Below are 57671 nucleotides of genomic sequence, written 5' to 3' on the forward strand. Positions count from 1 at the left end.
TTCATCATCGTGAGTCTGTTCCGTAAACTGCCTTCTTCTATAACGTCCTCGGCTACGCCAGCGATGACCACCGAGCTGAATAAATCAGCGTTTCCCTAGATCGCACGTTTTTAACCCTTTTCAGGATCGCAACATGGACAACTACTATCTTGTTATGTCATGGCTCTACGCCATGATGGCGGTGATGTACGCCTTTATTGCCTTAAACCATCCTTGACCTTGCCGCCGGCTCTGGCGAGTTGTTGCTCGATCACAGGTTCAATTTATCACCGGGCAACACGTTGTCAATATAAATTGCTGTCACTAAGGCACATTTTAATGCGCAGGGCCAAGTATCGCCCTGAGTCATTGAAAAATCATTATGCCAGCGGTCCGGTGCACGGCTTCGTGATTTTCAGCCCGCCTCGCGCGGGCTTTTTTCAATCGGTATCGAGTTCGGACGACAACCGCCGCCGCGCGCAACGATTGTGTGCTCCGGGGCTCCAATGGACTGCTCGAGCATCATGTCGATTCGCACGTCGTCGCCCAAGAGAGTGGGGTGGGCAAGACGCAGGTATCTAAAGCAGTGCGGGCTTGATGCCGAGGGCGAAGACAGGAGTTAAGCCGCAGTTGAACTTGGTGGCAACGGTATATCGCGTGCCGCGACGCCAAACAAGTCCAAATCTTCAGCCGCCTTCCATGCGCCTGTCCGGCGATCGACCCGCAGCATGCGCGTGTTGCCATGCTTGGCGATAAGTAGTAGGTCGATTGTGTCGTCGGGATTGTTCGCCAAACTGAATCCCTTCCGGAAAACGACGATCTTGCTGAACGTGTCGGCGACAAGTTGTCGGGCCTGAGTGCGCACGTCATAGTCAAGGTCTTCGACGCCTTGCACGAGTTCCGCCCAGGCCTCAGCTGCTGCCGGCGTCGTCTTATTCGCCCACGCCGCGAGTTCGTGCTCAAGCGCCTCAGTCTGATTCTGCTCGGCGGCGAGTTGCGTCTCGAGTTCTCTTGCTTTCTTGGCGAACGCTATCGGAGGAGCGTCGCTGTCTGCCAACATCGCGTCAGTGATGCGCGCAATCTGCACCTCGAGATCTTTGGCGCGCTGTCGGGCTTGTGCCAGGCGGCCGGCCAACGCGGTCGACCCGTCGTCGCCCTCAAGTAGGCGGGTTAGGTTCATTTGATCGGCACAGAAGTTCATGACTGCCCGCTCAACGGGCACGACACTGCAGCTTCCGGCCACTCTGCATCCCGCATTATGGGAATATCCGACGCAGATAAGCCGCCGGTGACCGTCTTGCGGATGTCCGTTTTCCTTGCGTTTCCGGGTCAGCAGATTCTGGCCGATGACGGCTGTGCCGCAGTACCCACAATACGTAATGCCGAGCCCTGTCACGATCCCGGGGATTTCACCCTTGCCTTTGCGCCTGCCCCGCTGTTCGGCCAAATGTTGAAGTTCGGCGAATTCCGTGTCAGTTAGAAGAGCTGGGTAGTAGTGCGGCAGCCGATAGGTTTCGCCGTCGACCTCGAGGGTTTTCTCGCCGATCAGCGCACGGTTTCGGATGATCCTATATATATGTTGGGACTGGTTTCCGCCGTCGGTAATAGACAAGCCGCGCTGGTCCAGTTCACGGATGGTACGGACGGCGCCGTGGCCCCGTCTGAACATGTCGATCATGGTGCGAACGGCGAGCGCGCGCTCAGGTTCGAGTTCAAAACGGTTGCCTTCGCCGACACACGTCCAATGCGGATCCTTTCCGTTCCGGATAATTCCACGAAACGTCCCAGCTAGCCACCCCTGGCACTGTCGGCGGATCGCCGCTTTTACCCGCTTACTTTTAGTGTCCGATTCTTCGTGGGCGCGGATCATCACCAGAAGGCTGTAAACCAAGTCCATCGGCTGAGCCTTCAGCTTCTCGCGGTTATACTCGCGTCCGTCACTGGCTGTGACTACGGTAATGCCTGCGTTGATGATCTGGGCTAGCTGTGCTTGGGCCTGAATCGGCTCCGCGCGGCTCAGACGGTCGAGGCCTTCTACGACCAATACCGACCTGGGCGCGATCCGTCCCTCATCGACGGCGACAAGGAAGACCCCGAGCGCCCCCTGCTTGACGTGGCGCTGGTGGTAGGCGGACAGTCCTTCGTCGCGCAGGGACAGGGTTTCGTCCAGCTGCATGCCGTGTTCGGCCGCCCAGCGGTTTGCGTATTCCATTTGACGGTCGGCGCTGCTGCCGGCCGCTTGTTTTGGGTCCGAGAAGCGTAAATAGCTGTAAACTCTCGACTTTGCTGTCATTCCAAGAAGCCCCACATGTCAAAGCTGCAAGCCGTTAGTAAGTCTGATTCTCCGCGTATAGGTATAGTATCCCTCGGCTGCCCCAAGGCCCTCGTCGATTCCGAGCAGATCATCACCCAGTTGCGCGCCGAAGGCTATGAAATCTCCGGCACCTATGACGGCGCGGACCTCGTGGTCGTCAACACCTGCGGCTTCATCGACGAAGCCGTGCAGGAAAGCCTCGACGCGATCGGCGAAGCGCTCAACGAAAACGGCAAGGTGATCGTCACCGGTTGCCTCGGTGCGAAGAAGAGTGCGAGCGGCTCGGGGCTGATCGAGGAAGTGCATCCGAAGGTGCTCGCCGTAACCGGCCCGCACGCGCTCGGCGAGGTGATGCAGGCGGTGCACAGCCATCTGCCGAAGCCGCACGATCCGTTCGTCGATCTGGTGCCCGCCGCGGGCGTCAAGCTCACGCCGCGCCACTACGCGTACCTGAAGATTTCCGAAGGCTGCAATCACCGCTGCACGTTCTGCATCATCCCGTCGATGCGCGGCGATCTGGTGTCGCGCCCGGTCGCGGAAGTGATGCTCGAAGCGGAGAACCTGTTCAAGTCCGGCGTGAAGGAACTGCTCGTGATCTCGCAGGACACGAGCGCATATGGCGTCGACGTCAAATACCGCACCGGATTCTGGAACGGCAAGCCGATCAAGACGCGCATGACGGATCTGGTCGCCGCGCTCGGCGAACTCGCCGCGCAATACGGTGCGTGGGTGCGTCTGCATTACGTGTATCCGTATCCGAGCGTCGACGAAGTGATTCCGATGATGGCCGAGGGTCCGTACAAGGGCCATGTGCTGCCGTATCTCGACGTGCCGTTCCAGCACGCGCATCCGGAAGTGCTGAAGCGCATGAAGCGCCCGGCCAACGCCGGGAAGGTGATGGAGCGCGTCAAGGCCTGGCGCGAGATCTGCCCCGATCTGACGATCCGCAGCACGTTCATCGCCGGCTTTCCGGGCGAGACCGAAGAGCAGTTCGAGACGCTGCTCGATTTCATCCGCGAGGCGGAGCTCGATCGCGTCGGCTGTTTCGCGTATTCGCCGGTCGAAGGCGCGAGCGCGAATGAACTCGACGGCGCGCTGCCCGATGAAGTGCGTGAGGAACGTCGCGCGCGCTTCATGGAAGTGGCCGAGCAGGTGTCGGCCAAGCGCATCGCGAGGAAGGTCGGCAAGACGCTGAAGGTGCTCGTCGACGAAATCAACGCGGACGGCGGCATTGGCCGCACCGCGGCGGATGCGCCGGAGATCGACGGCGTCGTCTATATCGCGCCGTCCGCCAAGGCGTCGAAGCGCTACAAGGTCGGCGATTTCGTATCGGTGAAGATCACCGGTGCGGACGGCCACGATTTGTGGGGCGAGGTCTAAGCGATGACGCACAGCGCGGCCGCACAGCCTGAAGCTCACACACCGGACATCCTCGCGCTCGGCGAGGCGATGATCGAATTCAACCAGTCGGCGAAGGATCAACCGAACTACCTGCAAGGCTTCGGCGGCGACACGTCGAACTTCTGCATCGCGGCCGCGCGCCAGGGTGCGAGGACCGGCTTCGTGTCGGCGGTCGGCGCCGATCATTTCGGACGCCTGCTGGTCGATCTGTGGGAGCGCGAGCAGGTCGACACGTCGTTCGTGCGCATCGATGCGCAGGCGTCGACCGGCGTCTACTTCGTGTCTCACGGCCCCAACGGCCACGCGTTCGACTATCTGCGCGCGGGCTCGGCGGCGAGCCGCTATGCACCCGCCGATCTGCCGCGCGACGCGCTCGCGGCGGCGAAGGTCGTCCATCTGTCCGGCATCAGTCTCGCGATCAGCGTCAGCGCCTGCGACGCCGCGCTCGAAGCGATCGCGCATGCGCGCGCGAATGGCGCGCGCGTGAGCTTCGACACCAATCTGCGTCTTAAGCTGTGGCCGCTGGCGCGGGCGCGCGCGGTGATGCTCGAGGCGATCCGCCAGACTGACATCTGCCTGCCGAGCTGGGACGATGTGACCGAACTGACGGGGCTGACCGGCCGTGACGAGATCGTCGATTTTCTGCTGTCGCATGGGCCGGGCGTGGTCGCGCTGAAGCTCGGCAAGGACGGCTCGTATATCGCGACGCCGAACGAGCGGCGCGTCGTGCCGGGCCATGTCGTCGACGCGGTCGATGCGACCGGCGCCGGCGACTGCTTCGGCGGCGCCTTCATCGCGCGCATCGTCGCGGGCGACGATCCATTTGCCGCCGCGCGCTACGCGAACGTTGCCGCCGCGCTGTCCACGCAAGGTTATGGCGCGGTCGCGCCGATTCCGTCGCGCGAGACCGTCGAGCGGCGGCTGGCGAACTAGGTTTTACGTAAGCCGCGCGCGGCGCAGCATGGCCCGCGCTGGTGCAATCATCCAGGCGGACTGGAGAGACAACAGGAGGGACGGGCGATGCAACGGGACGTAGTGGTGGTAAGTGGTGTGCGCACGGCAATCGGCACGTTCGGCGGCAGCCTGAAGGATTTCGCGCCGACCGATCTCGGCGCGCGCGTGGTGCGCGAAGTGCTCGAGCGCGCGAGCGTGTCGGGCGACGAAGTCGGACACGTCGTGTTCGGCAACGTCGTGCACACCGAGCCGAAAGACATGTATCTCGCGCGCGTCGCGGCGATCAACGGCGGGGTCGCGCAGCATACGCCCGCGCTGACCGTGAACCGGCTGTGCGGCTCGGGCTTGCAGGCCATCGTGTCGGCCGCGCAGAGCGTGCTGCTCGGCGATGCCGATATCGCGATCGGCGGCGGCGCTGAAAACATGAGCCGCGCGCCTTACTCGATGCCGGCCGCGCGCTTCGGACAGCGCATGGGCGACGCGCGTCTCGTCGACATGATGGTCGGCGCGCTCAACGATCCTTTCCAGTCGATCCACATGGGCGTGACCGCCGAGAACGTCGCGCGCAAGTACGAGATCTCGCGCGACGCGCAGGACGCGCTCGCGCTCGAGTCGCATCGTCGCGCGGCCCACGCGATCATGAGCGGCTACTTCAAGGAACAGATTCTGCCGATCACGATTGCGTCGAAGAAGGGCGACGTCGTGTTCGACACGGACGAGCACGCGAGGCTGAACGCAACGGCGGAAGACTTCGCGAAGTTGAAGCCGGTGTTCGCGAAGGAAAACGGCACGGTGACGGCGGGCAACGCGTCGGGCATCAACGATGCGGCCGCGGCCGTCGTACTGATGGAGCGTGGCGTCGCCGAGCGGCGCGGCGTGAAGCCGTTGGCGCGGCTCGTGTCGTACGCGCATGCGGGCGTCGATCCGGCGTATATGGGCATCGGCCCGGTGCCGGCGAGTCGCAAGGCGCTCGAGCGGGCGGGTCTCACGGTCGCCGATCTCGACGTGATCGAGGCCAACGAGGCATTCGCCGCGCAGGCCTGCGCGGTCAGCAAGGAGCTCGGCTTCGATCCGGCCAAGGTCAATCCGAACGGCTCGGGCATTTCGCTCGGCCATCCGATCGGCGCGACCGGCGCGCTGATCACCGTGAAGGCGCTGTACGAGCTGCAGCGCATCGGCGGGCGCTATGCGCTCGTCACGATGTGCATCGGCGGCGGGCAGGGGATCGCGGCGGTTTTCGAGCGTCTGTGAGCGCGCACGGCAGGCCGGCGCGACATAGGTAGCAAGCAGGAACCAGCAACAAGGATCGACGGGATGCAGGAAGCGAAAGTGACGAAGGGTTCGGCAACAAGCGCCTTGCGCCGGCGTGCCGGCGTGGTGGTGAGTGCCGCCGCGCTGTTGTGCACGGGCACGGTGCTGTGGATGCCGTCGCAGGCGTGGGCCGAAAGCGATGCGGTCAAGGCACTGGCCGCGCCGCCGCCGATCCAGCTGCCGCTGAAACCGAGCCCCGAGTTCGCGAAGTTTCCGCGCTACGTGGGCACGCTCGGCGCGCGGCCGATCGTGCTGCGGCTCGGGCCCAAGACCGACGATCCATCTGGCGTGCACGGCGAGTATCAGTACACCGATAGCGGCGAGGTGATTCTGATCGCCGGCGATCGCGACGGCGATACGCTCGAAGTCGAGGAATCGAACGACGGCACGCATATCACCGGCAACTGGGTCGGCAAGTTCGCGGCGGACGGCTCGCTCGAAGGCGACCGCATGAACGTCGACGATTCGAACCCGCAGGAATTCAACCTGAAGCCGCTGGCGGCAGGGCAGGCGGTGCCGTTGGCCGGTTCGGCCGGCGGTGCGGCGACGAGGCCTGCAGCCCCCTCACCGCAACCGGCCGCGGCCAACGGCGCAGCGGCGGCTCCCGCGCCGGCACCCGCTGCCGGCGGGCACCCAGTGGGCGGCGTCAGCAACCTGCAAACGGGTGACTGATACGCACGCGCGCCGGGCATCCGGAATCGCGCAGCGCGGCCGTTGCTTCAGGCTCGCTTCACTATGTTTTTCACCGAGCTTCACATGACTGAATCCACATTCAAACATGGCCTGCAGACCCGCATCGTGCGTGCCGAGGACCAGATCACGCCGGGCTTCGAATCGTTCTCGACGCCCGTCACGCGCGCGTCGACGGTGGTGTTTCCCGACCTCGCCGCGATGCGCGCGCTCGACTGGAAAAACGACGCGCAATGGCGCTACGGCCTGCATGCGACGCCGACGCAGATCGCGCTCGCTCAGCGCCTCGCCGCGATCGAGGGTGGCAATCATGCGCTGCTGCAGCCGTCGGGGCTGTCGTCGATCTCGAACGTCTACTTCGGCCTCGTGAAGGCCGGCGACGACGTGCTGATTCCCGATAACGTGTACTCGCCGAACCGCGACCACGGCGACTGGCTCGCGCGCGATTTCGGTATCACGGCGCGCTACTACGATCCGCTGATCGGCGCGGGCATCGCCAGTCTGATCCAGCCGAACACGCGCCTGATCTGGATCGAGGCGCCCGGCTCGGTGACGATGGAAGTGCCCGACGTACCGGCCATCACGGCGGCGGCGCGCGCGCGCAAGGTCGTCACCGCGATCGACAATACGTGGTCCGCGGGCCTCGCGTTCCGGCCGTTCGACCACGGCGTCGACATCTCGGTGCAGGCGCTGACCAAATACCAGTCGGGCGGCGGCGACGTGCTGATGGGCGCGACGATCACGGTCGACCGTGACGTGCATGTGAAGCTGAAGGCGGCGCGCATGCGTATGGGCATCGGCGTGTCCTCGGACGACTGCTCGCTGATCCTGCGCAGCCTGCCGAGCATGCAGTTGCGTTTCGCGCAGCACGATCGCGTGGCGCTGTCGCTCGCGACGTGGTTGAAGAGCCGGCCGGAAATCGTCGCGGTGTTGCATCCGGCGCTCGCCGACTGTCCGGGGCACGAAGTGTACAAGCGCGATTTCAGCGGCGCGGGCGGACTGTTCTCGGTGGTGTTCGACGAACGGTACAGCGCGGCGCGGATCGACACGTTTTGCGAGTCGCTCGAACTGTTTTCGCTCGGCTGGAGCTGGGGCGGCGCGCATAGCCTCGCGATGCCGTACGACATCGCGTCGATGCGCACTGCGGCGCAGTGGCCGCATCGCGGCACGTTGGTGCGCTTCTATATCGGTCTGGAAGACGAGGCGGACCTGCGTGCGGATATCGAGCAGAGCCTGGCCAAGCTGGCTTAACACGCGTTAGCCCTGTTCGACACGTTGTTCGAGAAGCCCGCCGGGATGTGTTCCCGGCGGGCTTTTTTGTTGCCCTGAGTATCAGGCAGACCCGACCGTTCGGCCGAATGTTCGATGCCGCTTCGCGACGCTACGATCGTGTGCTTGCCGGATAACGTTGCGGTGCTCGGGGGAGGGGCTTGGATGAATCTTTTCTTCTGGCTGTTGCTGAACCTTGCGGTGCCGATTGCCGGGCCGATCTTTACGCTCGCGCTCGTCGCGCCCGCGTATGGCTGGCGCGTTGCCAGGACGATGATTGCGGCGTCGGTCGAGGACGGGCAACTGTTCTGGTGTGCGATCGGACTTTGCGCCGCCGCGATTTATGAGGCGGTGATGGCCTTGGAGCAGGGCAGCGGGGAGACGTCGATGCTTGCGTTGGGGATCGTTGGGTTTTGCGGGTTGGCGTTCGCCTGTTCCATAGCCGTGATGGCGTGCTTACTCAAGGTGCGGCGGGACGGCTTCGGCACCGTTATCGATCACCGGCAGACCGAGTCCGTGGTTGGCGCGCTATCACGTGGGGCGATAGGCACGTCAATTTTCATGACCTGCCTGGCGGCGCTTCTATCCGCGGCCCTGCACATTTACCTCAATTAGTTTTATTGGATAGTGCAGCTCTTATACTTGTTCTGTCTTGTGGAGGAGCTTATGAAACAATTTATCCTGTCATTGGAAATAGGCAAAAATCACGATCGCATCATGAAGGGCGTGTTGATCTTCAGCATCCTGATTTCCATCGGCATGTTCGCGCTGTTCCTGCCGGCCATTTTCAATAGATAACGCAACGGTTCGCGCGGCTCGCTAGCGTGTCGGTCGTTGTGCCGACGCGATAACGGCTCCTTCGAGCGCCAGCCTCAAACCAACCGCAGCAAACCGTCCAGTCCAACGAAATTGAACGACACGCTGGCTGCTTCCCGCACCACCGGCTTCGCCCGGAATGCAACGGAGAGTCCCGCTTCGGCCATCATTTTCAGGTCGTTCGAGCCGTCGCCCATCGCAATTGCGCGCGACGGTTCGATGCCGAGCGTCGCGCAGGTTTCGCGCAGCGTGCGCGCTTTCACGTCGGCATTGACGATCTCGCCCATCACATTGCCGGTCAGCTTGCCGTCGATGATTTCAAGCGTGTTCGCGCGCGTGAAATCGAGCCCAAGGCGCGTCTTCAGCTTCGCGGTGAAGAACGTGAAGCCGCCCGACACGAGCAGCGTTTTCAGGCCCGCCTGTTTCGCGCCGGCCAGCATGCGTTCGGCGCCCGGCGAAAACCGCAGCCGCTCCTCGTACACGCGCTCGAGCGCGCTGGCGTCGAGCCCTTTCAGCAGCGCGACCCGACGAATCAGGCTCTCGTTGAAGTCCTTGATCTCACCGCGCATCGCAGCCTCGGTGATCGCCGCGACTTCGGCTTTGAGCCCGCAGAAATCGGCGATTTCGTCGATGCACTCGATCGTGATCAGCGTCGAATCCATGTCCATCGCGACGAGGCCGAAGTCGCTCAACTGGCGGCCGGTTTCGACAAACGCGTAGTCGAGTTGATGCGCATAGCAATACGCTTCGACGTCGGCGCGTTGCGCGAGGTTCGCGTCGGCGATGCGAATCGCGTGCTCGTCGATGACGGCGGCGTGCGAGCCGCGTGCGAGCGCGACGAGCGTTTTGTGGTGGTCGGCGGAAAGGGGGGCGACGCTTTGAATGACGAGGTTCATGGACGACCGGTGACGCGGGAAGAAAGAGGCGCGTGGCGCGCGGAAAATCCCGCTATTGTATCGGTTCCGTGCGTTGGCCCGTCGCAGGCGGCTGTGCCGGACTTACCGTGCGCTCCGGCGGCGTGCGGTTCATACTGGCGCATCGAATCATGTGATGCAGTCGTCGCGTTGGCTGAAGCCGGCGCTCGGCGCATCGCCGTAATGGAGCAGGCCGAACGAATACGGTCACACGAACCCACCACCCCACACGGGCGCAACAAGACGCCCCACGGAGACAACGCATGACCCCGGCAACCGCCAGCGAGGCATCCTCCCTTGCCCGCGACTTCGATCTGCGTCATCTGAGCCCGGCGTTCTACGCCGATCCCTATCCGGTCTATCACGCACTGCGCAGCCATGAGCCAATCCGGCGCATGCCCGACGGCTCGCTGTTCCTGACGCGCTTTCGCGACGTGCAGGCGGTCTACCGCGACCCCAAGACCTTCAGCTCCGACAAGACCGTCGAGTTCCGCCCGAAATACGGCGACTCTCTCCTCTACACGCATCACACCACGAGTCTCGTGTTCAACGATCCGCCGCGCCATACGCGGGTGCGCAAGCTGATCGCCGGCGCGCTGACCGCGCGCGCGATCGCGGCGATGGAGCCCGCCCTGATCCGGCTCGTCGACGGCCTGCTCGATGCGGCCGCGCAGCGCGGGCGTATCGATCTGATCGGCGAATTCGCGGCGGCGATTCCGGTCGAGGTCATCGGCAATCTGCTCGAGGTGCCGCACGATGAACGCGCGCCGCTGCGCGACTGGTCGCTCGCGATACTGGGGGCGCTCGAGCCGTCGCTGACCGACGCGCAGTTCGAGCGCGGCAATCGCGCGGTCAGCGAATTCGTCGACTATCTGCGCGGTCTCGTCGCACGACGCCGCCGCGAGCCGGGCGATCCGCAGCACGACGTGCTGACGCGGCTGATCCAGGGAGAGGGGCCGGACGAGCAGCTATCTGAAGCCGAACTGCTGCAGAACTGCATTTTCATCCTGAACGCCGGGCACGAAACGACCACCAACCTGATCGGCAACGGGCTCGTCACGCTGAGCGAGTGGCCTGACGAGCGTGCCGCGCTGCTGCGCGAGCGGGAGTTGATCGGCACCGCGGTCGAGGAGTGCTTGCGCTTCGAGAGTTCGAACCAGCTCGGCAATCGCATGGCCACCGTCGATACCGAGATCGGCGGCGTCGCGCTAGCGCGCGGCACGCCGGTCACGCTGTGCATCGGCGCGGCCAATCGCGATCCCGAGCAGTTTGCCGAGCCGGACCGCTTCGATATCCGCCGCGACCCGAACCGGCATCTCGCGTTCGGGTTCGGGATTCATCAGTGCGCGGGTCTGTCGCTGGCGCGGCTGGAGGCGCGGATTGCGATCGGGCGCTTCGTGCAGCGCTTCCCGGCGTATCGCGTCGATGGTGAGCCGACGCGGGGCGGTCGCGTGCGGTTTCGCGGGTTTGCGTCGGTACCGGTCCTGCTCGAGCCTTGATGCGGGCGCCGCGTAGACCGCGCGCACCAGGAAAGCCGTAGGTTTTGCCGCCTCGTCGCAAGACTTACAACCCCATGACGGCACGCCGCCGGGCCGACCCGCTCCTGCTTTACGGGTGGCAGCAGTGTCGAGCGCGCCCAAACGCGGGCACGCTTGCTGCTTCGCCTGATATCTCAGGGCCATGGGACAGGGGAGCGCGCGATGGCACACATGATCTGGAAGGGCGCAATCAGTTTCGGGCTCGTCCACGTACCGGTGCAGCTTTATCCGGCGACGCAGTCGGAGAAGGTCGGCTTCAATCTGCTCGACAAGCGCACGATCGATCCGATCGGCTACAAGCAGATCAACAAGCGGACCGGCAAGGACGTGACCCGCGACAACATCGTGCGCGGCTTCGAGTACGAGAAGGATCACTACGTCGTGCTGTCTGACGACGAAATCCGCTCGGCGAACCCCGAGTCGACGCAGACGGTCGACATCCTCGCGTTCGTCGACGCCCCCGACATCTCGTTTCTCTATCTCGATACGCCGTATTTCCTGACGCCCGACCGCAAGGGTGAAAAAGTCTATGCGCTGTTGCGCGAGGCGATGACGGCGTCGGGCAAGATCGGCGTCGCGAGTGTCGTGCTGCACAACAAGCAGCATCTGGCGGCGCTGATTCCGCTCGGTCCGATACTCGCGCTGAACACACTGCGCTGGGCCGACGAGGTGCGCAATTTCGACGAATTCAACGTGCCGCCCGAAGGCATGAAGGCCGCCGGCGTGTCGGCGAAAGAACTCGACATGGCGAAAAAGCTGATCGACGACATGAGCGAGCCGTGGGACCCGATGCAGTATCACGATACGTTTCGCGACGACATCATGGCGCTCGTCGAGCGCAAGATCCAGGCGGGCAAGACCGAGGAGGTCGTCGAGGTCGAAACGCCGCACGAGTCGCGCAAGTCCGCCGACATTCTCGACCTGTCCGATCTGCTGCGCCGCAGTCTTGGCCGCGGCAAGGGCAAGCAGGCCACCACGGGCCGCAAGCGCGCCGCCGACGAGGACGAGGATCAGAGCGATAGCGAGGCCGAGTCCGATGAAGAGGTGGCCGCGCCCGCGCGCAAAAAGCCGCGCGCGGCAAGCACGGCGCGCAGCCGCAGCGGTAGCGGCGGCAGCGGGCGCGCGACGTCGAAAACCACCGCAACGTCCCGCAAACGGCGCGCGGCGGCCTGAGCGCGCGGCCGAGCCGTCTATGGCACCAAACGCACCGGAGTCATCGCCATGAACGACCGGCTCGACCACTATCATCGCAAGCGCCGCTTCGAGGACACGCCGGAGCCGGCCGGCGCGACGACCCGCAAGCGCGCCGCGAGCAAGACCGGCAAGCGCGCGACGCCTGCCGCGCCCGATACGCTCTCCTACGTGATCCAGGAGCACGACGCGCGGCGTCTGCATTACGACTTCCGGCTCGAACTGAACGGCGCGCTGCTGTCGTGGGCGGTTCCGAAGGGGCCGAGCCTCGACCCGTCGGTCAAGCGGCTCGCGGTGCACGTCGAGGACCATCCGGTCGAATACGGTACCTTCGAGGGCGAGATTCCGCCCGGCAACTACGGCGCGGGTACCGTGATCGTGTGGGATCGCGGCACGTGGGAGCCGGCGGGCGGCGCGGCCGAAGCCGCGCGGTCGTACGCGGCCGGCAAGCTCAAGTTTCATTTGCACGGCGAGAAGCTACATGGCGGCTGGACGCTCGTACGGAGCCACATGCGCGGCAGCGGCGACAAGGAGCAATGGCTGCTGATCAAGGAGCGCGACGAGGAAGCGCGCGACGAAAGCGACTACGACGTGCTGAAGAAGCTGCCGGGCAGCGTGCTGGCCGACGGGGCTTCGAAAGGCAGGAAAACGAAGCAATCGAAAGCGCAGACGAAAACCTCGCGCGACGGCAAGGCCACGAGCGCGGGCAAGCCGGCGAAATCCGCATCCTTGCGCCGCGCAGCCGATCCCAAACGCCCCGACATCGTCGCGACGCGCAGCGCGCAGTCGCTACGCGAACTCGCCGCATCGCCATCGATCGAAGGCGCGGTCAAAGCCGCCTTGCCCGCGAGCCTGAATCCGGAACTGGCGACGCTCGTCGACAGCGCGCCGCCAGGCGATGACTGGCTCTACGAAATCAAGTTCGACGGCTACCGCGTGCTCGCGCGCATCGACCACGCCTCGAAAGCGAAGGGCGGTGCCGTCAGCGTTTTCACGCGCAAGGGCAACGATTGGACCGCAAAGTTCAGCAAGCAGATCGAGGCTTTCGCGGCACTCGATGTGCAAAGCGCGTGGCTCGACGGCGAAGCGGTCGTGCTCGATGAACGCGACGTGCCGAACTTCCAGTTGCTGCAAAACGCGTTCGATGCGCATCGCCCGCAGGACATCGTGATCTATCTGTTCGATCTGCCGTTTCTGAACGGCTACGACCTGCGCGACGTGCCGCTCGAACAGCGCCGCGCGATTTTGCGGGCGCTGCTCGAAGGCGTCGATGATCGCGTGCTGCGCTTTTCGAACGACTTCGCGTTCAGCGCCGACGAGCTGCTCAGGAGCGCGTGCGACATGGCGCTCGAAGGCATCATCGGCAAGCGGCGTGACAGCAGCTATGTGTCGGGCCGCTCGCCGTCGTGGATCAAGCTGAAGTGCCGGCGCCGCCAGGAGTTCGTGATCGGCGGCTATTCGGAGCCGGGCGGCAGCCGCTCGGCGTTCGGCGCGCTGCTGCTCGGCGTCTACGACGCCGCTGGCCGGCTGCAGTACGCAGGCCGCGTCGGCACCGGCTTCGACGCCGCGCTGCTGCGCTCGGTCAAACAGGCGCTCGACGCGCACGCGAGCAAGCGCATGCCGTTCGCGAGCACACCGCGCGAGCGCAGCCGCACGCCCGTGCATTGGGTCGAGCCGGTGCTCGTTGCCGAATGCAACTTCGCCGAATGGACGGGCGACGGCATCGTGCGCCAGGCGTCGTTCGTCAGCCTGCGCGACGACAAGCCGGCGCGCCAGATCGTCAGGGAAACCGCCCGACAAGGAGTCGACGTGCAACAGCAAACCGAAACCGCCAGCGCCGATACGCCGCAAACAGGTGCGCCGAAAAAGCGCGCAACCAGCAAGACCGCCAGCGCCGCCAGGCCCGCCGCCAAGGAAAGCGCGCCCGCCCGAACCACGGCAACACGCTCGCGTGCACAGAGCGAAATCGCCGGCGTGCGCATCTCGCATCCCGATCGCGTGATCGACAAAGACAGCGGCGCAAGCAAACTCGAACTGGTGCAGTACTACGAATCAATCGCCGAATGGATGCTGCCGCATCTGCGCGAGCGGCCCGTCGCGCTGGTGCGCGCGCCCGAGGATATCGGCGGTGAGCTGTTCTTCCAGAAGCACAGCCAGAAGCTGTCGATTCCGCACGTCACGCAGCACGCGGGACTCGATCCGGGCCATCCTCCGCTGATCACGATCGACACGCTCGCCGCGCTGGTCGGCGCCGCGCAGATGGGCACCGTCGAGTTTCATACGTGGAATGCGGTCGCGTCGAATATCGAAAAGCCCGATCGCATGGTGTTCGATCTCGACCCGGACCCGTCGCTCGGCTGGGAACGCATGGTCGAGGCCGCGCAACTAACCCGCTCGCTGCTCGACGAACTGGGCCTGAAGTCGTTCTGCAAGACGAGCGGCGGCAAGGGCTTGCACGTGGTCGTGCCGCTCGCGAAGCAGGCCGGCTGGGACGAAGTGAAGGATTTCTCGCAGGCGGTCGCGCAGCACATGGCGACGACGCTGCCGCAGTACTTCAGCGCCAGGATGGGCGCGCAGAATCGCAAGAAAAAGATTTTCATCGACTATCTGCGCAACAACCGTGGCTCGAGCACGGTGGCCGCATTCTCGGCGCGCGCGCGGCCGGGGCTCGGGGTGTCGGTGCCGCTCGCGTGGGACGAACTGGAGAGCACGACGAGCGGCGATCAATGGGGCATCCGCAACGTCCACGAGCGCGTGGACGGCCTCAGAAACGACCCGTGGGCCGACTACGCAAAGACGCGTCAGCGGATCACCGCGGCGATGAAAAAGCGTCTGGGCGTCGCGCGATGAGCGCTCGTCCGGGTGGCTGAATCCAACCCGCGAATTCGCCGTGCGTACTTGGCGCGCGAACGCGCTTCGCGAAGGAGCAATGCAATGAAGACCCTGCCGCAATCCACCGATGGCGACCCGCAAGCCGACCCGCACGCGAACAAGGATCCGAAGTCGTTGCAGGAAGCCGCGGCGCCGCTGCCGCATGAAGCCGACCAGCATCCCGAGTCACAGCACGAGGACGAGCCGCGCCATGTCGGCAAGCAGGCGCATGACGACATCGAGCATGGGCAGCAGGATACCGACCGCCGCGGCGGCGGCGAGTATCAGCAACGCACGCAGAACGACGCGCATGCCGATGTGAACTCGGATCGCAAGCAGGGCGGCGCAAAGGTCGGCAAGCGCTGACGCGGCGTACCGGGCATCGCACCTACGCGCCCGCCAGGCCAACCGGCTCGCGATCCCAGTACGGCGGATCGCCAAAATGCGCGGCGACGAAGTCGATGAAGGCGAGCATCTTCGGCGGCACGAACGCGCGGCTTGGGTACACGGCCCAGATCGCGACGTCGTCCGCGAGAGGATAGCTGTCGAGCACGCTGACGAGTTTGCCGCTGCGCAGATAGGGCGCCACGTCCCATGTCGATTTCAGCGCGATGCCGAAGCCCGCGAGCAGCGCATCGCGAATCACCTCGCCGTTGTCGGTGACGAGGCGGCCGCTCACGCGCACGTCGAGCGGGCCGGCGGGCGTCACGAAGCGCCAGTCGCGCTGCTCCGACAGGATGATGCACTCGTGCCGCGCGAGATCCGACGGATGATGCGGCGTGCCGCGCGCGGCCAGATAGGCGGGGGCCGCGCACAGCACGCGGCGGTTGACCGCGAGCCGCCGCGCGACCAGCGACGAATCCTTCAGCACGCCGACGCGAATCGCGACATCGATTCCCGCGTCGACCAGATCGACCACCTGATCGGTCAGGCGCAGATCGACGCTGACCCCCGGATAGCGGCGCAGAAACTCGCTGATCACCGGCGACACATGCTGACGCCCGAACGACGACGGCATCGACACGCGCAGCCGTCCCTGCGGCTGGGCCTGCGCGCGGCCGACCGATGCGCGCGCTGCGGCGGCCGCGTCGAGCAGCGCCTCGGCGCGCGTCATGAACACTTCACCGTCCTGGGTGAGGCTGATGCGGCGCGTGGTCCGATGCAACAAACGCGCGCCGAGGATCCTTTCGAGTTGTGCGATCCGCGCGCTCGCGACCGCCGCCGACAAACCGAACTCGCGCCCGGCCGCCGACACGTTGGCGAGCAGCGCGGCACGCACGAACAACGCGACGTCGAGCAGATCGAGCCGTTCGCGTTCGCTGGGCACGGGCCGGCCGGCCGGGCTTGAATCGTCCATTATTCTGAAAAACCAAAAAATGTTTCAGTGATTATGACTGTTTTATCAGAATAAGAACCATCCTACGATACGAGTCATGCGTGCACATCAACCGAACCCACAAGGAGCAGCCATGAAAGCCGTCGGACTCTACCGTTATCTGCCCATCGATCACGCCGAAGCGCTCGTCGACGTCGAGATCCCGAAACCCGAAGCGACCGGCCGCGATCTGCTGGTCAAGGTCGAAGCCATTTCCGTGAACCCGGTCGACACCAAGGTGCGCGCGCCGAAAGACACGCTCGAGAAGACGCCGCGCGTGCTCGGCTGGGATGCGGCAGGCACCGTCGTCGCGGCCGGGCCCGAGGTCACGCTGTTCAAGGTCGGCGATCCGGTGTTCTATGCTGGCAGCATTACCCGGCCGGGCGCCAACAGCGAATTTCATCTGGTGGACGAACGGATCGTCGGGCACAAGCCGGCGTCGCTCGATTTCACGCACGCGGCCGCGCTGCCACTGACCGCGATCACTGCGTGGGAAGCATTGTTCGATCGCCTCGGCGTATCGCCGCAGGGCGCCGACGCAGGCCGTACGGTGATGATTTTCGGCGGGGCGGGCGGGGTCGGCTCGATCGGCATCCAGCTCGCGAAGCAGCTCGGCAAGCTGCAGGTGATCGCGACCGCGTCGCGGCCCGAATCGGCGAAATGGGCACGGGCGCTGGGCGCGGATCACGTCGTCGATCATTTCGGCGATGTGCCCGCGCAGATGAAGGAGATCGGCATCGAGCAGGTCGACTACGTGCTGATCTTCAACGACACCGACCGTAATTTCCCAGCCGCCGCGCAACTGATCAAGCCGCAAGGCGGCGTCTGCACGATCGTCGAGAACAGCGCCGCCGTGCCCGTCGAATTGCTGAAGGCGAAGAGCGCCGCGTTTCACTGGGAGTTCATGTTCACCCGCTCGATGTTCGGCACGACCGACATGATCGAGCAGCACAAGCTGCTGACCGAGGTCGCGCGGCTCGTCGATGCCGGCACGTTGCGCACGACGCTCGGCCAGGACCTCGGCCGCATCAACGCGGAGAATCTGCGTCGCGCGCATGGGTTGCTCGAAGCAGGACGCGTGATCGGCAAGCTGGTGCTGACCGGCTTTTGAGATGAAATCGACGCGCAGAGAGCGCGTCGCCGCAAGCGGGTTAACACCCGGGCCGACACGACACGCGTGGCAGCGCGCTTGGCGTTAGACTGACGACGCAGCATGCCAAAACGGTTGCGTGTCTTGCGGCGAGGCAAGCCGGTATGAACCGGCCGGCCCTCGGCAGTGCGTGAACAGTGCACAGGCAGTCGCGTCGACGCGAGCGCGCAGCGGCACAACAAGGAGGTGACAGTATGAGCTTCAGCTTCAAACTCTCCGCCGTTTCCGTTGTCGCTTCTCTCGCCTGCGCGCTCGTGCCGGCTGCTCGCGCAGCCACGCCGATCACGGTGACCAACAAGGCCGCGCTCGACGGTCCGATCCGCTACACCGTTCGCGTCACGTCGAAACAGTTCGGCAATTCCCAGGAGACCCGCACGATCCGCTCGGGCGAATCGGACGACTTCACGTGGAAGACCGTGCCGCCCGGCGGTCCGGTGGCCGCGACGGACGCATGCCCGGACTATGCGTCGCTGCCGGTCGACGAGAATGGCGCGATGATCCGTCAGACGCAGATCCGCTTCGCGCCGGTGGTGTCGAGCGACGGCACCGCGGCCGTACAGCTGAGCTTCCAGGCGCAGACGCCGCATGGCGTGAAAACCGTGACGAGCGGCGGCAAGACGCTCAAGTGTCCGAACGATGTGCGCGTGAGTCAGATCGTGCGTTTCACCATGCCGGTCAACGGCACGACGAAAACGCTGACGCTGACCGACGGCACGCAGATCGCCGTCACCGCGAAGCGTTGAAGGTTCGAGCGTGCGGCGTGATGGCCGCGTGCGCGACCGTAGCACGCGCTAGCGCGTCATCCTTGTGCGTCATCCTTTGCGTGTCTCACGCTCGACGAGCCGCGTCGGCAAGAACTGATGCTCGGCCGAAAAGAGCCGCCGGTACGTGAGCAGCACCGCGCCCACGGTCCCCAGCGCCGACGCCGCCGCGATCAGAAACATGATGACGATCTGATAGCGCACCGCCTGCAATGGCGACTGCCCGGCCAGCACCTGACCGGTCATCATGCCCGGCAAACTGACAACGCCGACCACCGCCATCTGGTTCAACGTCGGCATCATGCCCGCGCGCACCGCCTGGCGCGCCGGCGCCTGCGCGGCCTCCCAGCGTGTCGCGCCGAGCGCGAGCGCCATGTCGACGCGGTCGCGCCGCGCGGTCAGCTCCTCGGTCATCCGCTCGATGCCGAGCGACACACCGGTCAGCGTGTTGCCGAGGATCATGCCGAGAATCGGAATCGCATATTGCGGCGCGTACCACGGATGGATGCGGATCACGACGAACAGTCCCACCGCGGCCACGAGCCACGAGCTGACCCAGATCGACAGCACGCTGTCGGCGCGTTGTCCGGCATAGGTGTGGCTGCCGCGCTGCGCGCCGGCGAAACCGGCGATCAGCGTCATCACGATCATCAGCGGCAGCACGACGTACCAGCGAGCGAAACTGAACACCCAGCCGAGCACATAGCCGATCGCGAGCAACTGGACCACGGTGCGCACCGCCGCCCATGCGAGCTTGCGCTCGAGATCGAGCTTCAGCGCGACCGACACCGCGCCATTCACGACGATCAGCAGCGTCGCGATCGCGACGTCCCACAAGCTCAGATTCTGCAGGCTCATTGGCGGGGCTCCCGACGCTGGTCCGCGGGAGCGCGTTGGTCCGCATCGCGCCGCACAGAAGTGTGTTCGGCCAGTACGCCGGCGCGCATCGTCAGATGCCGTTCGCTCATGCGTGCCGCCTGCTCGACATCGTGTGACACCCACATCGATGCGTGAGCGCCCGGCGCGGCATCGAACCACGCCTGCACGAGCGCTTCGATCGCGCGCGACGACGCCGGATCGAGCGATGCGGTCGGCTCGTCGAGCAACAGCACTTCGGGCGCGAGTTGCAGCACGCGGATCAGCGCGGCGATCTGCGCTTCGCCACCCGATAATTCGCTTGCGCGCTTGCCGAGAAAGTCCTCGCCGCGGCCGGCCTGCATCGCAAGCCTGGCCGCGCGCGTGCGATCGAAGCGCGCGTCGCGATATGCCCGCAGCTCAAACGGATAGCGCAGATTGTCTTCGACGCTGCCGTCGATCAGCGCGGGCCGCTGCCGGATATACGCGATTGCGCGCCGGTAGCGCGGAATCCGCGCACGCTCGAGCGGCGCGCCATGCCACAGGATGCGCCCCGCATCGACCGGATCGAGCAGCGCGAGCGCGCGCAGAAACACGCTCTTGCCGGAGCCGGACGGTCCGGTAATCGCGACGCGCTCGCCGGCGCGCAGGGCGAAGGTGGTCGGCTGCAACAGCGTCTGGCCGCGCTGCGCATCGCGCCGCACGATGCCGTCGGCGAGGACGAAGGGAACATCGGTCATGGTTGGAACGCCGTGGGGAGGGTGTGCCGGTGGGGCTGTCGGCAAAGCGTGCGCCATGATAAAACGACGAGGCGCAACAGCGCACGACCGACGCGGCGATTCATGCTCGCGCGCCAGGTACGATAACTGCTGCACGGTGCACAACGTAGAACAATACGCGGAGCTTTTCAATGGCAGTGTCGAGCGGCATCGGACGACGGGTCGGAAAAATCTTTGCATGGCTGCTGGCGGCGCTCGTGATCCTGATCGTCGCGCTCGTCGTCTTCATCCTGAGCTTCGACTGGAACCGCGCGCGGCCTTACATCGACGACAAGGTCAGCCAGGCGATCGGCCGGCCGTTCGCGATCAACGGCGACCTGAAGGTGGGCTGGCGTCATGCGGTCGGCGAGACCGGCTGGCGCGGCTGGGTGCCTTGGCCGCGCTTTTCGGCGGCCAACATCACGATCGGCAATCCCGACTGGACCAAACAGCCGCAGTTCGCGACGCTCGACGAAATCGACTTCGAGGTCGAGGTGCTGCCGCTGCTCGCGCACGACATCGTGATTCCGGCGATCAACCTCGTGAATCCGTCGGTCGATCTGGAACGTCTTGTCGACGGGCGCAATAACTGGACCTTCAAGCTGCCGTCGTCGGGCGGACCCACCGAGTGGAAGCTCGTTCTGCACGATATCGCGTTCGCGAAGGGCAACATCGCGCTGTCGGATCAGCAGAAGAAGGTCGAGGTGCAGATGGTCGTCGATACGCTCGGGCAGCCGATCCCGATCGGCGACGCGCTGAAGCAGCAGGAAGCGGCCTCGCGCGGCGCGTCGGTGCAGGCGGTCGGCCGCGCGGGCGCGAGCAAGCTCGCCGCCCAGGCCGAGGCGCAAGCCGCGTCGGAGGCGAAGGCGGCTTCCGCAGCGGCGGCTTATGAAGCGGCGGCGCAGGCGTCGGGCGCATCGGGCGCGTCCGCAACGTCGGGCGTGGCCGCGGTTTCCGGCGTGCTCGCGACGAGCGGCGCCGCCGCACCAGCCGAAACCACCAGCGGGAGCGGCAGCCCGGCCGCGGCTGTCTCGGGGGCGAGCGGCACCGCACCTGGCGCCAGGCGCGCGACGCCGCTTTATGCGATCGGCTGGACCGTCAAGGGCACCTACAACCGCACGCCGGTGTCGGGCAGCGGCAAGCTCGGCGGCGTGCTCGCGCTGCAAGACGCGAACCGGCCGTTCCCGGTGCAGGCCGATGTCAAAGCCGGCGATCTGCATATCGCCTTCGTCGGCACGCTCACCGATCCGGCGCATCTCGGGGCGCTCGATCTGCGTCTCTGGCTGCAGGGCAACAGCATGGCGCGCCTATATTTGCTGACCGGTGTGACCTTGCCCGAGACCCCCCCGTACGCGACCGAGGGTCATCTGATCGGTCAGTTCAAATCGAGCGGCAACGTGTTCACGTATGAAAACTTCACAGGCCGGGTCGGCGGCAGCGACTTGAACGGTTCGTTGACCTATACTGCGCGCGAGCCACGTCCGCTGCTGCGGGGCGAACTCGAGTCGCATCTGTTGCAGTTCTCGGATCTCGCGCCGGTGATCGGCGCCGATTCGAACGCGAGCAAGGCGAGGCGCGGCGATGCGGCCGCGCAGCCGGGCAACCGCGCGCTGCCGGTCGAGGAGTTCCGCACCGAGCGCTGGAAGGCGATCGACGCCGACGTCAAGTTCACCGGCCGGCGCATCATCAAGAACTCGAACCTGCCGATCACGGATCTGTACACGCACGTCGTGATGACCGACGGCGTGCTGTCGCTCGTGCCGCTGAAGTTCGGCGTCGCGGGCGGCTCGCTCGCGTCGGACATTCATCTCGATGGCAGCGCGGCGCCGCTGAAGGGCCGCTTCGCGATGTCGGCGCGGCACGTCAAGCTGAAGCAATTATTCCCGAGCTTCAAGACGATGCAGAACGCGCTCGGCGAGATCAACGGCGATGCGTCGTTGTCCGCGACCGGTAATTCGCCGGCGGCGCTCGCGGCGACTTCGAACGGCGAGTTGAAGGCGCTCGTGACCGACGGCACCGTGAGCCGTCTGCTGATGGAGGCGGCCGGGCTCAACGTCGCGAACGTCGTCTATGAAAAGCTGTTCGGCACTAGCGACGTGAAGATCAATTGCGCGGCCGCCGATTTCGTCGCGACCGACGGCGTGCTCGAAGCGCGCGTGTTCGCGCTCGACACCGGCGACGCGGTGATCAACATCGACGGTCACGTGAATCTGCGCGACGAGACGATGGACCTGGGCGTGCATCCGCATACGAAGGGCTTCCGGGTTTTTTCGCTGCGCTCGCCTCTGTACGTGAAGGGCACCTTCAAGGATCCGCACGTCGGCGTCAATGCGGCCGCGCTCGCGTTGCGCGGCGGCGCGGCGGTCGGGCTCGGGCTGATCAATCCGTTCGCGGCGCTGATCCCGCTGCTCGCGCCGAGCAACAACAAGCCGCTGCCGTGCGCGCAATTGCTCGCGCAAGTGCGGCAAATGCCGAAGGCGCCGCCGCCGGGCGTCAAGCAACAGCCGAAGGCGCCGATATCGCTCGAGGGCGCGCCGGTCAACAAGTCTTCGGGCGGCGCGTCGTCGCCAGCCGCGGTGGATCGTAAGCCCGCGACGCAGTCGCCGGCGAGCGCGGCCGAATACAAGGGCAGCTGAGGCGCGGCGAGCGCGTCGATGAAACGGCATGATGCCGCGTGAGGAGCTGCGCGCGGTTGCCGTCGAGCCAGGGTTTCGATGAAGCGAAGAGAACGACCTGTCAGCAGCCCTGAACTTCAGGGCGCCCGATTGGCCTATCTGAGCGAACGTGGTGTTGCATCGCCCGACGCATCCTGGCGACGCACGCCGCGCCGGGTACCGATTCGTGTCGCGCCGAACTCCGTCAGAATCTTGCCGCGCGCACGGCTCGCGAACACGAGGAAGCCGAAGCCGTCGGCCTCGTACCAGTAGCCGCCGTTCTCGAGACCATCGAGTGGCTGCTCCAGCGCGTTGGTAATGGATTCGAGGCAGCGCCGCCGCAATTCGGCTGGTGCGGGGTAGGGCGGCTGTGCGCCGCGCACGCTGCATAGAAGCACGTCGAGTCCGGGCAGCACGTGTGCATAGAGCACCGGTTCGTCCTGCGCGCGAGCCCGCGCAATCTTGGTGTCGAGTTGACCGAACGGCTTGAAATGCCGCAGAACCGCGAGGAACGACTCGTCGCCGTCCACCTTCGCGCGTCTACGCTTTTTCGGGAAGGACATAAAAATTCGCCTGAAAAAGAATTGCAAGAATCGCTGCGTCCTCATGCGACCACTCCCGGCTTTCGCGCGCCGCACGTCGATGTTTTATAGCATACGACAAGGCCGGATTCACGATGATTCGACGCTACCGCATCGCCCCACCGCCTCCCGCACGAATCATGCCGAACCGCCTCGCCGCGCGCATTCGCATCCCAGCACACCTTGTCTCCATCATAGACGCAGGCGGCGCGGAAAAAACATCCCATCCCAATAAAAAAGTCATCTTTGTGTGGTCGAGCGCTTGCTGGCGCGTCGTTGATATATCTCTGATTCACGTCGATAATGGCCCGTCCAGCCGCGCGGCGCCCGCCTTGCAGGGCGCGACGGGTGCGCGCGAGCCCGCCGTTCGAGTGACAGCCTGAACCACAGCCTGAACGCCCTGACGGAACCATGAAACTATTCACCAAAGGTCTGCTGCTGATCGCGATACCGAGCGTGGTCGAACTCGCGCTGCTCGGGGTCGTCTTCGATACCCAGGAGCGGACCGCGCAGGCCGCGCGATGGGTCGACAACAGCAAGCAGATCCTTTACGAGTCGTCGGCCATCGTCGATCCGCTGCTGCGTCAGGCCGCGCGCGTGCGCACGGCGATGGTGACGGGCAGCGCCTCGCTGATCGACCGCCATGCGGTGTGGGTCGACCTGAATGACCGGCTCGCGAAGCTCGATGCGCTCGTCGCCGAAACGCCGGCTCAGGCCGAGCGCGTGCGCAGCATGCGGCGCGCGATCGACGCGTATCGCGAACAGAGTGTCGCGATCTCGCAGGCGTTGCACGAGGGGCGCAGTCTACGCCCCTATATCGCGCTCGAAACCGGCGAGTTGCCGGAGCAGATCGCCGTGTTCCGCGACGAGTTGGCCCAGTTCGGCGCGGCGGCGTCGGAGCTCGACGTCGAGCGCTCGAGCGCGCTCCGCGAGCGGCGCGAGCTTCAGCAGCGCGCGCTGATCGCCGCGGTGTTCGGCTCGATGTTGATCTGGGCGGTCACCGCCTTCGTGTTCGCGCGCGGCATCGGCCAACGCCTCGAAGTGCTGACCGATAACGCCGAGCGGCTCGGCAGCGGCCGGCCGCTCGCGGCGCCGTTGTCGGGCAGCGACGAAATCGCCGCGCTCGACACGGTGCTGCATCAGACCGATGCGCGTCTGCGCGAGGCGGAAGCCGGGCAGGAGGCGCTGAAGACGGAACTCGAAGCACGCGCGCGCGAACTGGCGGCCGTCAATGAGGAATTGCGCCAGGAAACGCAGGACAACGAGATGTTCATCTACAGCGTGTCGCACGATCTGCGCTCGCCCCTCGTCAATCTGCAGGGGTTTTCGAAAGAGCTGCACATGTCGTGCGACGAACTCGACGTGCTCGTCGGACAGGCTCGTCTGTCGGAGAACGAAGCACGGCGCATGACGCAGATCCTCGATGGCGACGTGCGCGAGTCGTTGCACTATTTGCGCACTGCGGTCGCGCGCGCGGCGGCGATCATCGAGGCGCTGTTGCGCATCTCGCGCGCGGGACGGCTCGAATATCAGTGGCAGCGGGTCAGCGTCGAGCGCGCGGTGGCGCGAGTCGTCGATGGGCTGCAAGGCACGATCGACCACCGCGTCGCGAGCGTCACGGTGCGCGAGCTGCCGCCCGCATGGGGCGATCCCGCGGCGGTCGAGCAGATCTTCGGCAACCTGATCGGCAATGCGCTGACTTTCCTCGATCCGGCGCGCCGCGGGCGCATCGAGGTCGGCGCGCTCGCGCCCGAACCCGTCGACGAAAGTGAGCCGCGCGCGGTCCGTATGCGCACCTATTACGTCCGCGATAATGGGCTCGGCATTCCGGCCGTGTATCTGTCGAAGGTGTTTCGCGCGTTCCAGCGTCTGCACGGGGACGTTGCAAGCGGTGAGGGGATCGGCCTCGCGGTGGTGCGGCGCGCGGTCGAGCGGCACGGCGGGCGCGTCTGGGTCGAATCGGCCGAAGGCGCCGGATCGACCTTTTTCGTGGTGCTGCCCGAGCAGCCGGCGCGCCTCTGAGCGCGGCGCACGCCGGCGCGGGCCCTGCCGCTGCCCTTCTCCCGGCGGCATGGATGACGAATCGTTGGCACGGAGAGCCTATGAATCACGCGCAAGCGGTCAGCATCGTTCTGATCGAAGACGACGACGGCCACGCGACGCTCGTCGAGAGGAATCTGCGCCGCGCCGGCATTTCGAACGGCTTCGTGCGCTTTCGCGACGGCCAGCAGGCGCTCGATTACTTCTTCGGCCCCGCGGCCGCTGAGCCGTTGACCGACGCCGACGGCCATCCCTATCCGCCGCGCGAGAATCTGGCGAATTTCGTCGTGCTGCTCGATCTGAAGATGCCGCGCGTCGACGGCTTCGAGGTGTTGCGACGTCTGAAGGAAGCCCCCGAGACCGCCGCCGTACCCGTGATCGTGCTGACCACGACCGACGATCCGCGCGAAATCGCGCGCTGCTACGAACTCGGTTGCAACGTCTATCTCTGCAAGCCGGTCGAATACGATGCGTTCGTCGAGGCCGTGTGTCGGCTCGGCTTTTTCCTGCAAGTGGTCAAACTGCCGCCGGGGCATCGGCTCGCGCCGCCCTGAAGCTGTCCGAAAGCCGTTCATGACAAGATGAGCACCGTACCGAGCCGGAGAGCACCTGCATGATCGAAGAAGTGTCCACGCCGCACGCCGCCTATGTGCTCGTCGTCGATGACGACGAGGGCATCTTGCGGCTCGCGCGCAAGTCGCTCGAACGCGCCGGCTGCCGGGTGACGATCTGCGCCGGCGTCGAGGCGGCCCGCGAGCGGCTGGCGAGCCGCGCCCCCGATCTGCTCGTGCTCGATTATCAGCTGAGCGGACCGGAGACCGGGCTCGATTTCTTCCGGCGTCTGCGCGCGGAGGGCGTGCGCATTCCGGCGATCCTCGTGACCGGCTTCACCGACGAGTCGCGCGTGATCGAAGCGCTGCGCGCGGGCGTGTCCGACGTGGTGCCGAAGTCCGGCGACTATCTCGACTATCTGCCAGAGGCCGTGGAGCGCGTGTTGTCGCAGGTGCGGCTGCAACGCGCGTCCGACGAAGCGCTACTGCTGCGCGATCGCGAGCTGCATTACCGCACGCTGTCGGAGACGTTGCCGCATCTCGTGCTGACCTGCGACGCGGCCGGCGATTGCGACTTCCTGTCGAAACAGTGGTACGACTACACCGGCTTGTCCGAACATGGCTCGCATGGTCTCGCGTGGCTCGACGCCGTGCATCCCGACGATCGCGAGCAGATCCGGCAAAGCTGGCTGAAGGCCGTCGCGAGCCGCAGCGGCGACTATCGGCACGAGATGCGGATTCGCCGCCACGACGGCGAGTACCGCTGGTTCGACGTGCGCGTGGTCGCGATGCGCGATGCCGATGGCAACGTCAGCAAATGGTTCGGTAGCTGCACCGACATCCACTCGCAGCGCGAGGCGATCGAGGAGCGCGAGCGACTGCTCGAGTCCGAGCAGGCCGCGCGCCAGGCGGCCGAAGAAGCGAATCGCGCGAAGGACCGTTTTCTCGCGATGCTGTCGCACGAATTGCGCACACCGCTTACGCCGGTGCTCGCGGGCGCGAGCGTGCTCGAGATGATCCCGGAACTGCCGGAGCAGGCGCGTGCGAGCGTGCGCATGATCCGCCGCAACGTCGAACTGGAGGCGCGGCTGATCGACGATCTGCTCGATCTGACGCGCGTCGCGAACGGCAAGCTGCGGCTGTCGCTGGAGACCGTCGACGTACACGACGTGATCGACAGCGTGCTCGAACTCTTTCGCAGCGAAATCCAGGTCAAGCAGCAGGACGTGCATGTCGAGAAGCACGCGACGCATCACTACGTGCTCGCCGATCGCGCGCGGCTGCAACAGATGCTGTGGAACCTGATTCGCAATGCCGCGAAGTTCACGCCGGACGGCGGCCATATCTATGTGCGCACACGCGACGAACGCATGCAGGTGCAGATCTCGGTCGAAGACACCGGCATCGGCATCGAGCCGGAGCAGATCGGCAAGCTGTTCAATGCGTTCGAGCAGGGCGACCAAAGCATGACGCGGCAGTTCGGCGGCCTGGGTCTCGGTCTCGCGATCACGAAGGCTTTGACGGACGTGCACGGCGGCACTGTGACCGCGCAGAGTCCTGGTCCGCATTGCGGCGCGACCTTCACGATCACGCTGCCGACCGCCGCCGCGCCGGCCCCCGCGCCGCCGGTCATCGTGCCGAGCAACGTGCAGCCGGCGAGTTCGCTGTCCGTGCTGCTGATCGAGGACCATGCCGACACCGCCGACGTGATGGCCCAATTGATGCGCGGCTTGGGTCATCAGGTGATGGTGGTCGGGCGCGTCGACGATGCGCTTGCCGCGACGCAGTTGCACAGGTTCGATCTGGTTGTCAGCGATGTCGGATTGCCAGATGGCACCGGTCTCGATTTCGTCAAGGCGTTTCGCGAACATTCCGACGTGCCAGCCGTCGCGCTGACCGGCTTCGGCACCGACGAGGACGTGCGCCGCTGTTTGAGCGCGGGCTTTACATCGCATCTGACGAAGCCTGTCAATTTCGGCCAGCTCGAAGCGATGATCGAAAGCGCGGCGCAATTGAAGGCGCAAAAGGAAGGGTAAGGCTCGATAAAGCGCAGCGCGCTGAAAGCAGCGTGAAAACACAAAGGCCTGTCGCGACGCCGATCGCAACAGGCCTTTTAATTTCACTGGCTCAGGCCGTCCAACCCGAGCTTGATTCGACGATTAACGCTGCGGGTTCTTCAGCGAATCGCGGATCTCGCGCAGCAGCAGCACGTCTTCCGGCGGCGGCGGCGGCTCCGCCGGTGCGGCTTGCGGCTCCTTGCGCAGTTTGTTGATGAACTTGACCATCAGAAAGATGATGAACGCGAGAATGATGAAGTTGATCGTCGCGGTAATGAACGAACCGTAACCGAACACCGCCACGCCACCCGTCTGCAGGTCTTTATATGATTCGGGGTTGCCTTTGTAAGTGGCCGGAATATGGCCGAGGCGAACGAACAGGTTGGAGAAATCGAGGCCGCCGGTAGCGACCCCGACAACCGGCATGATCAGGTCTTTAACCACGGAATTGACAATGGTGGAAAACGCGCCGCCGATAATCACACCGACCGCCAGATCCATCACGTTGCCTTTGAGGGCAAATTCTTTAAATTCCTGGATCATGCTCATACCTACACCTCCCTGATGTGAATAGCCGAATCATACCAACCTGAAGCGGATAGGCTAGTGCTTTAGCCGCAAGGCAACAAGCGCATCTGCCGCGCGTCGCTAATGAGGAAACTGTGACTCGCTATGGCGCGCGCGCTCCAGATGCGCGGCAAAACTGACCGGGTCGATATTGGCGCCGCATAGCAGCACGCCCACGCGTTTGCCCTGCAACTGTTCGCGCAGCGGTCCGAGCAATCCGGCCGTGGCGGCCGCACAAGCCGGCTCGACCGCGAGCTTCAGCTGATTGAACAGGATCAGCATCGCCTCGCGCAACTGGTCGTCGGACACGGTGACGATCCGATCGACATGGCGGCGGCACAGCTCGTAGCTGTATTGCTCGGTATGCGGCGACATCAGCGAATCGGCGATGCTGTGCATGTGGCCCATTCTGACCGTATGGTTGGCGGCAAAACTCTTGCTCATCACGTCCGAGCCTTCGGGTTCGACGCCGTACACGTGCACGTTCGGATTCGCGAGCCGCAGCGCGGTGGAGACCCCGGCCGCGAGTCCGCCACCGCCGATCGGCACGATCACCGCTTCGAGGTCGGGCGTTTGCGTGGCCCATTCGTAGCCGAGCGTCGCCGAGCCGAGCACCGTGCGATAGCCGTTGAACGGATGCACGAAATAGCGGCCTTCCTCGGCCTCGACGCGGCGCACCAGTTCGAACGCTTCGGCGAGATCTTCCGCATAGACGATGTCGGCGCCGTACTCGCGGCACAACGCGACGCGGGCCGGATTCGCTGCGCTGAACAGCACGACCTTAGCGCTGACGCCGAGCCGCATCGCCGCATAGGCGACCGCCACCGCGTGATTGCCGCCCGACACGCAGGTGACACCGGCGCTCTTCTGCGCGTCGTCGAGCGCGAGCAGGTTCGTGAAGGCGCCGCGTGCCTTGAAGCTGCCGCCCGCCTGCAGCAGCTCGAACTTGAAATTGACGACGGTGCCGCGCAGCGACGAGAAGTCGAGCCGGTCGAACACCGGCGTGCGCGCGACCCAGGGCGTCAACGCGAAGTGCTGCGCGGCGATGTCGTCGAGCGTGGGGATCGGCTCACCGTCGATCGTGTGATCCGTGTGCTGCGGCATGGCGCTGGACATGGCGGTCGCTCCGGAGTCGTCGATGTCGCTGAGGCCCGTGGCTCGGCGCGCAGTTTCACTGCGGCTGCGCGCCGCTGCAACGAAACGGGCTAAGCGGCCTCGACCGACATGCTGTGGATGAACTTGCGCAAGAAGCGCTCGCACGCGACGAGCTGCTCGAGCTCGACGAATTCGTTCGCCTTATGCGCCTGCTGGATGTCGCCGGGGCCGCAGACGATGCTCGGAATCCCCGCGTTCGAAAACAGGCCGGCCTCGGTGCCGTATGCGACCTTGCGCTTGTCCTGGTCGGCCGTCAGCGCGCGGACGAGCTGCGTGATCGCGGCCTGTTCGGACGAATCGAGTCCGGGCGCCGCGGCGATCTTAGTGATCTCGATCGCGGCCGAGGGATGCTCGCGCAGCATTTTCGGCAGCAGCGTTTCGCGCGCGTAGCTGTCGATGCGCGCGAAGATCTGCTCGGGATCGAGCGTCGGCAGATTGCGGAACTCGAACTGGAACTGGCATTCGGCCGGCACCGTGTTGATTGCGTTGCCGCCCGTGATCGTGCTGGTCTGCGCGGTGCTGAACGGCACGTCGTACAGTTCGTCGAAGGGGCCTTGCGCGCGGAACTGGTCGGCCATGTCGCGGATGTAGCAGATCAGGCGGGCCGCGTACTCGATCGCGTTCAAGCCCTTCGGCGTCAGCGACGAATGCGCGGCCTGGCCGCGTACGCAGCACTGATACGCGTTGATGCCCTTATGCGCGATGATCGGGCGCATGCTGGTCGGCTCGCCGACGATGCAGCCGTCCGGCTTCACGCCGCGCTTCATCAGATCGGCGATCAGAAGTGGCGCGCCCACGCAGCCCACTTCCTCGTCGAACGACAGCGCGAAGTGGATCGGCTTCGCGAGCTTCGTGCGCTGCATGTCCGGCACGAGCGCGAGCGCCACGCCGATGAAGCCCTTCATGTCGCAGGTGCCGCGGCCATAGAGCTTGTCACCGCGAATCTCCGGCTTGAACGGATCGCTGTCCCATTGCTGGCCGTCCACCGGCACGACGTCGGTGTGGCCCGACAGCACGACGCCGCCGTTCGTTTCGCCGTCGTGCGCGGGAATGGTCGCGAACAGGTTCGCCCATTTGCCGCCCTTGCCGTGCGTCAGCGTCGCGTCGATACCGACCGCGCGCAGTTCGTCGCGCACGGTTTCGATCAGGCCGAGGTTTGGATTGCGGCTCACCGTGTCCATCGACACGAGACGGGTGACCCAGGGCAGAGATATCGGAGAAGCGGGGGACGTGGAGGAGGCGGACGACTGCAACGATTGCGCTGTTTCAGCGACGTGAGACATGACATGACTCCAGCGTTTTGTGTCTATCGATCATATCCCAAATTGCATTTTCGTAAGGATGTCCAAAAAGCCGGGCTCGCGTTGGCGCAGCGCAGCATCGATGCAAAAAAACGGGGGACGTCCCCCCGTTTTCTGCGGTTTTCACGAGCCTGTGCGCGCAGCGTGCCGCGCTCAGCGAGCAGGCGCCGCCGCCGTGCCGCGGCTCGGCGAACCGAGCGCGCGCAAGGTCTCCTTGACGGTCGCGACGCGCACCGCGAGATCCGGGCTGCGCGTTTCGATACGCAGCTTGTCCTGACCCGCGAGCTTGATGTGCTTGTGCTTCTGCACCATCTCGATGATCCGCATCGCGTCGACGGGCGGATTGGGGATGAACTGCAGGCCGATCACCGCTTCACCGGCATCGATCTTCGAAATGCCGAGCGGCTTCGCGGCGAGCCGCAGTCGATGCGTCTCCACCAGCGCATGCGCCTGCGGCGGCAGCTTGCCGAAGCGGTCGATCAGCTCTTCCTGGATGCCGTCGATCGAATCGTTGTGTTCGCAGTTCGCGAGGCGCTTGTACAGCGACAGACGTTCCTGCACGTCGCCGCAATAGTCCGACGGCAAGATCGCCGGCGAATGCAGGTTGATCTCGGTGGTCGCTGCGAGCGGCGCGGTGAGGTCTGGCTCCTTGCCGTTCCTGAGCGCCCTCACTGCGTCGTTGAGCATGTCGGTATAAAGCTGGAAGCCAATCTCGTGAATCTCGCCCGACTGCTTGTCACCGAGCACCTCGCCGGTGCCGCGAATTTCGAGGTCGTGCATCGCGAGATAGAAGCCCGAGCCGAGTTCCTCCATCTGCTGGATCGCTTCGAGCCGCCGTTGCGCCTGCTTGGTGAGCCCCTGCGGATCGTGCACGAGCAGATACGAGTACGCCTGGTGATGCGAGCGGCCGACGCGGCCACGCAGCTGATGCAATTGCGCGAGGCCGAACTTGTCGGAGCGGTGGATCAGGATCGTGTTCGCGCTCGGCACGTCGATGCCGGTTTCGATGATCGTCGTGCACAGCAGCACGTTCGCGCGTTGCGCGACGAAGTCGCGCATCACCCGCTCCAGTTCCCGCTCGTGCATCTGTCCATGCGCGACCGCGATGCGCGCTTCGGGCACCAGCTCTTCAAGCATCTGCCGGCGATTCTGGATCGTCTCGACTTCGTTGTGCAGGAAGTAGACCTGGCCGCCGCGCTTCAACTCGCGCAGCATTGCTTCGCGAATCACGCTGTCTTCCTCGCGCCGCACGAAGGTCTTGATCGCGAGGCGCTTTTGCGGCGCCGTTGCGATCACCGAAAAATCGCGCAGGCCTTCGAGCGCCATGCCGAGCGTACGGGGGATCGGTGTCGCGGTCAGCGTCAGCACGTCGACTTCCGCGCGCAGCGCCTTCAGCGCCTCCTTCTGACGCACGCCGAAGCGGTGCTCCTCGTCGATGACCACGAGCCCGAGCCGTTTGAACTGCACATCGGACGACAGCAGCTTGTGCGTGCCGATCACGATGTCGACCGCGCCTTCGTTGATCTGCCGGATCGCCGCGTTCACTTCCTTGGTCGACTTGAAGCGCGACAGCTCGGCGATGCGCACCGGCCAGTCGGAGAAGCGGTCGCTGAAGGTTTGCGTGTGCTGCTCGGCGAGCAGCGTGGTCGGCGACAGCAGCGCGACCTGCTTGCCGCCCATCACCGCGATGAACGCCGCGCGCAATGCGACCTCGGTCTTGCCGAAGCCGACGTCGCCGCATACGAGCCGGTCCATCGGCTTGCCGCTCGTCATGTCGCCGATCACGGCCGCGATCGCGGCGGCCTGGTCCGGCGTTTCCTCGAAACCGAAGCTCTCGGCGAACTTCACGTAGTCCTTCGGTTCGAGCGCGAACGCGTGGCCCTCGCGGGCGGCACGGCGGGCGTACAGGTTGAGCAGCTCGGCGGCGGTGTCGCGGATCTGCTGCGCGGCCTTGCGCTTGGCCTTTTCCCACTGGCCCGAGCCGAGCGAATGCAGCGGCGCGCTTTCCGGATCGGCGCCGCTATAGCGCGAGATCACGTGCAGTTGCGCGACCGGCACGTAGAGCTTGCTGTCGCCCGCGTATTCGAGGTGCAGGAACTCGGTTTCGCCTTCGCCGAGATCCATCGTCACGAGACCCATGTAGCGGCCGATACCGTGCTGCGAATGCACGACCGGGTCGCCGAGCTTCAGCTCGGACAGATCGCGCACCATCGAATCGACGTTGCTCGCCTGTTCCTGGCGGCGGCGTCCCGAGCGGCGCGCGAGCGGCCCGTACAGCTCGGTTTCGGTGATGATCGCGATGCCGTCGCCCGGCAGCGCGAAGCCGTTCGCGAGCGGCGCGACACCGAGCGAGAAACGCGCGTCGCTCTTGAGCCAGTCGGCGAAGCTGTCGGCCGAGGCGGGCTTCAACTGGTTGTCGGCGAGCAGTTGCAGCAGCGTCTCGCGGCGGCCCGCCGATTCGGCGGCGAACAGCACGCGGTTCGGCGTCGTGCTCAGATACGCGCGCAGCGCCGAGACGGGATCGTCGGCGTGACGATCGATCGCGAGGTTCGGCAGCGCGATCGACCAGGCGCCGTCGCCGTTGGTGGGCAGCACGAGCCGTGCGAACGGTTTCGCGAACGTGAAGAAATCCTCGTCCGACAGGAACAGCTTCTGCGGTTCGAGAATCGGCCGGTCGCGGTCGTGCGACAGGAAATTGAAGCGCTGCTTCGTGTCGTTGGTGAAGCGCCGGATCGCCGCGTCCAGATCGCCGACGAAGGCGAGTTGCGAACCGTCGGGCAGGTAATGGAAGAGGGTGGCCGTCTCCTCGAAGAACAGCGGCAGATAGTATTCGATACCCGCCGACGGCACGCCGTTGCCGATGTCTTTATAGATCGACGCGCGGCTCGGATCGCCCTCGAAGGTCTCGCGCCAGCGGCTGCGGAATGCGGTGCGCGCGGCTTCGTCGAACGGGAACTCGCGGCCTGGCAGGAGGCGCACGTCCTTGACCGGATAGAGGCTGCGCTGCGTATCGGGGTCGAACGCGCGGATCGAGTCGACCTGGTCGTCGAACAGGTCGATCCGGTAAGGCAACGGGGAGCCCATCGGGAACAGATCGAGCAGCGAGCCGCGCACGCAGTATTCGCCGGGACGCACCACCTGGCTCACGTGCTCGTAGCCGGCGAGCGTCAGCTGCGCCTTCAGCTTCGCCTCGTCGAGCCGCTCGCCTTGCGAGAACGAGAACGTGTAGGCGGCCAGAAACGATGCAGGCGGCATCCGGTACAAGGCCGTCGTGGCCGGCACGAGCAGGATGTCGCAGCGGCCTTCGCCGAGGTCGTGCAGCGTCGCGAGACGCTCGGAGACGAGGTCCTGGTGCGGCGAAAACGTGTCGTAAGGCAGCGTCTCCCAGTCGGGCAGGAGGCGCACGCGCGCGTCCGGCGCGAAGAAGCCGATTTCCTGCGACAGCCGCTGCGCGTCGACCGCGCTTTCGCAGACCACCGCAAGCAGCGGCATCTTCTCGCGATACGCGAGATGGTAGCGGGCGATCAGCAGCGCGTCGGACGAACCGCGCGTGCCGTCGAAGGCGAAACGCTGGCCGGCCTTGACGAGCGCGACGGGCGGGGAGGACTGCGAGGATGCGGCGATGTCTGGCATAAAGGAGAGAAAGGGCGGCTCGGGGCTCACGCGACGGCCAAGTTTACGCGTGTACGGGCGTGGATGCGAAGGACCTATTATAAAATCCGTCCTTTACTTTGACCTGGCGGCATCCGCACTCGTGACTTCCCGTCTCTTTGCCCTGATCCCGTGCGCAGGCACCGGCAGCCGTTCCGGCGCCGCGATGCCCAAGCAATACCGCACTGTCGCCGGCCGCGACATGCTGCATTACTCGCTCGCCGCGTTCGACGCGTGCAGCGAATTCACGCAGACGCTCGTCGTCATCGCGCCCGACGACCAGCACTTCGACGCCCGCCGCTTCGGCAATCTGCGCTTCGCGGTGCGTCGCGTGGGCGGCGCGTCGCGCCAGGCGTCGGTGCTCAACGGTCTGCACGCGCTCGCCGAGTTCGGCGCCCACGACGACGACTGGGTGCTCGTGCACGACGCGGCGCGGCCGGGCATCACGCCGGCGCTGATCCGCACGCTGATCGGTTCGCTCAAGGACGATGCGGTCGGCGGCATCATGGCGTTGCCGGTCGCCGATACCTTGAAGCGTATCGACCGCGGGTCGGCCGATGGCCGCATCGCCCATACCGAAGCGCGTGACGGCTTGTGGCAGGCGCAGACGCCGCAGATGTTCCGCATCGGCATGCTGCGCGAGGCGATCCTGCGCGCGCAGGCCGACGGCCACGATCTGACCGACGAGGCGAGCGCGATCGAATGGTCGGGCCACGCGCCGAAGCTCGTGCAAGGCAGCCTGCGTAACTTCAAGGTCACGTATCCGGAAGATTTCGATCTGGCCGAGGCGATTCTGAGCCGCCCCGCCGGTTCGTGAAACCGCGCCTGGGCACATTGGAAAGATTTAGAAAGGCTTTAAAGAAGCTTTAAAAGCTTCAGCATTTGAGGACGTGACGCACATGGATTTCAGAATTGGGCAGGGCTACGACGTGCATGCGCTGGTGCCGGGACGCGCGTTGATCATCGGCGGCGTAACGATTCCGTACGAGCGCGGGCTGCTCGGTCACTCGGACGCGGATGTGCTGCTGCACGCGATCACCGACGCGCTGTTCGGCGCGGCCGCGTTGGGCGATATCGGCCGCCACTTCTCCGATACCGACGCGAAGTTCGCCGGCGCCGACAGCCGCGTGCTGCTGCGCGAATGCGTGGCGCGCGTGAAGGCGGCCGGCTTTGCGATCGGCAACGTCGACAGCAGCGTGATCGCGCAGGCGCCGAAGCTCGCACCGCATATCGAAGGGATGCGCGCCAATATCGCGGCGGACCTCGGTCTGCCGATCGAGCGCGTGAACGTCAAGGCGAAGACGAACGAGAAGCTCGGTTATCTCGGCCGCGGCGAGGGCATTGAGGCGCAGGCCGCGGTGTTGTTGGTCAGGAGCTGAACGGGATTCCTGTTTGGGTGACGGGCGGTGCCGCTTACAGCGTCGCGCCGCCAATCGTCCGATTGCTCGGACACAGCTCGTCCGTTTGCAGGCCGTCGAGGATGCGCAGCACTTCTTCGGGATTACGGCCCACGTACAGATTGTTGACCGACACGTGCTGGATCGTGTTGTCCGGATCGACGATATAGGTCGCGCGCAGCGCGACGCCCGCTTCCTTGTCGCGCACGCCGAGCTGGTCGATCAGCTCGCCTTTCACGTCGCCGAACGAGTAGTGGTTGAGCCTGTCGAGCTCCTTGTACTCGCGGCGCCACGCGAGCTTCACGTATTCATTGTCGACGCTGCCGCCGAGCAGCACGGCCTCGCGGTCCTCGAACTCCTTGACGAGCTTGCTGAATTCGACGATTTCCGTCGGGCAGACCAACGAAAAATCCTTCGGATAGAAGTAAATGATTTTCCATTTGCCTCGGAACGACTGCTCGGTGATGTATTCGAACGCCGAGACGCCGTGTTCTTCGTGATGATTGAAGCCCGGCTTGGCAGCAATGACGGTGAACGCTTCGAGTTTATCGCCAACGGTTTTCATGCAAAGGCTCCTTCGGAAGTCGCAACAAGCGGCGTGTTTCGAATGGCGACGGCGCGCGGTGCCGCGCGTCGTCGGCTCACGCGCTTCTCGCGAGCGGAAACTCGATCGTCACTTCAAGCCCGGGTCCGGGCGAGCGGTTGCGCAGCCGCAGCGCGCCGCGATAACGGGCGACGAGCCGCTGCACGATCGCCATGCCGAGGCCCGTGCCGTTGGCCTGGGTGCGCGCCGAATTCACACGATAGAACGGCCGCGTGACGAGCGCGAGCTGGTCTTCGGGAATGCCGGGGCCTTCGTCGACCACCGAGAGTTCGACTCGCGAGTGCGACACGCGCGTTTCGAGAATTACGTGCGGCACACCGTCGCCGTCGCTGAGGCCATATTTGCGCGCGTTCTCGAGCAGATTGCCGACCACGCGACGCATGTCGGTTTCATCGGCCTCGATCACCGCCGACGGAGCGAGCCGCGTGATCAGCCGCATGCTGTCCTCGCTTTGCATGCGTGCGGCGAGTTCGCTCGCGATCACCGAGAGGTCCACCGGTTCCGGCACACGCTGAACGGGACGCGCGTAGTCGAGGAAGCGGCCGATGATCATGTCCATCTGCTCGATGTCGTCGACCATCGCGTCCTTGGTGGCCTGATCGGAAGGGCTCATTTCGGTCTCGAGCCGCAGCCGTGCGAGCGGCGTGCGCAGATCGTGCGAGATGCCCGCGAGCATCAGCGCGCGGTCCGCCTCGAGCTGTTCGAGGTCGCGCACCATCTGGTTGAAGCTTCGATTGGTTTCGGCAGCCACACCCATGCCGCGCTCGGGCAGCGGCTCGGGCGATTGCCCCGAGCCGACCCGGCGCGCGGCCATCGCCAGACGCGCGAACGGCCGGTTTACCAGACTCGTGATGAACGCCGCGCCGAACAGCGACAGCGCGAGCGCGAACACGCCCCAGCCGGCCCATTGCAGGCCGGTGGCGTTGTCGAGCTGATCGCGGTCGAGCGCGACCCAGTAATCGTCGTCGTCGATCTTGAAGCTGATCCATACGCCGTTGATATCGTTGACGCTCTGCGCGATTATGGTGTCGTCGCCGAGACGGCCGCGGATGTCGTGCTCGATCAGGCGATTCAACGATTCGTCGGGCTGGAGTTTGTATTTGTCGGTGGCTTCGCGCGGGTACACGCGCACCCCTTCGTTGCTCTCCAGATCCTGCAGCAGCGCGCGCCGCAGGTCGGGATCGGAATAGAGGAGTGCGGTGCGCGTGAGCTTGACGATCGCGACGAGTTGCAGAGCCACGCGCTGCGCGCGCGGCTCCCGTTCGATCACGCGAAAGCTCTGGAACCACGCGGCGAGACTGACTGCGATCAACAGCGCGATCAGCAGAAAGGTCCGCCAGAAAAGGCCGCCGAACGCGAGCGTCAGGAGGCGCCGGTCGATCCGCATGGGCCCTTCTTATGTGACACAGAAACGAAAACGGAGCACAAACTCAGGCTGCACCGTCGGGGATGAAGACGTAGCCGAGGCCCCACACGGTCTGAATGAAGCGCGGGCTGCCCGGATCCGGCTCGATCAGCTTGCGCAGACGCGAGATCTGCACGTCGAGGCTGCGGTCGAAGACCTCGTATTCGCGGCCGCGTGCGAGTTCCATCAGCTTTTCGCGCGACAGCGGCTGACGCGGATGACGCGCGAATACCTTCAGCACCGAGAACTCACCGGTGGTGAGCGGAATTTCCTGGCCGGCCTTGGTCAGCGTGCGGGTGGCGAGATTCAGCGCGAACTCGCCGAACTCGAAGACCTCGGTGGTCTCGGACGGCGCACCCGGCAATTCGGACGGCGACTGGCGACGCAGCACCGCGTGAATGCGCGCGACCAGTTCGCGCGGATTGAACGGCTTGGGCAGATAGTCGTCGGCACCCATCTCGAGGCCGACGATGCGATCGACATCCTCACCCTTGGCCGTCAGCATGATGATCGGCGTGCGGTCGTTGCTGCCGCGCAGTCGCCGGCAGATCGACAGGCCGTCCTCACCGGGCAGCATCAGATCGAGCACCAGCAGATCGAAGCGCTCGCGCACCCAGAGCTTGTTCATTGACGGCGCATTTTCGGCGACGTAGACGTTGAAGCCTTGTTCGCCGAGGTAGCGGCGCAGAAGATCGCGCAGGCGTGGATCGTCGTCGACGACGAGGATTTTCGAAGGGTTTTTGGTTTCCATGGTCGGCATCTTAGCGCGATTAGAAAGTGGTGCGCGGTTACACCATTTCTGGGGTTACAGTCGGTTACAAAATTTACCCGCGGTGTGCCGCGACGTAAAGTATGCGCGTTTAGACTGCTTTACTGAATGCGGCTGTTCGGTGGATACTTCACTCGACAAAACTCTCGCACCCGGCTGTTACCGGGGTTTGTATACGCATCTGAGGTAGCCGGTTGCCGCGCCACGAAGGGAACAACATGAAGGGAGGGGTTTGGCCAAACGTGCGCCTGAGCGTGATTGCACTGGCGGTTGCCGGTACGCTGGCAGGCACACTGGGCCCGACGCTCGCTCATGCGCAGCCGTCCGCGGATAGAGCGGCGAGCGAGCATGCGCCCCGCTCGGGCAATGGCAGGACCAGCCGCCACAACCAGAGCATCGATCGCCCTGCCTCTGACGCGATGCTGCGCACCGCGGTTCCCCCCGATCTCGATCAACGTCGCCGCGACGGGCATATGACGCCCGAGGAGCGTCGGCTGTTGCGTCAGCACATCGAAGACGCCGTGCGCGAGTTGTACAAGCGTTAATCCCAGCGCGCGCATTGCCGCGTGAAAAATCCCATTGCACTCACGAGCGCGCGCCGCGAAGCGATATCGCGACCTCCCGACTGTATTCGAGCCGATCCCAACGCGCGCCGAGCGCAACGCATGGACGCCGGATCAGCGTCACATCTCCAACACGCCGGACCCGGTACGCGTCGAGCCGATCGCCATGCAGTTTCGCGCGAGCGGTTATGACATCGAGGTGACGCTACGCGCGCTCGGCGAGAACCTGTTCTATCCGCCGAACGTCAAAGGATGGGCGGGCGGCGCGTCCTGGATCAACAGTTCGACGCTGAAAGGCGGCAACGACGGTTTGAACACCGTGATCCCGTTCGCCGATCCTGCGTACTTCGTGCTGCGCAAAAACTTCGGCATCAAACGCGAACAGATGATCCAGCTCGACGAGCGCGCCGCGCTGCATCCCGCGTTGGAGCCGCTGATGCCGCTCTGGCGCAGCCGGCAGCTCGCGACCGTGCAGGGCGTCAGCTATGCGCAGCCGAACCTGTCGCATTTCCGTTCGATCGAGATCTGGGATACCGCGTCACGCTCCGACCAATATCTGCGCGACGGCTGGCTCACGCGCGCGTTCGCGATGAGGCCGGTGCCCATCGGTTTCGCGGCCGACGGCGTCGTGATCGGCAGCGCCGAAATGGGGCCGCTCGCAAACGGCGCGCGCGCGATCGCGCTGGTCAATCCCGCGCAGTTCGTCAGGGCCTCTCGACTCGCGACGCCAGTGTCCTTGCACGAGCGCAGTCCCGCGCTCGCGCCTATTCTCGACGTCGAAAACGACATCGTGAAACCGGCCGATCGTCTGTGTGCGACGCAAGGGCAGCCTCAGTTGAAGACCGCGTTTCCGGGCGGCGCGTTCGGCAGTTCGATCAAAACGGCAATGCAGGTGCTGGCCGCTTCGGACACGCTGAAGATAGCTGGCGCCGGACGCGCGCCACTGGAGCAGCCGTTGAGCGGGCAGGGCGCGGCCGTGATCCGGCTAACGCTGAACGGTTTCGATACGCACCAGAACCAGCCGGGACAACAGGCCGAGTTGCTCAAACAGTTCGCGGAAGGGATGGTGGCGATGCAGGCCGCGCTCGTCGAGTTGGGCCGGTGGAACGATACGCTCGTGATGACGTACGCGGAATTCGGGCGCCGTCCGCGCGAGAACCAGAGCAACGGCACCGATCACGGCACGGTGGCGCCGCACTTCGTGACGGGCGGTCGCGTGCAGGGCGGTTTGTTTGGCGTGCCGCCGATGCTTGCGCGGCTCGAGGGGAATGGCAACCTGCCGGTCGGCGTGGATTTTCGCCAGCTTTATGCGACGGTGCTCGGGCCCTGGTGGGGGTTGGACGCGCCTGCGACTCTGCAGCAGCGGTTCGAGCCGCTGCCGTTGCTGCGGGCGTGAGCGCTGGGCGCTGGGCGCGAATCGACGCGCCCGGCTGTCAGGCTACTTCGCGCGCCACGCGATCCATAGCTTGCGGATCGGCGTCAACGCGATGCGTTGATGCAGCACGTGATAACCGTCGCGCTCGATTTCATCGAGCAACGCCAACGCGAGCGCCGCGAGCGCGAGCAGCGTGCGCTGCGCGCGCCGCGTGCTGGCGGGCACCGCGGCGAGCGCGGTCTGCACCGCGTCGCGCGCGCGATTCGTTTCGAACCGCATCAGTTCGGTGAAAGCGTCGGTGTATTTGCGGTTGATCAGATCGGCGGCGGTGACGTTGTAGCGTTGCATCTCGTCGATCGGAACGTAGATGCGGCCGTGCCGGGCATCGTTGCCGGTTTCGGCGACGAACTGCGCGAGCATCAGCGCCTCGCCGAGCGGAGCGGCCCACGCCGACGCATGCGCGGCATCGTCGGCCGATCCGGTTGCAGCCGCGCGCGACACCAGCGACGCAAAATTGCCACCGACACCATGCACATAGCGCCGCAGGTTCGGATAGTCGAGATAGCGTGCCTGGTCGAGATCCATCTCGAAGCCCGCGAGCAGTTCCTGCAGAGCCGGATATTCGGCCTGCGCGTCGGGCAGATAGGCCGCGAGCGCCTTGGACACCGGATGCGACGGCGAGCCGGCGGCCAGCGCGGCAATTTCTTTCTGCCACCACGCGAGCTTCGTGCGGCCGACCGCCGGATCGCTCGTCTCCTTGACCGTTTCCTCGAACTCGCGACGCAATGCGAAGAGCGCCGTCAACAGCGGCTGACTGGCGGCACGCGCCTGGCGAAGCGCATAGTAGGTGCTCGATCCTGGGGGCGCCGCTTTCTGCTGGCAATAGTCGTCGAAATTCACGGGATGAGAGTGTGGGGAAGGACTGGCGAGAAGGGCGCCGACGTCCGTCGCGGCGCCCGTCTCGACGAGCCGAAAATTGTAGCATCGGCGTCGCGCGTGCAGATACCGCCGGGTGCAGACAAGCGCGAATCAATCGGTTAGAATCTCGCGCTTACGCTTTCGGGCACGTGTTCAGCGCGCTTGGGAGTGCACAGGACAATCGGGCGCGACGCATTGCGGCGTACCCGGCTGCGAGGGTGGCGAAATTGGTAGACGCACCAGGTTTAGGTCCTGACGCCCGCAAGGGTGTAGGGGTTCGAGTCCCCTCCCTCGCACCACTTATTGGTAGTCGAGAAAAACCCCGTCAAGTCTTTCGACCGACGGGGTTTTTTCTTTTTTGCGCGGTCTTCTGAAAGGCCTCAGTGTTGCTCCGCTGCCTTTCATCGCGACCGCGCGACTCAGGCACCCGGCGTTCCCGGCACTTCCTGCGAGCCCGGCAATTCCGCTTGCGCGGCGCCTTCGAGGAAACGGCGCGTCGACTCGAACGCCTGCAGCATCTGGTCCGGCCACGGCGTTTGCAGCATCACCGCCTGATGATTTTCAAATGCCGACGACAGCAGTTTCGCCAGTTCCGGCGAACGAAGATGACGCAGCACGACGCTGAGCGCGATCGCGCTCGCCTGGCTCGCGCCGGCGGTCTGGAGTTCCGACGCGGTGAGTGCCGCGACCTGTTTGTTGATGTCCACTGAAGCGTCCCTAAATGAAAAAGAGGGTGAAGGCGCGTTGGCCGAGGCTCAATTTTGACACGCGCCGCCCAATGCCGTGAAACGGCGCTGTTCAAACACGGCCGGTTCGCCGCGCGCTATCACTCCCGCGCGTTCATGGCACGGATCACCTTGTCGAGCGCCGCGCCGAACGCGGCCCTTTCCTCTTCGTCGAGGCACTCGAACATATCGCCGTTCCACTTGCGCGCGATCGGCATCACTTTGCGATACAGCGCGCGGCCTTCCTGCGTTAGCGAGACCAGCACGACGCGGCCGTCCGCGGCGCTCGCTTCGCGCTGCACGAGTCCCTGCCGGATCAGCGCTTCGGCCGCGCGACTCGCCTGGCTTTTGTCGAGATTGGCACGGCGTGCCAACTCCATGATCGAGAACGGTCCGAACGATCCCACCGTCGCAATCACCCGCGCTTCGGGCAGCGTCACGTCGAGCTTCGCCGCGTAGCGCGCGCTGATGCCGCGCTCGGCCAGTTTGTTCAGTACATGCAGACGATACGTGAGGAACTGCTCGAGCCCGGCTTTGGCGGAGTCCTTCATGGTCACCCCGTGATGAGTGGAACGGTCGTGGCGCTGTGATTGTTGCGGCAACCGTTTGGCGGGTCAACGCACGCCGTATTTCAGGCGCGTCAGCTGCTCGGCTTCGTTGGCGAGCAGGCGCGCCGCGTCGCGAATCGCGACGTCGAGCGTGATCGGCCCCGGCGCCGGAGAAAAGCAGCCGCCGAAGTATTCGGCAAGACGCGGCAGCGCGGCGGGGTCGATCGCGCCGGAGAGCAGCGTCGCGGGCACGCCCGCGGCGCGCGCATGCGCGCAGGCGATGAACGGCGCCTTGCCGTGCAGCGTCTGTACGTCGGAACGGCCTTCACCGGTGATCAGCCAGTTGGCGCCCGTGAGCGCGGCGTCGAGGCCGATTTGCCGCGCGACGGTTTCCGCGCCCGGCTCGAACTGCGCGCCGAGCATGTGCAATGCGAAGCCGAGGCCGCCCGCCGCGCCCGCGCCCGGCAGGTCACGCGCCGTGCGGCCGAGCGCGGCTTCGAGCAGATCGGCGAAGCGCGCGAGCGCCGCGTCGATCGGCGCGACCTGTTCTGGCTTCACGCCTTTTTGCGGACCGAAGATCGCGGTCGCGCCGTGCTCGCCGGTCAACGGATTGTCGACGTCCGACATGCCGACGAACCGCGTGTCGGCAAGCCGCGCGTCGAGCAGCGACGCATCGACCCGCGCCACGCGCGCAAGCTGCTCGGGTGTGCCTTCGAGTACGTTGCCTTGCGCGTCGAACAGTTGCAAGCCGAGGCCGGTCAGCAGGCCGGCGCCGCCGTCGTTCGTGCTGCTGCCGCCGAGCGCGACGAAAAAGCGCCGCACGCCGGCATCAAGCAGCGCGCGAATCGCTTCGCCCATGCCGCGCGTGCTGCGCGCCTCGACCGGCACGCCCATGCCGACGGGGTCCGTAATGCCGACGATTTCCGCCGTTTCGATGATGGCGCTGCCATCCGTGAGCAGGCCCGTCAGCGCTGCACGCGTCGGACCGGCCGCGCCGCGCACGCTAAGCGTGCGGCGCTCGCCGCCGCTCGTGAGCATTGCGTCGAGCGTGCCTTCGCCGCCGTCGGCCATCGGACAGATGCGCACGCTCGCGTCGGGGCGTGCGCGCTGGACGCCGGATGCGATCGCCTGCGCGACCTGTCCCGCGCTGAGCGAGCCTTTGAATGAATCGGGAGCGATGACGACGACAGGCGAGGACGACGAATTCGGCATGGTGTCTCTGAGAGGTTTGAGTCGTTGTAAGCGGTTGCTGGAGCGGATGAAGCGACCGGCTGCTGGTGACCGGCGGCGGCCCGACCGAGTGCGTTAGCTTATCAGCATGGGGGCGTCGGCTGAATATGTCGAAAGGCATAGGCGGGATCGCCGCCACGACACGTCGGCCGCGAGCGGGTGCGAGCGTCCACGCGAACGTTCTGTTGCATGACGAAAGAGCGCCGAGGAACGCACGACGCTAACCGGATAGCGATGCCAGCGGCAAATCGCGCGCTCGCTGTGTCAAAACTAACCGAAAATGGCCCTCAAAACGCCCGGAATGCAGGGAAAACTCGATGCAATCATCGAATCCCGGCTAGGCGCGCAAATAGTTTGCTAAAATATTCGGCTCTTTGGACTCAACCGTGCTGCCGACGGCCTGCAAGCCCGCGGCGCAGGTGCGTGATCGATGCAATCGGCGCAAATCGATGCGAAGCGACATCGACGGGCAGCACGGAGAAGATAACTGATTCGCTCGAATAATTTTAGGACGATTGAAGCCATGGCTAACGTTGTTGAAAACCTCGGCAAGCTCGAACGCCGCGTGACGATTTCCCTGCCGAAGGATGCCGTGCAGAAGGAAGTGGATTCGCGTATCCGTCAACTCGCGAAGAACGTGCGCATGCCGGGTTTCCGCCCGGGCAAGGTGCCGCTCAAGATGGTGACGCAACAGTATTCGGGCCAGGTGGAAGCCGAAGTGCTGAGCGACAAGGTCGGCAAGGAATTTTTCGACATCAGCCGCACTGAAAACCTGCGTGTCGCGGGTCAGCCGAGCTTCGCGCCGAAGACCGACGCTGGTGAAGGCAGCTACGCGTTCGACGCGACCTTCGAGGTGTATCCGGAAGTGAAGCTGGGCGACGTCGCCACGGCTGAAATCGAGCGCACCATGACCAGCATCAGCGAAGCGGAAATCGACCGCACGCTGGACATCCTGCGCAAACAGCGCGTGCACTTCCACGCTCGCGGCGAGGCAGGCGAGCACGGCGACGGCGGCGCGGACACGGCCGCCAAAGACGGCGACCGCGTGACGGTCGACTTCGTCGGCAAAGTCGACGGTGAAGCATTCCAGGGCGGTAGCGCCGAAGACTTCGGCTTCATCCTCGGCGAAGGCCGCATGCTGCCGGAATTCGAAAAAGCGGCGCTCGGCTTGAAGGTCGGCGAAGCGAAGGAATTCGACCTGAAGTTCCCGGACGACTACCACGGCAAGGAAGTGGCGGGCAAGACGGCGCAATTCACGATCACGATGAAGAAGATCGAATGGCCGCATCTGCCGGAAGTCGACGGCGAATTCGCGAAATCGCTCGGCATCGAAGACGGCGATCTGACCAAGATGCGCGCTGAAATCAAGGACAACCTCGAGCGCGAAGCGAAGCGCCGCACGCAAGCCATCGTCAAGAACCAGGTGATGGACGCACTGCTGAAAATCTCGGAGCTCGACGTCCCGAACGCGCTGATCGAGCAGGATCAGGAGCGCCTCGTCACGATGGCTCGCCAGGATCTGGAACAGCGCGGCGTGCCGAACGCGAAGGACGCGCCGATCCCGGCCGCGATGTTCAAGGAGCAGGCCGAGCGCCGCGTCAAGCTGGGTCTCGTGCTGGCCGAACTGGTGAAGGCGAACGAACTGCAGGCGAAGCCGGAGCAGATCCGTGCCGAAGTCGATGAATTCGCGAAAAGCTACGAAGACCCGAAGGAAGTCGTCCGCTGGTATTATTCCAACCAGCAACGTCTTGCTGAAATGGAAGCGTATGTCGTTGAAGCCAACGTCGTCGACTTCGTCCTCAGCAAGGCCAAGGTGACGGACAAGGAAGTGAGCTTCGAGGAACTGGCAAGCGCAACGGCGCAAGCGTAAGCGTCGCTGCAACGGCGTGCCGGCTGTCGGAGCGACCGACGGCCGGCACGCCGTTTTTTTGTGCCATGAATCTGTGTGACGTACCGGATCCGGTCGTGCGGCGCACACCAAGACGGCACTTGAATACGGGCTCGTCGCACCAACCTGTGTCCAGCAGCTAATATTCAGAATATTTCCAGACAAGGATCCATTGCATGACCTTTCGCGCCCAAATGCTGGACACGTTGACCTCCCAGTCGTCCCGGGATCTCGAAGCGCAGGCACTCGGTCTGGTGCCGATCGTCGTGGAAACGAGCGGCCGGGGCGAGCGCTCGTATGATATTTATTCGCGTCTGCTGAAGGAACGCATCGTGTTCCTCGTGGGCGAAGTGAACGACCAGACGGCCAATCTGGTGGTTGCGCAGATGCTGTTTCTGGAAAGCGAGAATCCGGACAAGGACATCTACTTCTACATCAACAGTCCGGGCGGCTCCGTGTCTGCCGGTATGGCGATCTACGATACGATGCAGTTCATCAAGCCGGACGTCTCGACGCTGTGCATGGGGCTTGCGGCGAGCATGGGCGCGTTCCTGCTCGCGGCCGGTGCTAAGGGCAAGCGTTTCGCGCTGCCGAATTCGCGCGTGATGATTCATCAGCCGCTCGGCGGCGCGCGCGGCCAGGCATCGGACATTGAAATCCAGGCGCGTGAAATCCTGTACCTGAAGGATCGGCTGAATCATCTGCTCGCGCACCACACCGGTCAGCCGGTCGAACGTATCGCGCGTGACACCGACCGTGACAATTTCATGTCCGGCGATGACGCGCAGGCGTACGGCCTCGTCGACCAGGTGGCGCACAAGCGTCCCTGATCTGGTACGGTTTTGCCATGCTGTTTTGCCCACTGTTGCGGCAAATCCGTCATCGGGTCGGTTGTGAATGTTCAACTTCCGTCCGGGCGTCTGCGGCAAGCGCCGTCATCGTGCTCACTAGCCCCGCCGCGCCCAAACTGCGTGGCGGGGGCAAACGGCGTATTATCTAATCCGGTGTCCGGAGGCTCACACATCTATGGCGGACAAGAAAGGTTCTAACAGCGAAAAGCTGTTGTATTGCTCGTTTTGCGGCAAGAGCCAGCATGAGGTCAAGAAACTGATTGCTGGCCCGTCGGTATTCATCTGCGATGAATGTATCGATCTTTGCAACGAAATCATTCGTGACGAGGCTGCAGGCGCGGGCATCGAGGCCGGCTTGTCCAAGTCCGATCTGCCGACCCCGCAGGAAATCCGCGAAATTCTCGACCAGTACGTGATCGGTCAGGAGCGCGCGAAAAAGATCCTCGCGGTCGCGGTCTACAACCACTACAAGCGCCTCAAGCATCTCGACAAGAAGGATGAAATCGAGCTGTCCAAGAGCAACATCCTGCTGATCGGCCCGACCGGCTCCGGCAAGACGCTGCTTGCGCAGACGCTCGCGCGCCTTCTGAACGTGCCATTCGTGATTGCCGACGCGACCACGCTGACGGAAGCCGGCTATGTCGGCGAAGACGTCGAGAACATCATTCAGAAGCTGCTGCAGAATTGTAATTACGAGGTGGACAAGGCCCAGCGCGGCATCGTCTACATCGACGAAATCGACAAGATCAGTCGCAAGTCCGACAACCCGTCCATCACGCGCGACGTGTCGGGCGAGGGTGTGCAGCAGGCTCTGCTGAAGCTGGTCGAAGGCACGATGGCGTCGGTGCCGCCGCAAGGTGGTCGTAAGCATCCGAACCAGGACTTCATCCAGGTCGATACGACGAACATCCTGTTCATCTGCGGCGGTGCGTTCGACGGCCTCGAGAAGGTCATCGTCGATCGCACCGAGAAGACCGGCATCGGTTTCGGCGCGAGCGTGAAGAGCAAGCAGGACCGCGACGCCGGCGAAGTGCTGCGCGAAGTGGAGCCGGAAGATCTGATCAAATTCGGCCTGATTCCGGAGCTGATCGGCCGTCTGCCGGTGGTTGCCACGCTCGGCAAGCTCGACGAAGCGGCGCTGATGAAGATTCTCGTCGAACCGAAGAATGCGCTGGTCAAGCAGTATCACAAGCTGTTCAGCATGGAGCGCGTCGAGCTCGAAATCCGTCCGGCCGCGTTGCAGGCCGTGGCGCGCAAGGCGATCCGCCGCAAGACGGGCGCGCGGGGCCTGCGTTCGATTCTGGAACAGGCGTTGCTTGATGTCATGTACGACCTTCCGCAAATGAAAGGTGTCAGCAAGGTCATCATCGACGACAACGTGATCGACGGCGACGGCAAACCGCTGCTGATCTACGAAGACGCGCCGAAGGTCGCGGGTTCGAACTGATCGGCTTTCGAGTTCTGCAAAAAGGCCGTTCATGGCGACGTGAACGGCTTTTTCGTTTATCGTGTGGTCAGGCTGGTTGTTCTCAACTATGGAGTCACTGAACCTTCGGAGTCACTGAACTTTTCCCACACGCGGAGGCTTGCAATATTTTCTGCTGGCCTCACCTATCGAACGAACTGATTCCACTCATGGGGAAATGAAATGTCAGGAACCCAACTCCTCCCGCCGGAACGCATTACGCTGCCGCTGCTCCCGCTGCGCGACGTAGTCGTTTTCCCGCACATGGTGATTCCGCTCTTCGTAGGCCGCCCGAAGTCGATCAAGGCTCTCGAAGCAGCGATGGAAGGCGGCAAGCACATCATGCTCGTCGCCCAGAAGACGGCTGCGAAAGATGAGCCGACCGAAAAGGACATGTACGAAGTAGGGTGTATCGCCAACATCCTGCAGATGCTGAAGCTGCCCGACGGTACCGTGAAGGTGCTCGTCGAAGGCTTGCAGCGCGCGAAGACGCTTTCCATTGAAGAACAGGAAACGCAGTTCTCGTGCGAAGTCATGCCGCTCGAACCTGACCACGCCGACAGCGCTGAAACCGAAGCGCTGCGTCGCGCGATCGTGTCGCAGTTCGACCAGTATGTGAAGCTGAACAAGAAGATCCCGCCGGAGATCCTGACCTCGCTGTCGGGTATCGACGAGGCAGGGCGTCTCGCCGACACGATCGCGGCGCATTTGCCGCTCAAGCTCGACCAGAAGCAACACATCCTCGAGATGTTCCCGGTGATCGAGCGGCTCGAGCATCTGCTTGCGCAACTCGAAGCCGAGATCGACATCCTGCAGGTCGAAAAGCGTATCCGTGGGCGCGTGAAGCGTCAGATGGAGAAGAGTCAGCGCGAGTACTACCTGAACGAACAGGTCAAGGCGATCCAGAAGGAACTCGGCGAAGGCGAAGAAGGTGCGGATCTCGAAGAACTCGAGAAGCGCATCACGGCCGCCCGCATGCCGAAGGAAGCGAAGAAGAAGGCCGACGCCGAGTTGAAGAAGCTCAAGCTGATGTCGCCGATGTCGGCGGAAGCGACGGTCGTGCGCAACTACATCGACACGCTGATCGGCTTGCCGTGGCGCAAGAAGAGCAAGGTCAACAACGACCTGTCGAATGCGGAGCGCGTGCTCGACGAAGATCACTTCGGTCTCGAGAAAGTGAAGGAACGCATTCTCGAGTATCTCGCGGTCCAGCAACGTGTCGACAAGGTCAAGGCGCCGATCCTGTGCCTCGTGGGGCCTCCGGGCGTCGGTAAGACTTCGCTCGGTCAGTCGATCGCGCGCGCGACGAACCGTAAGTTCGTGCGTATGGCGTTGGGCGGTGTGCGTGACGAAGCCGAGATTCGCGGCCATCGTCGTACGTACATCGGTTCGATGCCGGGCAAGATCCTGCAAAGCCTGACCAAGGTCGGCGTGCGCAATCCGCTCTTCCTGCTCGACGAAGTCGACAAGATGGGTCAGGATTTCCGCGGCGATCCGTCGTCGGCCCTGCTGGAAGTGCTCGATCCGGAACAGAACCACACGTTCGCGGACCACTACGTCGAAGTCGACTTCGATCTGTCGGACGTGATGTTCGTCGCGACGTCGAACTCGCTGAACATTCCGCCGCCGCTGCTCGACCGGATGGAAGTGATTCGTCTGTCCGGTTATACGGAAGACGAGAAGGTCAGCATCGCGCAGCGTTATCTGCTGCCGAAGCAGAAGAAGAACAACGGCCTCAAGGATGGCGAGGTCGATGTGACGGAAACTGCGATCCGCGACATCATTCGTTACTACACGCGCGAAGCGGGCGTTCGCTCGCTCGAGCGTGAAATTTCGAAGATATGCCGCAAGGTCGTGAAGATGCTTCTGCTGAAGAAGGCGGAAGGCGCGGTGAAGGTCGACGGCAGCAACCTCGACACGTTCCTCGGCGTGCGCAAGTACGACTTCGGTCTGGCCGCGAAGGAAAATCAGGTGGGCCAGGTCACGGGTCTCGCGTGGACGGAAGTGGGCGGCGATCTGCTGACCATCGAAGCCGCAGTGATGCCGGGCAAGGGTAATGTGATCCGCACGGGTTCGCTCGGCGACGTGATGAAGGAGTCCGTCGAAGCGGCGCGCTCGGTCGTGCGTTCGCGTTCGCGTCGTCTTGGCATCAAGGACGAAGCGTTCGAGAAGCAGGACATTCACATCCACGTGCCGGAAGGCGCGACGCCGAAAGATGGTCCATCGGCCGGTATCGCGATGACGACCGCGCTGGTGTCGGTGTTGACCGGTATTCCGGTGCGCGCCGATGTCGCGATGACGGGCGAAATCACGCTGCGTGGCGAAGTTCTGCCGATCGGCGGCCTGAAGGAAAAGCTGCTGGCGGCGCATCGCGGTGGCATCAAGCTGGTGCTGATTCCGGAAGAAAACGTCAAGGACTTGACGGAGATTCCGGACAACGTGAAGAACGCGATCGAAATCGTGCCGGTCCGCTGGATCGACAAGGTGCTCGAACTTGCGCTCGAGCGTGTACCGCAGGCGTTACCGGAAGAAGAATCGAAGCCCTCGGCGCCGGTTGGGGCTGAGCCGGGCAAGGATGCCGCGACGGACGTCGTCAAGCACTAAGGTTCGATGCGCATCAGAATGCGCTGACGCCAAAGCATTCTGCAGCGGTGTCGTTCGCTGAAGAAGAAAACCCGCGGTCAAGAGCCGCGGGTTTTTTTTGCCCGCGCGGCTTCGTCGCTAGGCCGCATCGCCAGTCTTTCCGCTGCAACATACTGTGACAAAAGCGCCCCTCTAAAATAACGCCGATCAGGCTCAACCCCGGTTGACACAAGGGTTTCGGCCGCTTCTAATGAGGCGGCCAGGCGTTCGCGCCGGCCGCGTGGCGGGAGGTGCTGGAAAGCACTGTCACGATTGCCAATAAACATTCACGGGGGTTTGAATGAACAAGACGGAATTGATCGATCACATCGCACAGCAAGCCGACATTTCGAAGGCCGCGGCGGGCCGTGCGCTCGATGCAGTCATCGCGGGCGTCAAAAACACGTTGAAGAAAGGCGGATCTGTGACGTTGGTCGGCTTTGGCACGTTCGCGGTCGGCAAGCGCACCGCGCGCACCGGACGCAATCCGCGCACGGGCGCCGCGATCAAAATCAAGGCAGCAAAAGTTCCTAAATTTAGGCCTGGCAAAGCTCTGAAGGATGCGCTAAACTAGTGCGCTTGCTGCTTGAGGAATTGCTTAACCCGACTGCATGAACGATTCACGGGGAGGGCAGCGGCAAGGCAGAAAACACATCAAGCACTGAATCAGGAAACGGGTGCTTAGCTCAGTTGGTAGAGCGGCGCCCTTACAAGGCGTAGGTCGGGAGTTCGAGCCTCTCAGCACCCACCAGTTTCAGATTCGGCTGCAGTGTTTCCAGTCGCAAAAGTGCAGTATAAGGAGTGGTAGTTCAGTCGGTTAGAATACCGGCCTGTCACGCCGGGGGTCGCGGGTTCGAGTCCCGTCCACTCCGCCAGTATCCACGAAAGGCGAACTCCGGTTCGCCTTTTTTGTTGCCCGCTGTTGTAAGATCGGGCGTTCTGTTTTTGGCACCCCTCACGCATGCTCGATTTTTTCCGCAATCACCAACGCCTGATGATGTTCATGCTCATCCTCGTCATTTTGCCGGGGTTGGGTTTCGTGGGTATTCAAGGTTTCCGCGGCTTCTTTGACGAAAGTGCAAACGTCGCGAGTGTCAACGGTCACAAGATCACCCGTGTCGAATACGACGACGCGATGCGCCAGCAGATCGACCGCGGGCGTCAGATGCTCGGCGCGAAGTTCGACATGAAGTCGTTCGACACGCCGGAGCGCCGTCGCCAGATGCTCGACGGCATGATCGAGCAGCGTGTGCTTGCCGACGAAACGCAGCGTCTGCATCTGAGCGCATCGGACGAAGCGGTGCGCCGCGCGCTGCTGTCCGATCCGGTGATCTCGTCGCTGAAGAATCCCGACGGGTCGATCGACCTCGACCGCTACAAGCAACTGCTCGCGATGCAGGGCATGACGCCCGATCAGTACGACGAGCGCGTGCGCTACAACCTCGCTATGCAACAACTGCCCGCAAGCATCGAGGCGAGCGCGTTCACGTCGAAGACGCTCGCGCAGCACTTGACCGAGCTCGCGCAGCAGCAGCGTGAAGTGCAGGGCATCGCGTTCCATCCGCACGATTACGCGGCGAAGATCCAGCCGACCGATGCACAACTGCAAGCGTACTACGACGCGCACCGCAACGATTTCGCGACGCCCGCTACGGCGACGATCCAGTACCTGGTGATGTCGCCGGCCGCGCTGAGCGCATCGGTGCAGCCGAGCGACGCGGACCTGAAGAAGTACTACGACGACAACATCGCCCACTTCCGCACCGAAGGCGAAGTGCGCGCGAGCCATATCCTGATCGCGGCACCGAAGGACGCGAGCGCGGCCGACAAGGCCAAAGCGAAGCAGAAGGCCGAGGAGTTGCTCGCGCAGCTCAAGGCGCATCCGGACCAGTTCGCGCAGATCGCGCAGCAGAACTCGCAGGATCCGGGTTCGGCATCGAAGGGTGGCGATCTCGGTTACTTCGGCCGCGGCATGATCGCGGGCGGCCAGGCGTTCGACGACGCGGTGTTCGCGCTGAAGAAGGACGAAATCAGCGGCATCGTCCAGACCGACTTCGGTTTCCACATCATCAAGGTCACCGATATAAAGCCGGCGGTCACGAAGTCGTTCGACGAAGTGAAAGACCAGATCGCCAGGGAGCTGAAGACGCAACTGGCGAGCAAGGCATTCACCGACAGCTCGGAAGGTTTCACGTCGCTCGTCTATGAAAAGGCCAAGAGCCTGCAGCCGGCCGCTGACAAATTCAAGCTGCAGATCCAGACCGCGACGGTCACGCCGCAGCCGGATCCGAAGCTGCCGCCCGACAGCCCGCTGAACAACCCGAAGTTCCTCGCAGCCGTGTTCGCGAACGACTCGGTATCGGCGCACAACAATACGCAGGCCATCGACGTCGGCAACAACACGCTGATCGCCGCGCGTGTGACCGACTACAAGCCCGCCGCCGTGCCCGCATTCGACGCGGTGAAGGACGCGGTGCGTCAGAAGGTGATCGAAGTGCAGGCGAACGAAGCAGCGCACAAGGACGGCGTCGCGAAGCTGGCCGAGTTCGAGAAGTCGAAGGCGACCGCCGGTTTCTCGTCGCCGCTGAAGGTGTCGCGCAATGACGCGCAGGGCGTGCCGCCTGCCGCACTGAGCGCAATCTACAAGGTCGATGCGCAAAAGTTGCCGGCCTACGTCGGTGTCGATCTCGGCGACGACGGCTATGCGATCTATCGCGTGAACCAGATCGTGCAGCCCGCGGCCACCGACGCGCAGCATCTCGCTGTCGCGCAGCAGCAGATCGCGCAGGTGGACGCGCAGTCGCAGACCGAAGCCTATCTGAAAGCGCTGCGCGAGCGCTCGAAGGTGAAGTTCTACGGTACGCTCGACAGCGCCGCCCAGCCGGCCGACCAGTAAGCCGCAATAAGCATTACCTGCTCGTCCAAAAGCAAGCCCCGCATTTGCGGGGCTTTTTTTATCTACAGCCAGGTGGCAGCTTTACAGACAGCCGCTGATCGCGCCGGTGGCGTTGCCACCGCCAGCGCCGCCGGCGCGAAAGCCGACCCACGTGCCCTTGCCGCTATACGAAGGACGGACCACCGCGGCCGCGCCGTTGGGCGGCTGCTGGCCCGGGACGTAGACGTCCATGGCCTGATCGTTGGCGAGGATGGTTTGCGAGACCACCTGTTGTTGCGAACTATCCGCCCATTTCTGCGCGATGCAGGTTGCGACGGCGCGAGGCGGCTGCTGGCTTTGACCCACCGACTGAACGCCGGCCGGCTGTTGAGCCGCGCAAGCCGAGATGGCAATGGTCAAAGCGATTAACGGTAAATATTTCAACGTTATCTCCTCAGAAGTCGCTCAAGAATGAGCCGGGTGGCAGGGATTGCCCATATGTCGAACGGCTCGGCGATCCGTGTTCCCCAGGTTCCGGAAACAAGTCGTTAGCAGATCTTTCAGTGCGGCGAACTTGTGCGAAGAAGTGGCTTGACAGCGGGCCACACGTTGTTGAGTAGCAGCGGCTGTGCCTGCTGCGTCGGATGGAGCTGATCGGCCTGGAACATGTCCGGTTTATCCGCGATGCCGGCGAGAAGAAACGGCACGAGCGGCACATGGAACTCCTTCGACAGCTGGCCGTAGAGGCCGTGGAACTTTTGCGTATAGTCGGGGCCGTAATTGGGCGGCACGTACATGCCGACGAGCACGACCTTCGCGTGGCCTTGCTGCGCCTGTTCGATGATCGTGCGCAGGTTGTCCTCGGTCGTCGAGAGCGGCACGCCGCGCAACGCGTCGTTGGCGCCGAGCTCGACGATCACGATGCTCGGCTTGAGCCGCTCCATCAGCGCGGGCAGACGCGCGCGTCCGCCGCTCGTCGTGTCGCCGCTGATGCTCGCATTGGCGACGCTATAATCGATGCGCTCTTCGGCCAGACGCTGACGCATCAACGCGACCCAGCCGGTATCGCGGGGCAGCCCGTACTCAGCGGAGATGCTGTCGCCGAGCACGACGATCACCGGCTTTGCGGGTTCGGGCGTATTCGCCGCGTGAGCCCGCAACGGTAACGAAACCAGCGCGGCGGCCATTATGGTCGCGCCGAATGCCGCAGACAGCGCCGCGGCGCGAGGGGCGATGGCGCGCACTTTCAACCTACGCTTCACCATGCCAAACAGAACTGATCCAGTCATTGAAGTGCGGGGCTTGTGCAAGAGGGTTAAGGATGCTGCGGGCGAACTGACGATTCTCGATGACATCGATCTTGCCATCGATGCCGGCAGCAGCGTCGCGATCGTCGGTGCATCGGGGTCGGGCAAGTCTACGCTGCTCGGCTTGCTCGCGGGATTGGACAGTGCTAGCGCGGGCTCGGTTCGACTGCTCGGGCGCGAACTCGGCGAGCTCGACGAAGACGGCCGCGCCGCGTTGCGCAGCGGCGCGGTCGGCTTCGTGTTCCAGTCGTTTCAGTTGATGCCGCATCTGACCGCGCTCGAAAACGTCACGTTGCCGCTCGAACTGCAAGGCGGCATCGGCACACGCGAGGCCGCCGCGCGTGCGCGTGAACTGCTCGAACAGGTTGGGCTCGGGCAGCGTACCGGTCATTATCCGAAGCTGCTGTCGGGCGGCGAGCAGCAGCGCGTCGCGCTCGCGCGCGCGTTCGTCACGCGCCCGGCGATCCTGTTCGCCGACGAACCCACCGGCAGTCTCGACGCGGCCACCGGCCACGCGGTGATCGATCTGATGTTCGAGATGAATCGCGCGCACGGCGCGACGCTCGTGCTCGTGACACACGACATCGAACTCGCGCGGCGTTGCGATACGACGGTGACGATCGAAGCGGGGAGGCTCGCTTGATGGTCCGGCGGATCGCGGGCTTGCGCTCGCGTACCTCGAGCATGTCGTGTCGAAGCAAAAACAAAGCGGGCCGTAGCCCGCTTCGTTCTGTTTGTGGCGCGTTATCGCCCGCTATCGTGCGCTCCAGACTTCCATTCAGCGCTTCAACGCAGCCCGGGCCCGCGCGATCAGCGCCGCCGTCGACGAGTCATGCTTCTTCACGTCGGCACTCGCCGCGCCCAGATCGGCCTCGACCACCTTGCCGAGAATCTTGCCGAGTTCGACACCCCACTGATCGAACGGGTTGATGTTCCACACCGACGCCTGCACCAGCACCTTGTGCTCATAAAGCGCGATCAGCGCGCCGAGCGTGCGCGCGGTCAACGCGTCGAGCAGCAGCGTCGCGGTGGGGCGGTTGCCCGGGAACGTCAGGTGCGGTGCGAGTTCCGGCTTGTCGGGGCCGGCCACCTTCTTCGCTTCCTCGAGCGTGCGACCCAGCATCAACGCTTCGCTCTGCGCGAAGCAGTTCGCGAGCAGCTTCGGATGATGGCTCGCGAGTGGATGCTCGGGCGTCAGCAGCGCGATGAAATCGATCGGCACGATCGTCGGGCCCTGGTGCAGCATCTGGAAAAACGCGTGCTGCCCGTTCGTGCCCGGCTCGCCCCATGTGACTGCGGAAGTCGCATAGTCGACGAACGCGCCGTCGAGACGCGCGGACTTGCCGTTGCTCTCCATTTCGAGCTGCTGCAGATACGACGGCAGGAAATGCAGCGCCTGCGAATACGGCGCGACCAGATAGCTCTGCGAGCCGAAGAAGTTGCGATACCAGATGCCGATCATGCCGAGCAGCACCGGCAGGTTCCTGTCGAGCGGCGCGGTGCGGAAGTGCTGGTCCATCTCGTTGGCGCCGGCGAGCAGCTCGTCGAACTGTTGCGGACCTACCGCGATCATGATCGACAGACCGACGGCCGACCACAGCGAGTAGCGTCCGCCGACCCAGTCCCACATCGAGAACACGTTCTCTTGCGCGATGCCGAACTTGACGACTTCGGCGGTATTGGCCGACACACCGACGAAGTGCTTCGCCAGCGCGCTTTCCGGGCAGCCTTTCTGGATGAAAAAGTCGCGCAGCGAGCGCGCGTTGGTCATCGTCTCCAGCGTCGTGAAAGTCTTCGACACGATGATCGCGAGCGTCTCTTCGGGATCGATCTGCTGCATCACGTTGTACAGATCGGCGCCGTCCACGTTCGACACGAAGTGCGTCGAGATCTCGGGCGTCGCGAGATGATGCAACGCGTGCACGACCATCTTCGGCCCTAGATCCGAGCCGCCGATGCCGATGTTCACGACATGACGGATCCGCTTGCCGGTGTAGCCGGTCCATGCGTCGCTGCGGACCTGCTCGGCGAACGCGGCCATTTTCTTGCGCTCGGCCTGCACTTCGGCGAAGAACGGCGCCTTCGGGTCGGTTGCGCGCAAGGCCGTGTGCAGCGCGGCGCGGCCTTCGGTTGGGTTGACGACCTCGCCCGCGAACATCGCGTCGCGGCGCTTTTCGACGCCGGCTTCGCGGGAGAGTTGCACGAGCAGTTGCAGGGTTTCGTCGGTGATGCGGTGCTTCGAGAAATCGGCTGAGAGACCGCCGCCCGCGAACGTGAAGCGTTCGGCGCGCGTGGGAGCGGGATCGTTCTCGGGGGCGAACCAGTCGCGCAGATGCGCATCGCGAATCGTGTCGTAATGCGTCTGCAGCGAGGACCAGGAGGGGAGCGAGTTCTGGGTCATAGCGTCCGTCTAACCAAGGGGCAC

General features: G+C 64.3%; 49 protein-coding genes and 3 tRNA genes. 32 read left to right on the forward strand and 20 right to left on the reverse strand.

The annotated features are described in order from the left end of the window. Nucleotides 1–598: 598 nt before the first annotated feature. Nucleotides 599–2272 carry a recombinase family protein gene (locus HDG33_RS22180; protein ID WP_184033369.1) on the reverse strand — a complete coding sequence of 558 codons (1674 nt, stop codon included), beginning with the start codon at nt 2270–2272 and terminating at the stop codon, nt 599–601. A 15-nt stretch (nt 2273–2287) separates the two neighbouring features. On the opposite strand from HDG33_RS22180, the gene rimO reads away from it, so the two are divergent. From rimO to HDG33_RS37550, 7 genes are all read left to right on the forward strand, one after another. After that, nucleotides 2288–3673 carry a 30S ribosomal protein S12 methylthiotransferase RimO gene (gene rimO / locus HDG33_RS22185; RefSeq protein ID WP_184033371.1) on the forward strand — a complete coding sequence of 462 codons (1386 nt, stop codon included), beginning with the start codon at nt 2288–2290 and terminating at the stop codon, nt 3671–3673. A 3-nt stretch (nt 3674–3676) separates the two neighbouring features. After that, nucleotides 3677–4627 (forward strand): sugar kinase, encoded by a 951-nt coding sequence (locus tag HDG33_RS22190; RefSeq protein ID WP_090804664.1) that lies wholly within the window; start codon nt 3677–3679, stop codon nt 4625–4627. 87 nt (nt 4628–4714) lie between these two features. Beyond that, on the forward strand, nt 4715–5899 hold the full coding sequence (gene bktB, locus HDG33_RS22195; RefSeq protein WP_184033373.1) for a beta-ketothiolase BktB: 1185 nt from the start codon (nt 4715–4717) through the stop codon (nt 5897–5899). 63 nt (nt 5900–5962) lie between these two features. Beyond that, nucleotides 5963–6631 carry a hypothetical protein gene (locus tag HDG33_RS22200; RefSeq protein WP_184033375.1) on the forward strand — a complete coding sequence of 223 codons (669 nt, stop codon included), beginning with the start codon at nt 5963–5965 and terminating at the stop codon, nt 6629–6631. Between the two features lie 84 nt (nt 6632–6715). Beyond that, entirely contained in the window at nt 6716–7900 is a 1185-nt protein-coding gene (locus HDG33_RS22205) for a cystathionine beta-lyase (protein WP_184033377.1), read from the forward strand. Nucleotides 7901–8083: 183 nt separating this feature from the next. Then, a complete protein-coding gene (locus tag HDG33_RS37545; RefSeq protein ID WP_260330563.1) occupies nt 8084–8533 on the forward strand; it encodes a hypothetical protein in 450 nt (149 codons plus the stop codon). A gap of 51 nt (nt 8534–8584) precedes the next feature. Beyond that, complete coding sequence (locus HDG33_RS37550; RefSeq protein WP_260321381.1) at nt 8585–8716, forward strand: hypothetical protein; 132 nt, start codon at nt 8585–8587, stop codon at nt 8714–8716. Between the two features lie 74 nt (nt 8717–8790). Here HDG33_RS37550 and serB read toward each other — a convergent pair whose 3' ends face one another. Beyond that, nucleotides 8791–9630 (reverse strand): phosphoserine phosphatase SerB, encoded by an 840-nt coding sequence (gene serB, locus HDG33_RS22215; RefSeq protein WP_184033379.1) that lies wholly within the window; start codon nt 9628–9630, stop codon nt 8791–8793. 281 nt (nt 9631–9911) lie between these two features. On the opposite strand from serB, the gene HDG33_RS22220 reads away from it, so the two are divergent. From HDG33_RS22220 to HDG33_RS22235, 4 genes are all read left to right on the forward strand, one after another. Continuing rightward, nucleotides 9912–11147, forward strand: a complete 1236-nt coding sequence (locus HDG33_RS22220; protein ID WP_184033381.1) for a cytochrome P450 — start codon at nt 9912–9914, stop codon at nt 11145–11147. Nucleotides 11148–11348: 201 nt separating this feature from the next. Next, the gene (locus HDG33_RS22225) at nt 11349–12359 is read left to right on the forward strand and encodes a Ku protein (RefSeq protein ID WP_184033390.1); all 1011 of its coding nucleotides are present in this window, start codon (nt 11349–11351) and stop codon (nt 12357–12359) included. Between the two features lie 48 nt (nt 12360–12407). Next, nucleotides 12408–15227 carry a DNA ligase D gene (ligD, locus tag HDG33_RS22230; protein ID WP_184033392.1) on the forward strand — a complete coding sequence of 940 codons (2820 nt, stop codon included), beginning with the start codon at nt 12408–12410 and terminating at the stop codon, nt 15225–15227. Nucleotides 15228–15311: 84 nt separating this feature from the next. Continuing rightward, entirely contained in the window at nt 15312–15614 is a 303-nt protein-coding gene (locus tag HDG33_RS22235; RefSeq protein WP_184033394.1) for a hypothetical protein, read from the forward strand. Between the two features lie 22 nt (nt 15615–15636). On the opposite strand, the gene HDG33_RS22240 is transcribed toward HDG33_RS22235, so the two are convergent. After that, the gene (locus tag HDG33_RS22240; protein WP_184033396.1) at nt 15637–16605 is read right to left on the reverse strand and encodes a LysR family transcriptional regulator; all 969 of its coding nucleotides are present in this window, start codon (nt 16603–16605) and stop codon (nt 15637–15639) included. Nucleotides 16606–16717: 112 nt separating this feature from the next. On the opposite strand from HDG33_RS22240, the gene HDG33_RS22245 reads away from it, so the two are divergent. Both HDG33_RS22245 and HDG33_RS22250 read left to right on the forward strand, forming a co-directional pair. Beyond that, nucleotides 16718–17734 (forward strand): zinc-binding alcohol dehydrogenase family protein, encoded by a 1017-nt coding sequence (locus tag HDG33_RS22245; RefSeq protein ID WP_184033398.1) that lies wholly within the window; start codon nt 16718–16720, stop codon nt 17732–17734. 233 nt (nt 17735–17967) lie between these two features. Next, nucleotides 17968–18516: a DUF6013 family protein gene (locus HDG33_RS22250; protein WP_184033400.1), complete on the forward strand. Its 549-nt coding sequence runs from the start codon at nt 17968–17970 to the stop codon at nt 18514–18516. Between the two features lie 69 nt (nt 18517–18585). On the opposite strand, the gene HDG33_RS22255 is transcribed toward HDG33_RS22250, so the two are convergent. Together HDG33_RS22255 and HDG33_RS22260 are read right to left on the reverse strand one after the other, a co-directional pair. Then, a complete protein-coding gene (locus tag HDG33_RS22255; protein WP_184033402.1) occupies nt 18586–19392 on the reverse strand; it encodes an ABC transporter permease in 807 nt (268 codons plus the stop codon). Next, complete coding sequence (locus tag HDG33_RS22260; protein ID WP_184033411.1) at nt 19389–20129, reverse strand: ATP-binding cassette domain-containing protein; 741 nt, start codon at nt 20127–20129, stop codon at nt 19389–19391. The genes HDG33_RS22255 and HDG33_RS22260 overlap by 4 nt, the downstream gene beginning before the upstream one ends. Nucleotides 20130–20299: 170 nt before the next feature. Here HDG33_RS22260 and HDG33_RS22265 point away from each other — a divergent pair, with 170 nt between their 5' ends. Beyond that, entirely contained in the window at nt 20300–22783 is a 2484-nt protein-coding gene (locus tag HDG33_RS22265; protein ID WP_184033413.1) for an AsmA family protein, read from the forward strand. A gap of 134 nt (nt 22784–22917) precedes the next feature. On the opposite strand, the gene HDG33_RS22270 is transcribed toward HDG33_RS22265, so the two are convergent. Beyond that, the gene (locus HDG33_RS22270; RefSeq protein ID WP_184033415.1) at nt 22918–23409 is read right to left on the reverse strand and encodes a hypothetical protein; all 492 of its coding nucleotides are present in this window, start codon (nt 23407–23409) and stop codon (nt 22918–22920) included. A gap of 68 nt (nt 23410–23477) precedes the next feature. Between HDG33_RS22270 and HDG33_RS22275 the strand changes: the two genes are divergently transcribed. The 4 genes from HDG33_RS22275 (at nt 23478) to HDG33_RS22290 (ending at nt 28009) form a co-directional block, all read left to right on the forward strand. Next, entirely contained in the window at nt 23478–23765 is a 288-nt protein-coding gene (locus tag HDG33_RS22275) for a hypothetical protein (RefSeq protein ID WP_184033418.1), read from the forward strand. A gap of 28 nt (nt 23766–23793) precedes the next feature. Next, entirely contained in the window at nt 23794–25404 is a 1611-nt protein-coding gene (locus HDG33_RS22280; RefSeq protein ID WP_184033421.1) for an ATP-binding protein, read from the forward strand. An 80-nt stretch (nt 25405–25484) separates the two neighbouring features. Beyond that, nucleotides 25485–25976: a response regulator gene (locus HDG33_RS22285; RefSeq protein WP_184033424.1), complete on the forward strand. Its 492-nt coding sequence runs from the start codon at nt 25485–25487 to the stop codon at nt 25974–25976. 59 nt (nt 25977–26035) lie between these two features. After that, nucleotides 26036–28009: a response regulator gene (locus HDG33_RS22290; protein WP_184033427.1), complete on the forward strand. Its 1974-nt coding sequence runs from the start codon at nt 26036–26038 to the stop codon at nt 28007–28009. 123 nt (nt 28010–28132) lie between these two features. Here HDG33_RS22290 and mscL read toward each other — a convergent pair whose 3' ends face one another. The 4 genes from mscL to mfd form a co-directional block, all read right to left on the reverse strand. After that, complete coding sequence (mscL, locus tag HDG33_RS22295) at nt 28133–28579, reverse strand: large conductance mechanosensitive channel protein MscL (protein WP_184033430.1); 447 nt, start codon at nt 28577–28579, stop codon at nt 28133–28135. Nucleotides 28580–28678: 99 nt separating this feature from the next. Beyond that, a complete protein-coding gene (locus HDG33_RS22300; protein WP_090804696.1) occupies nt 28679–29713 on the reverse strand; it encodes a threonine/serine dehydratase in 1035 nt (344 codons plus the stop codon). Nucleotides 29714–29802: 89 nt separating this feature from the next. Continuing rightward, complete coding sequence (argE, locus tag HDG33_RS22305; protein WP_184033433.1) at nt 29803–31035, reverse strand: acetylornithine deacetylase; 1233 nt, start codon at nt 31033–31035, stop codon at nt 29803–29805. A 171-nt stretch (nt 31036–31206) separates the two neighbouring features. Next, complete coding sequence (gene mfd / locus HDG33_RS22310; RefSeq protein ID WP_184033435.1) at nt 31207–34686, reverse strand: transcription-repair coupling factor; 3480 nt, start codon at nt 34684–34686, stop codon at nt 31207–31209. Nucleotides 34687–34807: 121 nt separating this feature from the next. Here mfd and ispD point away from each other — a divergent pair, with 121 nt between their 5' ends. Both ispD and ispF read left to right on the forward strand, forming a co-directional pair. After that, on the forward strand, nt 34808–35521 hold the full coding sequence (gene ispD, locus HDG33_RS22315; RefSeq protein WP_184033437.1) for a 2-C-methyl-D-erythritol 4-phosphate cytidylyltransferase: 714 nt from the start codon (nt 34808–34810) through the stop codon (nt 35519–35521). A gap of 82 nt (nt 35522–35603) precedes the next feature. Beyond that, the gene (ispF, locus tag HDG33_RS22320) at nt 35604–36083 is read left to right on the forward strand and encodes a 2-C-methyl-D-erythritol 2,4-cyclodiphosphate synthase (RefSeq protein ID WP_018432029.1); all 480 of its coding nucleotides are present in this window, start codon (nt 35604–35606) and stop codon (nt 36081–36083) included. Nucleotides 36084–36117: 34 nt separating this feature from the next. On the opposite strand, the gene HDG33_RS22325 is transcribed toward ispF, so the two are convergent. The 3 genes from HDG33_RS22325 to ompR all read right to left on the reverse strand — a co-directional run bounded on the left by HDG33_RS22325 (nt 36118) and on the right by ompR (nt 38870). Beyond that, the gene (locus tag HDG33_RS22325; RefSeq protein WP_184033439.1) at nt 36118–36666 is read right to left on the reverse strand and encodes a peroxiredoxin; all 549 of its coding nucleotides are present in this window, start codon (nt 36664–36666) and stop codon (nt 36118–36120) included. A 76-nt stretch (nt 36667–36742) separates the two neighbouring features. Then, nucleotides 36743–38092: an ATP-binding protein gene (locus HDG33_RS22330; protein ID WP_184033441.1), complete on the reverse strand. Its 1350-nt coding sequence runs from the start codon at nt 38090–38092 to the stop codon at nt 36743–36745. Nucleotides 38093–38135: 43 nt separating this feature from the next. Continuing rightward, nucleotides 38136–38870, reverse strand: a complete 735-nt coding sequence (ompR, locus tag HDG33_RS22335) for a two-component system response regulator OmpR (RefSeq protein ID WP_006048917.1) — start codon at nt 38868–38870, stop codon at nt 38136–38138. Between the two features lie 227 nt (nt 38871–39097). Between ompR and HDG33_RS22340 the strand changes: the two genes are divergently transcribed. Further along, nucleotides 39098–39424 (forward strand): hypothetical protein, encoded by a 327-nt coding sequence (locus HDG33_RS22340; protein WP_184033443.1) that lies wholly within the window; start codon nt 39098–39100, stop codon nt 39422–39424. 34 nt (nt 39425–39458) lie between these two features. Further along, nucleotides 39459–40838: a DUF1501 domain-containing protein gene (locus HDG33_RS22345; RefSeq protein WP_260330565.1), complete on the forward strand. Its 1380-nt coding sequence runs from the start codon at nt 39459–39461 to the stop codon at nt 40836–40838. A 42-nt stretch (nt 40839–40880) separates the two neighbouring features. Here HDG33_RS22345 and HDG33_RS22350 read toward each other — a convergent pair whose 3' ends face one another. Then, a complete protein-coding gene (locus HDG33_RS22350) occupies nt 40881–41717 on the reverse strand; it encodes a squalene/phytoene synthase family protein (protein WP_184033445.1) in 837 nt (278 codons plus the stop codon). Nucleotides 41718–41947: 230 nt separating this feature from the next. Between HDG33_RS22350 and HDG33_RS22355 the strand changes: the two genes are divergently transcribed. After that, a tRNA-Leu gene (locus HDG33_RS22355) sits at nt 41948–42034 on the forward strand. 120 nt (nt 42035–42154) lie between these two features. On the opposite strand, the gene HDG33_RS22360 is transcribed toward HDG33_RS22355, so the two are convergent. The 3 genes from HDG33_RS22360 to HDG33_RS22370 all read right to left on the reverse strand — a co-directional run bounded on the left by HDG33_RS22360 (nt 42155) and on the right by HDG33_RS22370 (nt 44220). After that, on the reverse strand, nt 42155–42442 hold the full coding sequence (locus HDG33_RS22360; protein WP_184033448.1) for a hypothetical protein: 288 nt from the start codon (nt 42440–42442) through the stop codon (nt 42155–42157). A 119-nt stretch (nt 42443–42561) separates the two neighbouring features. Next, nucleotides 42562–43011, reverse strand: coding sequence for a MarR family winged helix-turn-helix transcriptional regulator (locus tag HDG33_RS22365; RefSeq protein WP_184033451.1), 450 nt, complete (start codon nt 43009–43011; stop codon nt 42562–42564). A gap of 63 nt (nt 43012–43074) precedes the next feature. Beyond that, nucleotides 43075–44220: a glycerate kinase gene (locus HDG33_RS22370; protein WP_184033454.1), complete on the reverse strand. Its 1146-nt coding sequence runs from the start codon at nt 44218–44220 to the stop codon at nt 43075–43077. 541 nt (nt 44221–44761) lie between these two features. Between HDG33_RS22370 and tig the strand changes: the two genes are divergently transcribed. From tig to HDG33_RS22410, 8 genes are all read left to right on the forward strand, one after another. Continuing rightward, complete coding sequence (gene tig / locus HDG33_RS22375) at nt 44762–46108, forward strand: trigger factor (RefSeq protein WP_184033457.1); 1347 nt, start codon at nt 44762–44764, stop codon at nt 46106–46108. Nucleotides 46109–46302: 194 nt separating this feature from the next. Next, nucleotides 46303–46956: an ATP-dependent Clp endopeptidase proteolytic subunit ClpP gene (gene clpP, locus HDG33_RS22380; protein ID WP_013089401.1), complete on the forward strand. Its 654-nt coding sequence runs from the start codon at nt 46303–46305 to the stop codon at nt 46954–46956. 196 nt (nt 46957–47152) lie between these two features. Beyond that, complete coding sequence (gene clpX / locus HDG33_RS22385; RefSeq protein WP_013089402.1) at nt 47153–48424, forward strand: ATP-dependent Clp protease ATP-binding subunit ClpX; 1272 nt, start codon at nt 47153–47155, stop codon at nt 48422–48424. Between the two features lie 201 nt (nt 48425–48625). Beyond that, nucleotides 48626–51046, forward strand: coding sequence for an endopeptidase La (gene lon, locus HDG33_RS22390; protein WP_184033460.1), 2421 nt, complete (start codon nt 48626–48628; stop codon nt 51044–51046). Nucleotides 51047–51365: 319 nt separating this feature from the next. Continuing rightward, nucleotides 51366–51638, forward strand: coding sequence for an HU family DNA-binding protein (locus HDG33_RS22395; protein WP_018418077.1), 273 nt, complete (start codon nt 51366–51368; stop codon nt 51636–51638). A gap of 101 nt (nt 51639–51739) precedes the next feature. Beyond that, nucleotides 51740–51815 (forward strand) — tRNA-Val (locus tag HDG33_RS22400). A 47-nt stretch (nt 51816–51862) separates the two neighbouring features. After that, nucleotides 51863–51939: transfer RNA gene (locus tag HDG33_RS22405), tRNA-Asp, on the forward strand. 86 nt (nt 51940–52025) lie between these two features. Further along, nucleotides 52026–53960: a SurA N-terminal domain-containing protein gene (locus HDG33_RS22410; protein WP_184033463.1), complete on the forward strand. Its 1935-nt coding sequence runs from the start codon at nt 52026–52028 to the stop codon at nt 53958–53960. Between the two features lie 81 nt (nt 53961–54041). Here the strand turns inward: HDG33_RS22410 and HDG33_RS22415 are convergent, their stop codons facing one another. Continuing rightward, nucleotides 54042–54383 carry a hypothetical protein gene (locus HDG33_RS22415; RefSeq protein ID WP_184033466.1) on the reverse strand — a complete coding sequence of 114 codons (342 nt, stop codon included), beginning with the start codon at nt 54381–54383 and terminating at the stop codon, nt 54042–54044. A gap of 116 nt (nt 54384–54499) precedes the next feature. Then, the gene (locus tag HDG33_RS22420) at nt 54500–55204 is read right to left on the reverse strand and encodes an arylesterase (RefSeq protein ID WP_184033468.1); all 705 of its coding nucleotides are present in this window, start codon (nt 55202–55204) and stop codon (nt 54500–54502) included. On the opposite strand from HDG33_RS22420, the gene HDG33_RS22425 reads away from it, so the two are divergent. Continuing rightward, nucleotides 55203–55889: an ABC transporter ATP-binding protein gene (locus tag HDG33_RS22425; protein WP_026225394.1), complete on the forward strand. Its 687-nt coding sequence runs from the start codon at nt 55203–55205 to the stop codon at nt 55887–55889. The genes HDG33_RS22420 and HDG33_RS22425 overlap by 2 nt on opposite strands. A gap of 135 nt (nt 55890–56024) precedes the next feature. Here HDG33_RS22425 and pgi read toward each other — a convergent pair whose 3' ends face one another. Next, nucleotides 56025–57647 (reverse strand): glucose-6-phosphate isomerase, encoded by a 1623-nt coding sequence (pgi, locus tag HDG33_RS22430; RefSeq protein WP_184033471.1) that lies wholly within the window; start codon nt 57645–57647, stop codon nt 56025–56027. Nucleotides 57648–57671: the final 24 nt, after the last annotated feature.

The organism is Paraburkholderia sp. Cpub6, from assembly GCF_014201065.1.
Taxonomy (GTDB): domain Bacteria; phylum Pseudomonadota; class Gammaproteobacteria; order Burkholderiales; family Burkholderiaceae; genus Paraburkholderia; species Paraburkholderia tuberum.

Bases quoted from the DNA above. Each gene is read 5' to 3' on its own strand.
- HDG33_RS22220 (WP_184033381.1), top strand. From the start codon at position 9,912: ATGACCCCGGCAACCGCCAGCGAGGCATCCTCCCTTGCCCGCGACTTC.
- HDG33_RS22180 (WP_184033369.1), bottom strand. From the start codon at position 2,272: ATGACAGCAAAGTCGAGAGTTTACAGCTATTTACGCTTCTCGGACCCA.
- HDG33_RS22325 (WP_184033439.1), bottom strand. From the start codon at position 36,666: ATGAAAACCGTTGGCGATAAACTCGAAGCGTTCACCGTCATTGCTGCC.
- HDG33_RS22240 (WP_184033396.1), bottom strand. From the start codon at position 16,605: ATGGACGATTCAAGCCCGGCCGGCCGGCCCGTGCCCAGCGAACGCGAA.
- HDG33_RS22280 (WP_184033421.1), top strand. From the start codon at position 23,794: ATGAAACTATTCACCAAAGGTCTGCTGCTGATCGCGATACCGAGCGTG.
- mfd (WP_184033435.1), bottom strand. From the start codon at position 34,686: ATGCCAGACATCGCCGCATCCTCGCAGTCCTCCCCGCCCGTCGCGCTC.
- ispF (WP_018432029.1), top strand. From the start codon at position 35,604: ATGGATTTCAGAATTGGGCAGGGCTACGACGTGCATGCGCTGGTGCCG.
- clpX (WP_013089402.1), top strand. From the start codon at position 47,153: ATGGCGGACAAGAAAGGTTCTAACAGCGAAAAGCTGTTGTATTGCTCG.
- HDG33_RS22250 (WP_184033400.1), top strand. From the start codon at position 17,968: ATGAGCTTCAGCTTCAAACTCTCCGCCGTTTCCGTTGTCGCTTCTCTC.
- HDG33_RS22290 (WP_184033427.1), top strand. From the start codon at position 26,036: ATGATCGAAGAAGTGTCCACGCCGCACGCCGCCTATGTGCTCGTCGTC.
- argE (WP_184033433.1), bottom strand. From the start codon at position 31,035: ATGTCTCACGTCGCTGAAACAGCGCAATCGTTGCAGTCGTCCGCCTCC.
- HDG33_RS22245 (WP_184033398.1), top strand. From the start codon at position 16,718: ATGAAAGCCGTCGGACTCTACCGTTATCTGCCCATCGATCACGCCGAA.
- HDG33_RS22225 (WP_184033390.1), top strand. From the start codon at position 11,349: ATGGCACACATGATCTGGAAGGGCGCAATCAGTTTCGGGCTCGTCCAC.
- HDG33_RS22275 (WP_184033418.1), top strand. From the start codon at position 23,478: ATGATTCGACGCTACCGCATCGCCCCACCGCCTCCCGCACGAATCATG.
- lon (WP_184033460.1), top strand. From the start codon at position 48,626: ATGTCAGGAACCCAACTCCTCCCGCCGGAACGCATTACGCTGCCGCTG.
- HDG33_RS22395 (WP_018418077.1), top strand. From the start codon at position 51,366: ATGAACAAGACGGAATTGATCGATCACATCGCACAGCAAGCCGACATT.
- HDG33_RS22255 (WP_184033402.1), bottom strand. From the start codon at position 19,392: ATGAGCCTGCAGAATCTGAGCTTGTGGGACGTCGCGATCGCGACGCTG.
- HDG33_RS22370 (WP_184033454.1), bottom strand. From the start codon at position 44,220: ATGCCGAATTCGTCGTCCTCGCCTGTCGTCGTCATCGCTCCCGATTCA.
- HDG33_RS22270 (WP_184033415.1), bottom strand. From the start codon at position 23,409: ATGAGGACGCAGCGATTCTTGCAATTCTTTTTCAGGCGAATTTTTATG.
- HDG33_RS22260 (WP_184033411.1), bottom strand. From the start codon at position 20,129: ATGACCGATGTTCCCTTCGTCCTCGCCGACGGCATCGTGCGGCGCGAT.
- HDG33_RS22420 (WP_184033468.1), bottom strand. From the start codon at position 55,204: ATGGTGAAGCGTAGGTTGAAAGTGCGCGCCATCGCCCCTCGCGCCGCG.
- HDG33_RS22285 (WP_184033424.1), top strand. From the start codon at position 25,485: ATGAATCACGCGCAAGCGGTCAGCATCGTTCTGATCGAAGACGACGAC.
- HDG33_RS22190 (WP_090804664.1), top strand. From the start codon at position 3,677: ATGACGCACAGCGCGGCCGCACAGCCTGAAGCTCACACACCGGACATC.
- HDG33_RS22235 (WP_184033394.1), top strand. From the start codon at position 15,312: ATGAAGACCCTGCCGCAATCCACCGATGGCGACCCGCAAGCCGACCCG.
- HDG33_RS22425 (WP_026225394.1), top strand. From the start codon at position 55,203: ATGCCAAACAGAACTGATCCAGTCATTGAAGTGCGGGGCTTGTGCAAG.
- HDG33_RS22205 (WP_184033377.1), top strand. From the start codon at position 6,716: ATGACTGAATCCACATTCAAACATGGCCTGCAGACCCGCATCGTGCGT.
- clpP (WP_013089401.1), top strand. From the start codon at position 46,303: ATGACCTTTCGCGCCCAAATGCTGGACACGTTGACCTCCCAGTCGTCC.
- ompR (WP_006048917.1), bottom strand. From the start codon at position 38,870: ATGCCGACCATGGAAACCAAAAACCCTTCGAAAATCCTCGTCGTCGAC.
- ligD (WP_184033392.1), top strand. From the start codon at position 12,408: ATGAACGACCGGCTCGACCACTATCATCGCAAGCGCCGCTTCGAGGAC.
- pgi (WP_184033471.1), bottom strand. From the start codon at position 57,647: ATGACCCAGAACTCGCTCCCCTCCTGGTCCTCGCTGCAGACGCATTAC.
- tig (WP_184033457.1), top strand. From the start codon at position 44,762: ATGGCTAACGTTGTTGAAAACCTCGGCAAGCTCGAACGCCGCGTGACG.
- rimO (WP_184033371.1), top strand. From the start codon at position 2,288: ATGTCAAAGCTGCAAGCCGTTAGTAAGTCTGATTCTCCGCGTATAGGT.
- HDG33_RS22300 (WP_090804696.1), bottom strand. From the start codon at position 29,713: ATGTCCAGCGCCATGCCGCAGCACACGGATCACACGATCGACGGTGAG.
- serB (WP_184033379.1), bottom strand. From the start codon at position 9,630: ATGAACCTCGTCATTCAAAGCGTCGCCCCCCTTTCCGCCGACCACCAC.
- bktB (WP_184033373.1), top strand. From the start codon at position 4,715: ATGCAACGGGACGTAGTGGTGGTAAGTGGTGTGCGCACGGCAATCGGC.
- HDG33_RS22265 (WP_184033413.1), top strand. From the start codon at position 20,300: ATGGCAGTGTCGAGCGGCATCGGACGACGGGTCGGAAAAATCTTTGCA.
- HDG33_RS22340 (WP_184033443.1), top strand. From the start codon at position 39,098: ATGAAGGGAGGGGTTTGGCCAAACGTGCGCCTGAGCGTGATTGCACTG.
- HDG33_RS22410 (WP_184033463.1), top strand. From the start codon at position 52,026: ATGCTCGATTTTTTCCGCAATCACCAACGCCTGATGATGTTCATGCTC.
- mscL (WP_184033430.1), bottom strand. From the start codon at position 28,579: ATGAGCATGATCCAGGAATTTAAAGAATTTGCCCTCAAAGGCAACGTG.
- HDG33_RS22200 (WP_184033375.1), top strand. From the start codon at position 5,963: ATGCAGGAAGCGAAAGTGACGAAGGGTTCGGCAACAAGCGCCTTGCGC.
- HDG33_RS22330 (WP_184033441.1), bottom strand. From the start codon at position 38,092: ATGCGGATCGACCGGCGCCTCCTGACGCTCGCGTTCGGCGGCCTTTTC.
- HDG33_RS37550 (WP_260321381.1), top strand. From the start codon at position 8,585: ATGAAACAATTTATCCTGTCATTGGAAATAGGCAAAAATCACGATCGC.
- HDG33_RS22365 (WP_184033451.1), bottom strand. From the start codon at position 43,011: ATGAAGGACTCCGCCAAAGCCGGGCTCGAGCAGTTCCTCACGTATCGT.
- HDG33_RS37545 (WP_260330563.1), top strand. From the start codon at position 8,084: ATGAATCTTTTCTTCTGGCTGTTGCTGAACCTTGCGGTGCCGATTGCC.